The sequence below is a fragment of the Erwinia sp. MMLR14_017 genome, from assembly GCF_033657285.1.
GTDB lineage: Bacteria > Pseudomonadota > Gammaproteobacteria > Enterobacterales > Enterobacteriaceae > Erwinia.
Genome location: NZ_JAWVWP010000001.1, coordinates 576,715 through 634,385, shown reverse-complemented (window position 1 = coordinate 634,385; position 57,671 = coordinate 576,715). Strand labels below are relative to the sequence as shown.

Annotated in this window: 53 protein-coding genes (2 of these 53 only partly in view); 19 read left to right on the top strand and 34 right to left on the bottom strand. The window is 54.5% G+C overall.

Annotation, left to right across the window (positions count from 1 at the left end):
* The 15 genes from rnhB to rpsB all read right to left on the bottom strand — a co-directional run.
* Positions 1 to 24, bottom strand: the beginning of a protein-coding gene (gene rnhB, locus SD961_RS02935) for a ribonuclease HII (RefSeq protein WP_318788894.1). Its footprint begins 600 nt before the window's first position; only the first 24 of its 624 coding nucleotides appear in the window; its start codon is at positions 22 to 24; its stop codon lies beyond the left edge, outside the window.
* Positions 21 to 1,166 (bottom strand): lipid-A-disaccharide synthase, encoded by a 1,146-nt coding sequence (gene lpxB / locus SD961_RS02930; RefSeq protein ID WP_318788893.1) that lies wholly within the window; start codon positions 1,164 to 1,166, stop codon positions 21 to 23. Before lpxB ends, rnhB begins: the two co-directional genes overlap by 4 nt.
* A gap of 3 nt (positions 1,167 to 1,169) precedes the next feature.
* Positions 1,170 to 1,958 (bottom strand): acyl-ACP--UDP-N-acetylglucosamine O-acyltransferase, encoded by a 789-nt coding sequence (gene lpxA, locus SD961_RS02925; protein ID WP_318788892.1) that lies wholly within the window; start codon positions 1,956 to 1,958, stop codon positions 1,170 to 1,172.
* A gap of 3 nt (positions 1,959 to 1,961) precedes the next feature.
* Positions 1,962 to 2,417, bottom strand: coding sequence for a 3-hydroxyacyl-ACP dehydratase FabZ (gene fabZ, locus SD961_RS02920; protein ID WP_306207798.1), 456 nt, complete (start codon positions 2,415 to 2,417; stop codon positions 1,962 to 1,964).
* A 169-nt stretch (positions 2,418 to 2,586) separates the two neighbouring features.
* Complete coding sequence (gene lpxD / locus SD961_RS02915) at positions 2,587 to 3,609, bottom strand: UDP-3-O-(3-hydroxymyristoyl)glucosamine N-acyltransferase (RefSeq protein WP_318788891.1); 1,023 nt, start codon at positions 3,607 to 3,609, stop codon at positions 2,587 to 2,589.
* Positions 3,610 to 3,612: 3 nt separating this feature from the next.
* Positions 3,613 to 4,110 carry a molecular chaperone Skp gene (gene skp / locus SD961_RS02910; RefSeq protein ID WP_318788890.1) on the bottom strand — a complete coding sequence of 166 codons (498 nt, stop codon included), beginning with the start codon at positions 4,108 to 4,110 and terminating at the stop codon, positions 3,613 to 3,615.
* A gap of 119 nt (positions 4,111 to 4,229) precedes the next feature.
* On the bottom strand, positions 4,230 to 6,632 hold the full coding sequence (gene bamA, locus SD961_RS02905) for an outer membrane protein assembly factor BamA (RefSeq protein ID WP_318788889.1): 2,403 nt from the start codon (positions 6,630 to 6,632) through the stop codon (positions 4,230 to 4,232).
* Positions 6,633 to 6,686: 54 nt separating this feature from the next.
* Entirely contained in the window at positions 6,687 to 8,036 is a 1,350-nt protein-coding gene (rseP, locus tag SD961_RS02900) for a sigma E protease regulator RseP (RefSeq protein ID WP_318788888.1), read from the bottom strand.
* Between the two features lie 8 nt (positions 8,037 to 8,044).
* Positions 8,045 to 8,902 (bottom strand): phosphatidate cytidylyltransferase, encoded by an 858-nt coding sequence (gene cdsA / locus SD961_RS02895; RefSeq protein WP_318788887.1) that lies wholly within the window; start codon positions 8,900 to 8,902, stop codon positions 8,045 to 8,047.
* An 18-nt stretch (positions 8,903 to 8,920) separates the two neighbouring features.
* Positions 8,921 to 9,673 (bottom strand): (2E,6E)-farnesyl-diphosphate-specific ditrans,polycis-undecaprenyl-diphosphate synthase, encoded by a 753-nt coding sequence (gene ispU, locus SD961_RS02890; protein WP_306207812.1) that lies wholly within the window; start codon positions 9,671 to 9,673, stop codon positions 8,921 to 8,923.
* A 188-nt stretch (positions 9,674 to 9,861) separates the two neighbouring features.
* A complete protein-coding gene (ispC, locus tag SD961_RS02885) occupies positions 9,862 to 11,064 on the bottom strand; it encodes a 1-deoxy-D-xylulose-5-phosphate reductoisomerase (RefSeq protein WP_318788886.1) in 1,203 nt (400 codons plus the stop codon).
* Positions 11,065 to 11,197: 133 nt separating this feature from the next.
* Entirely contained in the window at positions 11,198 to 11,755 is a 558-nt protein-coding gene (gene frr, locus SD961_RS02880; protein WP_318788885.1) for a ribosome recycling factor, read from the bottom strand.
* Positions 11,756 to 11,885: 130 nt separating this feature from the next.
* Positions 11,886 to 12,611, bottom strand: a complete 726-nt coding sequence (gene pyrH, locus SD961_RS02875) for a UMP kinase (RefSeq protein ID WP_013200846.1) — start codon at positions 12,609 to 12,611, stop codon at positions 11,886 to 11,888.
* Between the two features lie 154 nt (positions 12,612 to 12,765).
* Positions 12,766 to 13,617, bottom strand: a complete 852-nt coding sequence (gene tsf / locus SD961_RS02870; protein WP_306207820.1) for a translation elongation factor Ts — start codon at positions 13,615 to 13,617, stop codon at positions 12,766 to 12,768.
* 195 nt (positions 13,618 to 13,812) lie between these two features.
* Entirely contained in the window at positions 13,813 to 14,538 is a 726-nt protein-coding gene (rpsB, locus tag SD961_RS02865; protein WP_306207822.1) for a 30S ribosomal protein S2, read from the bottom strand.
* A 331-nt stretch (positions 14,539 to 14,869) separates the two neighbouring features.
* Between rpsB and map the strand changes: the two genes are divergently transcribed.
* From map to SD961_RS02845, 4 genes are all read left to right on the top strand, one after another.
* Entirely contained in the window at positions 14,870 to 15,664 is a 795-nt protein-coding gene (gene map / locus SD961_RS02860; RefSeq protein ID WP_318788884.1) for a type I methionyl aminopeptidase, read from the top strand.
* A gap of 115 nt (positions 15,665 to 15,779) precedes the next feature.
* Positions 15,780 to 18,425 (top strand): bifunctional uridylyltransferase/uridylyl-removing protein GlnD, encoded by a 2,646-nt coding sequence (gene glnD / locus SD961_RS02855; protein WP_318788883.1) that lies wholly within the window; start codon positions 15,780 to 15,782, stop codon positions 18,423 to 18,425.
* Between the two features lie 95 nt (positions 18,426 to 18,520).
* Positions 18,521 to 19,345, top strand: coding sequence for a 2,3,4,5-tetrahydropyridine-2,6-dicarboxylate N-succinyltransferase (gene dapD / locus SD961_RS02850; RefSeq protein WP_318788882.1), 825 nt, complete (start codon positions 18,521 to 18,523; stop codon positions 19,343 to 19,345).
* Positions 19,346 to 19,656: 311 nt separating this feature from the next.
* Entirely contained in the window at positions 19,657 to 20,049 is a 393-nt protein-coding gene (locus tag SD961_RS02845) for a DUF3461 family protein (RefSeq protein WP_306207830.1), read from the top strand.
* 51 nt (positions 20,050 to 20,100) lie between these two features.
* On the opposite strand, the gene SD961_RS02840 is transcribed toward SD961_RS02845, so the two are convergent.
* From SD961_RS02840 to dgt, 3 genes are all read right to left on the bottom strand, one after another.
* On the bottom strand, positions 20,101 to 21,258 hold the full coding sequence (locus SD961_RS02840; protein ID WP_306207832.1) for a CdaR family transcriptional regulator: 1,158 nt from the start codon (positions 21,256 to 21,258) through the stop codon (positions 20,101 to 20,103).
* 180 nt (positions 21,259 to 21,438) lie between these two features.
* Entirely contained in the window at positions 21,439 to 22,878 is a 1,440-nt protein-coding gene (degP, locus tag SD961_RS02835) for a serine endoprotease DegP (protein WP_318788881.1), read from the bottom strand.
* Between the two features lie 144 nt (positions 22,879 to 23,022).
* On the bottom strand, positions 23,023 to 24,528 hold the full coding sequence (gene dgt / locus SD961_RS02830; RefSeq protein WP_318788880.1) for a dGTPase: 1,506 nt from the start codon (positions 24,526 to 24,528) through the stop codon (positions 23,023 to 23,025).
* Positions 24,529 to 24,655: 127 nt separating this feature from the next.
* On the opposite strand from dgt, the gene mtnN reads away from it, so the two are divergent.
* The 3 genes from mtnN to SD961_RS02815 all read left to right on the top strand — a co-directional run bounded on the left by mtnN (position 24,656) and on the right by SD961_RS02815 (position 26,536).
* Positions 24,656 to 25,354: a 5'-methylthioadenosine/S-adenosylhomocysteine nucleosidase gene (gene mtnN, locus SD961_RS02825; protein WP_318788879.1), complete on the top strand. Its 699-nt coding sequence runs from the start codon at positions 24,656 to 24,658 to the stop codon at positions 25,352 to 25,354.
* Positions 25,347 to 26,132: a vitamin B12 ABC transporter substrate-binding protein BtuF gene (gene btuF, locus SD961_RS02820; RefSeq protein WP_318788878.1), complete on the top strand. Its 786-nt coding sequence runs from the start codon at positions 25,347 to 25,349 to the stop codon at positions 26,130 to 26,132. Before mtnN ends, btuF begins: the two co-directional genes overlap by 8 nt.
* Before the next feature lie 149 nt (positions 26,133 to 26,281).
* Positions 26,282 to 26,536, top strand: a complete 255-nt coding sequence (locus SD961_RS02815) for a hypothetical protein (protein ID WP_318788877.1) — start codon at positions 26,282 to 26,284, stop codon at positions 26,534 to 26,536.
* Between the two features lie 34 nt (positions 26,537 to 26,570).
* On the opposite strand, the gene erpA is transcribed toward SD961_RS02815, so the two are convergent.
* Together erpA and clcA are read right to left on the bottom strand one after the other, a co-directional pair.
* On the bottom strand, positions 26,571 to 26,915 hold the full coding sequence (gene erpA / locus SD961_RS02810) for an iron-sulfur cluster insertion protein ErpA (protein WP_318788876.1): 345 nt from the start codon (positions 26,913 to 26,915) through the stop codon (positions 26,571 to 26,573).
* An 81-nt stretch (positions 26,916 to 26,996) separates the two neighbouring features.
* Positions 26,997 to 28,436 (bottom strand): H(+)/Cl(-) exchange transporter ClcA, encoded by a 1,440-nt coding sequence (clcA, locus tag SD961_RS02805; RefSeq protein ID WP_318788875.1) that lies wholly within the window; start codon positions 28,434 to 28,436, stop codon positions 26,997 to 26,999.
* A 170-nt stretch (positions 28,437 to 28,606) separates the two neighbouring features.
* Here clcA and hemL point away from each other — a divergent pair, with 170 nt between their 5' ends.
* Positions 28,607 to 29,890, top strand: coding sequence for a glutamate-1-semialdehyde 2,1-aminomutase (gene hemL / locus SD961_RS02800; protein WP_318788874.1), 1,284 nt, complete (start codon positions 28,607 to 28,609; stop codon positions 29,888 to 29,890).
* Between the two features lie 131 nt (positions 29,891 to 30,021).
* On the opposite strand, the gene fhuB is transcribed toward hemL, so the two are convergent.
* The 6 genes from fhuB to hrpB form a co-directional block, all read right to left on the bottom strand.
* Positions 30,022 to 32,001, bottom strand: a complete 1,980-nt coding sequence (gene fhuB / locus SD961_RS02795) for a Fe(3+)-hydroxamate ABC transporter permease FhuB (protein WP_318788873.1) — start codon at positions 31,999 to 32,001, stop codon at positions 30,022 to 30,024.
* Complete coding sequence (gene fhuD, locus SD961_RS02790; RefSeq protein WP_318788872.1) at positions 31,998 to 32,879, bottom strand: Fe(3+)-hydroxamate ABC transporter substrate-binding protein FhuD; 882 nt, start codon at positions 32,877 to 32,879, stop codon at positions 31,998 to 32,000. Before fhuD ends, fhuB begins: the two co-directional genes overlap by 4 nt.
* Before the next feature lie 15 nt (positions 32,880 to 32,894).
* Positions 32,895 to 33,689 carry a Fe3+-hydroxamate ABC transporter ATP-binding protein FhuC gene (gene fhuC / locus SD961_RS02785; RefSeq protein WP_318788871.1) on the bottom strand — a complete coding sequence of 265 codons (795 nt, stop codon included), beginning with the start codon at positions 33,687 to 33,689 and terminating at the stop codon, positions 32,895 to 32,897.
* 48 nt (positions 33,690 to 33,737) lie between these two features.
* Positions 33,738 to 35,933, bottom strand: coding sequence for a ferrichrome porin FhuA (gene fhuA, locus SD961_RS02780; RefSeq protein ID WP_318788870.1), 2,196 nt, complete (start codon positions 35,931 to 35,933; stop codon positions 33,738 to 33,740).
* 278 nt (positions 35,934 to 36,211) lie between these two features.
* A complete protein-coding gene (gene mrcB, locus SD961_RS02775; protein ID WP_318788869.1) occupies positions 36,212 to 38,710 on the bottom strand; it encodes a bifunctional glycosyl transferase/transpeptidase in 2,499 nt (832 codons plus the stop codon).
* A gap of 106 nt (positions 38,711 to 38,816) precedes the next feature.
* Entirely contained in the window at positions 38,817 to 41,258 is a 2,442-nt protein-coding gene (hrpB, locus tag SD961_RS02770; RefSeq protein ID WP_318788868.1) for an ATP-dependent helicase HrpB, read from the bottom strand.
* Positions 41,259 to 41,335: 77 nt separating this feature from the next.
* Between hrpB and thpR the strand changes: the two genes are divergently transcribed.
* From thpR to panD, 9 genes are all read left to right on the top strand, one after another.
* Positions 41,336 to 41,875: an RNA 2',3'-cyclic phosphodiesterase gene (gene thpR / locus SD961_RS02765; RefSeq protein WP_318788867.1), complete on the top strand. Its 540-nt coding sequence runs from the start codon at positions 41,336 to 41,338 to the stop codon at positions 41,873 to 41,875.
* The gene (sfsA, locus tag SD961_RS02760) at positions 41,872 to 42,576 is read left to right on the top strand and encodes a DNA/RNA nuclease SfsA (protein ID WP_318788866.1); all 705 of its coding nucleotides are present in this window, start codon (positions 41,872 to 41,874) and stop codon (positions 42,574 to 42,576) included. Before thpR ends, sfsA begins: the two co-directional genes overlap by 4 nt.
* Before the next feature lie 181 nt (positions 42,577 to 42,757).
* Complete coding sequence (gene dksA, locus SD961_RS02755; RefSeq protein WP_034897431.1) at positions 42,758 to 43,213, top strand: RNA polymerase-binding protein DksA; 456 nt, start codon at positions 42,758 to 42,760, stop codon at positions 43,211 to 43,213.
* Positions 43,214 to 43,266: 53 nt separating this feature from the next.
* On the top strand, positions 43,267 to 44,154 hold the full coding sequence (gene gluQRS, locus SD961_RS02750) for a tRNA glutamyl-Q(34) synthetase GluQRS (RefSeq protein ID WP_318788936.1): 888 nt from the start codon (positions 43,267 to 43,269) through the stop codon (positions 44,152 to 44,154).
* 180 nt (positions 44,155 to 44,334) lie between these two features.
* Positions 44,335 to 45,747, top strand: a complete 1,413-nt coding sequence (gene pcnB / locus SD961_RS02745) for a polynucleotide adenylyltransferase PcnB (RefSeq protein ID WP_318788935.1) — start codon at positions 44,335 to 44,337, stop codon at positions 45,745 to 45,747.
* The gene (gene folK, locus SD961_RS02740) at positions 45,744 to 46,223 is read left to right on the top strand and encodes a 2-amino-4-hydroxy-6-hydroxymethyldihydropteridine diphosphokinase (RefSeq protein WP_318788865.1); all 480 of its coding nucleotides are present in this window, start codon (positions 45,744 to 45,746) and stop codon (positions 46,221 to 46,223) included. Before pcnB ends, folK begins: the two co-directional genes overlap by 4 nt.
* 60 nt (positions 46,224 to 46,283) lie before the next feature.
* Complete coding sequence (gene panB / locus SD961_RS02735; protein WP_318788864.1) at positions 46,284 to 47,078, top strand: 3-methyl-2-oxobutanoate hydroxymethyltransferase; 795 nt, start codon at positions 46,284 to 46,286, stop codon at positions 47,076 to 47,078.
* 15 nt (positions 47,079 to 47,093) lie between these two features.
* Positions 47,094 to 47,948, top strand: coding sequence for a pantoate--beta-alanine ligase (gene panC / locus SD961_RS02730; RefSeq protein ID WP_318788863.1), 855 nt, complete (start codon positions 47,094 to 47,096; stop codon positions 47,946 to 47,948).
* A gap of 62 nt (positions 47,949 to 48,010) precedes the next feature.
* Positions 48,011 to 48,391, top strand: coding sequence for an aspartate 1-decarboxylase (gene panD / locus SD961_RS02725; protein ID WP_306207873.1), 381 nt, complete (start codon positions 48,011 to 48,013; stop codon positions 48,389 to 48,391).
* A gap of 73 nt (positions 48,392 to 48,464) precedes the next feature.
* Here the strand turns inward: panD and SD961_RS02720 are convergent, their stop codons facing one another.
* The 5 genes from SD961_RS02720 to SD961_RS02700 all read right to left on the bottom strand — a co-directional run bounded on the left by SD961_RS02720 (position 48,465) and on the right by SD961_RS02700 (position 53,662).
* Positions 48,465 to 50,279 (bottom strand): hypothetical protein, encoded by a 1,815-nt coding sequence (locus SD961_RS02720; protein WP_318788862.1) that lies wholly within the window; start codon positions 50,277 to 50,279, stop codon positions 48,465 to 48,467.
* A gap of 247 nt (positions 50,280 to 50,526) precedes the next feature.
* Entirely contained in the window at positions 50,527 to 50,772 is a 246-nt protein-coding gene (locus SD961_RS02715) for a hypothetical protein (protein WP_318788861.1), read from the bottom strand.
* 3 nt (positions 50,773 to 50,775) lie between these two features.
* Positions 50,776 to 51,540, bottom strand: a complete 765-nt coding sequence (locus tag SD961_RS02710; RefSeq protein WP_318788860.1) for an acyltransferase family protein — start codon at positions 51,538 to 51,540, stop codon at positions 50,776 to 50,778.
* A 428-nt stretch (positions 51,541 to 51,968) separates the two neighbouring features.
* Entirely contained in the window at positions 51,969 to 52,739 is a 771-nt protein-coding gene (locus SD961_RS02705; RefSeq protein WP_318788859.1) for an ABC transporter permease, read from the bottom strand.
* On the bottom strand, positions 52,736 to 53,662 hold the full coding sequence (locus SD961_RS02700) for an ABC transporter ATP-binding protein (RefSeq protein ID WP_318788858.1): 927 nt from the start codon (positions 53,660 to 53,662) through the stop codon (positions 52,736 to 52,738). Before SD961_RS02700 ends, SD961_RS02705 begins: the two co-directional genes overlap by 4 nt.
* A gap of 107 nt (positions 53,663 to 53,769) precedes the next feature.
* Here SD961_RS02700 and can point away from each other — a divergent pair, with 107 nt between their 5' ends.
* Complete coding sequence (can, locus tag SD961_RS02695; protein WP_318788857.1) at positions 53,770 to 54,444, top strand: carbonate dehydratase; 675 nt, start codon at positions 53,770 to 53,772, stop codon at positions 54,442 to 54,444.
* 72 nt (positions 54,445 to 54,516) lie between these two features.
* Here the strand turns inward: can and hpt are convergent, their stop codons facing one another.
* Positions 54,517 to 55,053 (bottom strand): hypoxanthine phosphoribosyltransferase, encoded by a 537-nt coding sequence (gene hpt / locus SD961_RS02690; protein WP_318788856.1) that lies wholly within the window; start codon positions 55,051 to 55,053, stop codon positions 54,517 to 54,519.
* Between the two features lie 253 nt (positions 55,054 to 55,306).
* On the opposite strand from hpt, the gene SD961_RS02685 reads away from it, so the two are divergent.
* Positions 55,307 to 56,590: a cystathionine gamma-synthase family protein gene (locus tag SD961_RS02685; protein WP_318788855.1), complete on the top strand. Its 1,284-nt coding sequence runs from the start codon at positions 55,307 to 55,309 to the stop codon at positions 56,588 to 56,590.
* Between the two features lie 42 nt (positions 56,591 to 56,632).
* On the opposite strand, the gene SD961_RS02680 is transcribed toward SD961_RS02685, so the two are convergent.
* Together SD961_RS02680 and cueO are read right to left on the bottom strand one after the other, a co-directional pair.
* Complete coding sequence (locus tag SD961_RS02680) at positions 56,633 to 57,235, bottom strand: glycosyltransferase family 8 protein (RefSeq protein WP_318788854.1); 603 nt, start codon at positions 57,233 to 57,235, stop codon at positions 56,633 to 56,635.
* A gap of 366 nt (positions 57,236 to 57,601) precedes the next feature.
* On the bottom strand, positions 57,602 to 57,671 hold the 3' end of the coding sequence (cueO, locus tag SD961_RS02675) for a multicopper oxidase CueO (protein ID WP_318788853.1). Its footprint extends 1,616 nt past the window's final position; only the last 70 of its 1,686 coding nucleotides appear in the window; its start codon lies beyond the right edge, outside the window; its stop codon occupies positions 57,602 to 57,604.

Genomic DNA, 57,671 nt, shown 5'->3' with positions numbered 1-57,671 from the left:
CACAGGATAGATAAAATCACTCATGGACAGAGTTCCAGTACGGCTGCCGCGGCCTGCTCATCGGCATTCCAGCGGATTTGATGATGAAGTTCGGTAAAGGTAGCCAGCAGCCGATCGCGGGTTTCGCCTTCGGCCAGCAATGGCGCAAGCGCGGCGGCAAGCTGCTCAGGCTGACACTCGTCCTGCAACAGCTCTTTCACCAGTTCGCGCCCCGCCAACAGATTGGGCAGCGACACGTAATCGGTTTTCACCAGACGCTTTGCCAGCCAGAAGGTAAAGGGCTTCATGCGGTAACCCACCACCATCGGACACTTGGCAAGCATACACTCCAGCGCGGCGGTGCCTGATGCCAGGAGGGCTGCATCGCTGGCGATCATCGCCTGGCGCCCTTTGCCATCCAGTAAATGCATGGGCAGATCCGGCGCAACCTCAGCCTTAATTCGTTCAAACTGTTCGCGGCGGCGTGGGTTCACCAGCGGCACCACGATTTCCAGATTCGGCCATTTTTCCCGCAGAATCACCGCCGTTCTCAGGAAATCCGCGCTGAGCATCTCAACTTCAGCATTGCGGCTGCCAGGCAGCAGAGCAAGGCAAGGCGTTCCCTCTGCAATCCCCAGCTCCCGTCGCGCTGCCTGTTTATCTGGCTGGATGGGCATCGCATCGGCCATGGTATGCCCGATGAACCGGCACGGCACGTTGAAGCGATCGTAGAAGGCTTTTTCAAACGGCAAAAAGGCCAGCACCAGATCGGTTGAGCGGCCAATTTTAAATACGCGCTTCTGCCGCCAGGCCCAGACAGAGGGACTGACGTAATGAATAGTACGAATGCCCTTCTGCTTGAGGCGCCCTTCAAGCGTGATATTGAAATCGGGCGCATCAATGCCGACGAACACATCGGGTTGCAGCTCGGTGAAACGCTGCGTCAAATCGCGGCGAATTTTCAGCAGCCGGGGCAGGCGTTCAACCACCTCGACAATACCCATTACCGCCAGCTCTTCCATCTCATACCAGGCTTCACAGCCTTCGGCCTGCATTAGCGGCCCCGCGACGCCCACAAAGCGGGTGTCCGGATGCTTCTCTTTCAGCGCGCGAATAAGACCGGCACCAAGAATATCGCCGGAGGTTTCTCCGGCGACAAGGGCAATCGTTAAAGGATGCTTTGGCATGAGTTAACGAATCAGACCTCGCGTGGAGCGCATGAAGAAGTCGTAGAAAGGCTGCACTTCCGGATGCTGCCGTGCAATCTCTTCGATTTCAGGCTTAGCTTCGTCCAGCGTTTTACCGCTGCGATAAAGGATCTTATACGCATTACGGATCGCGTGCAGCGCTTCCTTGCTGTAGCCACGACGCTGCAGGCCAACCAGGTTAATGCCAAACGGCGTAGCGTGGTTGCCCTGGGCGATGACAAATGGCGGCACGTCCTGAGCAACGCCAGAGCAGCCGCCGACCATCACGTGCGCGCCGATAATGCAGAACTGATGAACGGCTGTCATCCCACCAATAATGGCAAAATCATCCACTACCACATGCCCGCCCAGCGTCGCGTTGTTGGCGAGGATACAGCGGTCGCCAATGATGCAGTCGTGGGCAATATGAGCATTGACCATCAACAGGTTATCGCTTCCGACTTTGGTTAGTCCTTCAGCCTGAGCGGTACCACGATGAATGGTGACGCTCTCACGAATGCTGTTGCGGTCGCCCACCTCAACGCGAGTTGGCTCACCAGCGTATTTCAAATCCTGGTTAGCTTCACCGATGGTGGCGAACTGATAAATGGTATTGTCTTTGCCAATACGGGTATGACCATTGACCACAACGTGAGACTTGAGAACGGTACCTTCCCCAATTTCAACGTTCGCCCCAATAAAGCAGAAGGGGCCAATGTGGACGCGAGCACCAATAGTGGCGCCCTCTTCAATGACGGAACTTGGATGGATTACAGCAGTTTCATCAATCACGGATTATGACTCCCGGCTGCGGGCACACATCATCGTTGCTTCGCAGACAATTTTACCGTCTACGGTCGCCACGCCTTTAAAGCGCGTCAGACCACGGCGGGTTTTCTCGAAAGTGACTTCCATGATCATCTGATCGCCAGGCACGACAGGACGCTTGAAGCGTGCATCGTCAATACCGGCAAAATAGTACAGCTCACCCGGTTCCAGTTTACCCACGCTTTTAAACGCAAGGATGCCGGTTGCCTGAGCCATAGCTTCTAAAATCAGTACGCCTGGGAAAATCGGTTTACCAGGGAAATGGCCCTGGAAAAACGGTTCGTTAACCGATACGTTTTTTACCGCGCGAAGGAACTTGTGCTCTTCAAACTCGAGTACGCGATCGACCAGCAGAAACGGATAGCGGTGCGGCAGCAGTTCAATAATCTCTTCAATTTTCAGAGTATGAGTTTCAGTAGTCAAAATACTCTTCCTGTCCTAAAAATTCTGATGGCATCAATAACACGGCCTGCAAAGATCGCAAGATCGCTCGCAGGCCGCAAATCAGTTTCCGTGCGCAAGCCTTCCCTGCTTAGCTTTCTAATTCTACCCTGGTGGGTACTGAAGGCTGCTCAGGCTGCTGGCAAGGCGCTTAGTCTTTGTTGACTTTACGCTCGATGGCTTTTAAGCGTTTGCTTATTTCATCGATATTCATCACCAACGCGGCCGTTTTGCGCCAGGTTTTGTTGGGTTGCAGCGGAATCCCGGAGGAGTATACCCCAGGTTCAGTAATTGGTCGCATGACCATTCCCATTCCGGTGACTGTCACTTTGTCACAGATTTCCATGTGGCCATTAATGACACTTGCACCGCCAATCATGCAGTAGCGGCCGATTTTCAGGCTGCCAGCCATGATGACGCCACCCGCAACCGCGGTATTGTCGCCAATCACAACGTTATGTGCAATCTGGCACTGGTTATCAATGATAACACCATTCCCGATCTGAGTGTTATCCAACGCACCGCGATCGATAGTGGTACAGGCACCGATTTCCACCCGATCGCCAATGATTACGGTGCCCAACTGCGGGATCTTCACCCAGTTGCCGCGATCGTTAGCGTAACCAAAACCGTCCGCGCCGATCACCGTGCCGGACTGGATCAGGCAGCGTTCGCCAATCTGAATTTCATGGTAAACAGAGACATTCGCCCACAGACGGCTCCCTTTACCAATACGGGTATTCTTACCGATGAAACAGCCGGCGCCAATCACCACGTTATCACCCAGCTCTACGCCAGATTCAATAACGGCATTCGCCCCGACAGAAACATGCTGACCCAGCTTCGCGCTGGGATCGATCACCGCGCTGGGCGCGATATTTGTGGCAGGCTGCGGAGTACTGTCCAGAATCTGCGCCATGCGGGCATAGGTCAGATAGGGATCTTTTACCACCAGCGCGGCACTCTGAACACACTCCAGATCCTGGGCCAAAAGCACCACGGCGGAGGCCTTGCAGGTCACGAGCTGCTCGCGGTAACGGCTGTTAGAGAGAAAAGTGATTTGACCGGATTGGGCGGATTGCATAGAAGCAATGCCGGAGATGACGAGGTCGCCATCTCCGTGCAATTCTGCATCCAACTGCTGGGCTAAATCAGCCAGTCGAATTGATGACATCGATTATTTAACCTGTTTCAGAACATCAGCAGTGATGTCTTTAGATTTAGCTGCATACGCCACGGCGTTAGCATCAACAACGACGTCGTAACCTTCATCATCTGCAACTTTCCGCACAGCATCCTGAATACGGCTCAGGATTTTATTGCGCTCTTCTGCCTGACGACGACGGTTATCCTGCTCGAAAGCCTGAGCTTTTGAAGAGAAGGCTTCACGCTGCGCCATCACGTCTTTTTCCATGCGGCTGCGTTCGCTGGCCTTCATGGTAGAGCCGTCACGCTGCAGACGCTGCATCTTGGTTTGCAGATCGCGCTCCATACCCTGCAGCTCAGTTGCACGGCCTTTAAACTCATTTTCAAGCTGTTTCGCAACTGTCGCACGCGCCGGTAACTGTTGGAAAATGCTGGAAACGTTCACCACTGCAATCTTATCTGCAGCCTGAGCACCAGCGGAAACCGCCAGAGCAATTGAGAGGCCTGCGGCACACAACAACTTTTTCACTATAAACTCCTTACCATCAACGTTTGTGTCTGAGACACATGTGTTGCGCGTTAAGGCAACCATACAGGTTGCCTTTAAACGGCGCGATACTCACTTAGAGGCTTCCTTGCTGAACCGCGTTACCAGGTTTTACCAATGTTAAACTGGAACTGTTCGGCTTTATCTCCATCATACTTTTTGAACGGCTGGGCGTAAGAGAAGACCAGCGGCCCCAGTGGAGACATCCACTGCAGCGCCAGACCAGCCGACATACGGATATTGCTCGGGTCACTGTAGTCAGGTATCCCAGCCGCACGCGTCTCGGCGGTATTTTCCCACTTGGTGTCCCACACTGTACCGGCATCGACAAACAGCGATGTCCGCACAGAGTTCGCATATTTCTCACTCAGGAACGGCGTTGGGGTGATCAGTTCTGCACTGGCTGTTGCCATAGCATTACCGCCAACAGCATCGTTAGAATCACAGAGTACGCCGGTTGAGCAGGTGTCTGAGTTATTGTTGTAGTAAGCCGCTTTTGGACCAATGGTATTTGAGCGGAAACCACGTACGGTACTGGAACCACCGGCATAGAAGTTCTCATAGAACGGCAGCTCTTTGCCATCCAGGCCATCGCCATAGCCGACTTTACCGCGACCCAACAGCACCCAGGTGCGATCCTGGTTCAATGGCATATACTGCTGCGTATCCAGCGTCGCTTTATAGAAGGCGTTATCGGAGCCTGGGATTGTCACTTTACCATTCAGGTTGGTACGGTTACCGGCCGTTGGGAAGAATCCGCGGTCCAGGTTGTTGTATGTCCAACCGTAGTTAAAGGTAAAGTCATCGGCAGCATAATCAGCATCGCCGTTGAGATCCGGGTTCTGACCCACAGAATTCAGATAGCGGAACATGGCTATCTGCGGCTGCATATTGGAGAGGTCGTTATGAACATAACCCAGACCGACGCGCAACGTATTGTTTTCATTGACCGGGAAGCCCAGCGTACCGTCTAAACCATAACTTTTGTTGGTATAGTCAGAGAGGTCTGCGTCATCTGCTTTAAAGTCGTTATAGAAGACACGACCGCCGAGGCTCACACCATCGACCGTGAAGTACGGGTCGGTCAGTGAGAATTCCGCATAGGTCTGATAATCGTTTTTCGTGCCGCTGATGCCAACGGTATTACCGGTGCCGAGCCAGTTTTCCTGGGTCACGCCAACCTGGAAGCTCACGCCACTTTCCGTGCCGTAGCCCACGCCAAAGTTGAAGGTACCGGTGTTACGCTCTTTCACTTTGTACACCACGTCTACCTGATCCGGCGAGCCCGGCACGCGCTGCGTGTCGGTATCTACCGTTTCAAAATAGCCGGTACGGTTCAGACGCTCTTTGCCCTGATCGACCAGGTCGCTGCCCAGCCAGGCGCCTTCCATCTGGCGCATTTCGCGGCGCAGAACGGAATCTTTAGAGGTGTCATTCCCTTCAAAGCGCACTTTACGAACGTAGTAGCGGTTGCCCGCATCGACGTTGACGTGCAGCTTCACCGTTTTATCGGCATCATTGATTTCTGGCTGCGTGACTACGCGTGGATACGCATAGCCGTAACGGCCCAGCATCTTCTTGATGTCATCTTCCATTTTGGTCACTTTGGCGCCGTTATAAAGCTCGCCTGGCTTAACCTTAGTCAGCGTTTCGACTTCCGCTGAGTGGCCCGCCATGCTGCCGTTAACCACAACGCCGGAAAGCTTATACTGATCGCCTTCGGTGATATTGATGGTGATGTAGATGCCTTTTTTATCCGGCGTCAGGCTCACCTGCGTCGAATCGATGTTGAAACGGGCATAGCCGCGATCCAGGTAGAAGCTGCGCAGGGTTTCAAGGTCACCGGCCAGCTTTTGCTTCTGGTACTTACGATCGCCTACCACGTTCCACCACGGCACTTCATCACGCAGCTGGAAGCGGGAGATAAGCTCATCAGATGAGAAAGCCTTGTTGCCTACCACGTTGATTTGCTGGATCTTGGCAGAGACGCCTTCAGTAAAGACCAGCTTCAGGTCTACGCGGTTGCGCGGCAGAGGAGTGACCACCGCCTTCACGCTGGCGCTGTATTTACCCACGCTGTAGTAGAAGTCCTCAAGCCCCTTCTCTATAGAAGAGATGGTGGTGCGGTCAAGGGCTTCGCCCACGCGCACGCCAGAAGCTTCCAGATTCTGCTTCAGCATGTCATCTTTCACCGCTTTGTTACCGGAGAAGGTGATGCTGGCGATCGTCGGGCGCTCTTTAACCTGAACGATCAGCGTGTCGCCGTCGCGCAGGACCTGTACGTCTTCGAAGTTTCCGGTCGCGAAGAGAGCACGAATAGTATTACTGATATCATCATCGGAGACGGTGTCTCCCACGCGGACAGGCATACTCAGCAATGCCGCGCCGACGGCGACTCGCTGCAGGCCTTCGAAATGAATATCCTTCACTACGAAGCCGTCTGCCGCGTATACGGTAGCGCTGCTAAACAGCAGCGACGCTATGAGCAACTTTTTCATCGCCATCGTTGTTATGCATTCTTCCTAACTGGTTCTCACGGTTAGCGGGCGCCTGGCCTGCTAAAGACGTGAGAAATCATTGAATAGTGCAAGCCCCATTAACAGCACCAGCAATATAGAGCCAATGCGATAACTGAAGTCCTGAACTCGCTCAGACACCGGCCCACCTTTGATCTTTTCGATCGCCAGGAACAGCAAATGCCCACCATCTAATACCGGCAACGGGAACAGATTGATTATCCCGAGGTTCACGCTGATCAAAGCCAGGAACATCAGGTAGTAGATCAAACCATATTCTGCCGACATCCCAGCACCCTGGGCGATTGAAATCGGCCCGCTGAGATTGTTTAACTTCACTTCGCCGACAATCAGTTTGCCCAGCATATTTACCGTCAGCTTCATCAGCTGCCAGGTTTTGGCACTCGCCTCACCTACTGCGGCAAACGGGCCATACTGTCGTACCGTTTTAAATTCATCCGGCAGAGGAATAATGCGCGGGATAACCCCTGCGAACCCTTCTGCTTTGTTGCCAGGCTTCACGTCTGGCGTCAGAGTTAAACGAACAGGAGAACCCCCTCGTTCAACCTCTACAACCAACGCCTGCCCCGGATTATCGCGTACCAGCGTAACAAAACGCTGCCACTGGTCTACCGGCTGACCATCGACTTTAACGATCCTGTCGCCCGCTTGCAAACCCGCCTTGCTTGCTGCCGAGTTCGCCTGCACTTCTGCCAGTACCGTTTCGATCTGAGGGCCACGAGGCTGAATGCCCAGCGACGCTACCGGATCCTGCTTATCCGGCTCGAACTGCCAGTTGCGCAGATCGAGCCGCTTTTCTGTGACCTGAGAAGAGCCAAACGGCGCCACGCTCAGCGTGGTTTGCTGGTCGCCAATTTTCGCCACCAGCGCCATACGCACAGCATCCCAGTCAGGCGTTTCGATACCGTCGACGGCTTTAAGTTCCATTCCAGGCGTAATTTGAGCCTCTGCCGCCTGCGAACCGTTCACTATTTCGCCAACAACCGGACGAACGCCAGGGACGCCGATGATAAACACCAGCCAGTAAGCAAAGATGGCAAACAGGAAATTCGCGATGGGCCCGGCACTGATGATGGCCGCGCGCTGCAGGACGGTTTTGTTATTGAAAGCGTGATGGCGGAGTTCTGGCGGTACGCTTTCAACACGCTCATCGAGCATTTTGACGTAGCCGCCCAGCGGGATCAGTGCAATGACGTATTCGGTTCCCTGCTTGTCGCGGCGGCGCCACAAGGCTTTACCAAATCCCACAGAGAAACGTTCTACTTTGACACCACAGCGACGGGCCACCCAGAAGTGGCCAAACTCGTGCACGGTGATCAATACGCCAAGGGCAACAATAAATGCCCCCAGGCTCCAGAGAATGCTCAGCATAACGTCCCTTATAGCGTCCCGAAGACCAGCAACAGCAGACAGGCAAAGACCGGCACGGCGGCGGTCAGGCTGTCGATACGGTCAAGGATCCCACCATGACCGGGAATAAGATTACCGCTGTCTTTTATACCCGCTTCACGTTTAAACATACTCTCTGTTAAGTCGCCCAGCACGGAAGCCAGCGCGGCCACCAGCGAACAAATCAACAGCGTAGTAATAGGCACGCTTAGCGGCGCCCACAGACTGAACAGCCAGGCAATAATAGCTGAGGTCACCAGGCCTCCAAAGAAGCCTTCCCAGGTTTTGCCTGGTGAAACTTTCGGAGAGAGCTTGTGCTTACCAAACAGGCGGCCAAACATATAGGCTCCCGAATCCGCGCCCCACACCAGCAGCATCACGTATAACAGCCACCAGGCGCCGGCGAAATGATCGGTATCGTAGTGATACTGGCGCAGCGTGAGCATACCCCAGAAAAACGGCACGATAGTCAGGATACCAAACAGCAGACGAAGAGGTTTAGAGGAGCGCCACAGGGCGGCAGAACCGGGATAGCGCAGCACCAGCAGCAGCGCCACCACCCACCAGCACAGGGCAGCCCAGAGCGAGCCAGCAACCTGGGGCAGATGCACGGAGTGCTGATAAGCAGGAAGGGTGAACATCATGAAGGCGAGAAGCAGCCCGCACAGGACCGCCAGCCAGATGCGTTGCGATTTGGACGCGAAGCCCGCGAACTGCCCCCACTCCCAGGCGGCGAGCATACATACCGCCAGGGTGATGATGGCAAATCCAGGCGGCGGCAGCAAAAACAGCGCTGCAATCACAATCGGGATAAGTATAAACGCGGTAATCAGGCGTGACTTCAGCAAAGATTACCCCCAGAGCGCTCAGGCGCCGCCGGGTGCTGCACCGCCAAAGCGACGCTCTCGTTGTGCAAATGCATTCAGTGCACCTTCAAAGACTTGTTCATCAAAATCAGGCCAGAGAACATCGGTAAAAAAGAACTCTGCGTAGGCAACCTGCCACAGCAAAAAGTTACTGATTCGATGCTCTCCCCCTGTCCTTATTACCAGATCCACGGGAGCCAGTTCATTGAGGCAGAGATAGTCGCCGAGGGTTTCTTCCTCGATCTGATCGGGACGGAGTAGACCTTCCTGAACCTGCTCTGCTATTTTTCTGACGCCATGGATGATATCCCAACGTCCGCCATAATTCGCGGCAATGTTGAGGGTTAGTCCATTATTTTGTTGAGTAAGTTCCTCGGCGCGGCGAATGCGCTCCTGCAGACGGGCATTAAAACGACCGGTGTCGCCGATAATCCGCAGACGAACGTTATGCTTATGCAGACTTTTCACTTCGCTGTCGAGCGCCCAGACGAAGAGCTCCATCAACGCCAGTACTTCCTGCGGCGGACGGTTCCAGTTCTCGCTGCTGAATGCATAAAGCGTCAGCGCATCAAGCTTGTTGCTGACAGCAAAACTTACCGCCCGACGAACTGACTTCACACCGGCTTTATGCCCCGAGATGCGCAGCTTGCCACGGTTTTTAGCCCAACGGCCATTGCCATCCATAATGATGGCCACGTGACGGGGGTTTTCCCCTTGCAGGTCATCGGTTTTTAATTGATTTTCGGACGACATAACGCGTAATGATTTCCTTTAATCAGAAATACAACGGCTTCTGAAATATCTTACCCGCTCGACGTAAAAAAGCCGTGTCTCGCACGGCCTGCGTTACCGCTTCATCGCAACGTGATACTCAAACAGCGGCGGAAGACTATACCATCTCCGCCCCCGCCTCACAAATGGCCGCACCTTAATTGGCTGAATTACCGGGCTTCAGAGAAGCGTGACAGCATGGTGCCTGCCGAGGCGCGCGCCTGCCTGTCAATCTCCAGTACCGCCTCAACGCTGTCAGGTTCCGCACAGGATAACTTCTCCAGCACGGCCATATTGAGTGCGGCGATATCGGTAAAGCGAATTTGCGAATCCAGGAAAGCGGCAACCGCAATCTCGTTGGCTGCATTCAGCGTCGTGGTCGCAGCCTGTCCGGCAGAACAGGCATCGATCGCCAGCTTCAGGCAGGGATAGCGCGCAAAATCCGGCTCGGCGAAGGTCATCGCTCCCATGCGGGTGAAATCCAGTGGCGTAGCCCCGGACGGCACTCGCTGAGGCCAGGCCATCACATGTGCGATGGGCGTCCGCATGTCAGGTGAACCCAGCTGAGCCAGTACGCTGCCATCACGGTAACGCACCATAGAGTGGATTACCGACTGGGGATGCAGGATGACTTCCATTTGGGCGTCGGTTGCATTAAACAGCCAGCGGGCTTCAATATATTCCAGGCCTTTATTCATCATGGTGGCAGAATCAACGGAGATTTTTCGCCCCATTGACCAGTTCGGATGCGCACAGGCCTGATCCGGCGTCATGCGCTCAAGCAGGTGTAACGGCGTCTCGCGAAATGGGCCACCAGACCCCGTGAGGATAATGCTGTCAATGCCATTATCTTCCAGAGAAGCGTACCCTAACTGTTGCTGGAGGGAAGCAGGCAAACTCTGAAAAATGGCATTGTGCTCGCTATCCACGGGCAACAGCTGCGCTTTTGACGCGCTCACCGCCTCCAGAAACAGCTGGCCGCAGGTAACCAAAGATTCTTTATTAGCGAGAAGCACCTGTTTTCCAGCCCGAATTGCCGATAACGTAGGCATTAATCCTGCCGCGCCGACAATTGCCGCCATAACCTGATCAACCTCATCCAGCGCCGCCAGGTCGCAGGCAGCCTGCTCGCCGCTCAATACCTCGGTCGCTACATTCAGGCTTTTCAGACGAAGTCGCAGGGCCGCAGCGGAGCGTTCATCAGACATTGAGGCATAGGCAGGGCGAAAGGCCAGACATTGTTCAGCCATCCGCTCAACGTTATGACCAGCGACCAGTGCCTTAACGGCAAACAGATGCGGATTGGCGCGAACTACCGCCAGCGTGCTGGTCCCGATTGAACCCGTTGAACCGAGGATCGTCAATTGCTTCATGAGAGTGCTCTGTGTCATCACCGACGGCCTGGCTGTTCCGGCCATCAGCTAAGCGAATAAATGCAAAACGCCGTAAGACTGACCACTCATTTGAACGGCAATCTGTACGGCGTTTCATCGGAAAATGACGAACTCAGAAGTCCATCAGCTCCGTTTCTTTTTCTGCCAGCGCTGTATCAACTTTCTTGATAAAGAGGTCGGTCATTTTCTGGATATCATCCTGAGAACGCCGCTCTTCGTCTTCGCTGATCTCTTTGTCTTTCAGTAAAGCTTTAACTTTGTCGTTCGCGTCACGGCGGACGTTACGCACGGACACGCGACCCTGCTCTGCTTCGCCACGGACAATTTTAATCAGGTCTTTACGACGCTCTTCTGTCAGTGCAGGCAGCGGAACGCGAATGTCGGTGCCAGCTGAGCTTGGGTTAAGTCCCAGGTCAGAGGTCATGATCGCTTTTTCTACAGCCGCGCTGATAGAACGGTCAAACACGTTGATTTTCAGCGTGCGGGAATCTTCAACGGTGACGCTGGCCAGCTGGCGCAGCGGCGTGGAAGAGCCGTAATAGTCAACCATGATGCCATCAAGAATGCTTGGCGAGGCGCGGCCAGTACGGATTTTGCCGATAGTGTTTTTGAATGCTTCCACACATTTATCCATGCGCGTTTCAGCATCTTTTCTGATTTCGTTAATCACGTTGGAACCCTTGGATTCTGGTTAGCACGGGTCATATGGCGCCCGTGTCAACATAGTCTTGGTGAATCTGATTATAGTGCGCAACGCACTACAAAAGCAGAATATACCTTATTTTACGCAGCGGCGGATATTATTGCGTAATCAGGGTGCCTTCTTTTTCGCCCATTACCACACGACGCAGTGCGCCTGGCTTATTCATATTGAAGACACGAATTGGCAGTTTGTGATCGCGAGCAAGCGTAAAGGCCGCCAGGTCCATTACCTTCAGCTCTTTATCCAGCACGTCAGTGTAACTGATCTGATCGTACAGGGTCGCATCCGGGTTTTTCACCGGATCGGCTGAATAGACGCCATCCACTTTGGTGGCTTTCAGCACCACATCTGCTTCAATTTCGATGCCACGCAGGCAGGCGGCGGAATCGGTAGTAAAGAACGGGTTACCTGTACCGGCGGAGAAGATCACCACGCGGTTGTTGCGCAGCAGGCTGATCGCTTCTGCCCAGCTGTAGTTATCGCACACGCCGTTCAGCGGTATTGCGGACATCAGGCGGGCGTTCACATAGGCACGATGCAGAGCATCACGCATTGCCAGACCGTTCATCACGGTCGCCAGCATGCCCATATGGTCGCCAACGACGCGATTCATTCCAGCCTGCGCCAGACCAGCGCCACGGAACAGATTACCACCACCGATAACCACACCCACCTGAATGCCCAGTTCTACCAGTTCTTTCACTTCCTGAGCCATACGATCCAGTACGCTTGCGTCGATGCCGAAGCCTTCAGCACCTTGCAGCGCTTCGCCACTCAGTTTAAGCAGAATACGTTGATATACAGGTTTTGCATTGGTCGCCATGGTGTTTTTTCCTGGATGGTTTGGTCGATGTGAGGAGTTAAATCTGATCTATCATCCTCTTAGCACCGGAGAAATGCTATTGGGATGAGACTGAAAATGCGTGGTGCTAACGGCAGACAAAAAAGAACCGCCGATTGGCGGTTCTTATCAATCATTAAGACTGTTTGGACATCGCCGCAACTTCTGCTGCGAAATCGGTTTCAGCTTTCTCAATGCCTTCGCCCACTTCAAAGCGGATGAAGTTAACAACGTCTGCATTTTTCTCTTTCAGCAGCTGGCCCACAGTTTTTGATGGGTCCATTACGAAAGGCTGACCAGTCAGAGAGACTTCGCCGGTGAATTTCTTCATGCGGCCTTCAACCATCTTCTCTGCGATCTCTTTCGGCTTACCGGACTGCATGGCGATGTCCAGCTGAACCTGGAACTCTTTCTCAACCACGTCAGCAGAAACGTCTTCTGGCTTAACGAATTCTGGCTTGCTTGCCGCAACGTGCATTGCCAGCTGCTTAACCAGCTCTTCGTCAGCGCCTGTTGCAGAAATCAGAACGCCGATACGTGCGCCGTGCAGGTAGCTGCCCAGGGCATCGCCTTCCAGTGAAGATACGCGGCGAATATTGATGTTTTCACCAATTTTTGCCACCAGCGCCACGCGCTCTTCTTCGAACTGAGCTTTCAGCGCTTCAACATCAGTAATTTTGCCAGCAACAGCAGCATCCAGCACTTTGTCAGCAAAGGCCTGGAAACCGCTATCTTTAGCCACGAAGTCAGTCTGGCAGTTTACTTCCAGAATCACACCGTAATTGCCTTCAATCTTGGTTTTGATCACGCCGTCAGCAGCAACGTTGCCTGCTTTCTTAGCCGCTTTGATCGCGCCAGATTTACGCATGTTCTCGATTGCCAGCTCAATGTCGCCATTGGCTTCGGTCAGCGCTTTCTTACAATCCATCATGCCAGCGCCAGTGCGCTCACGCAGTTCTTTTACCAGAGCCGCAGTAATATCAGCCATTCTCTAATCCTCGGTTATTCAGCATTTGTTGGCATCCCGCCGGAACGGGGGAGACAAATGTCTCTTCTCGGGAGAAACATTCTGCCCCGCCGACTGTGACAACCGGCAGAGCGAATTCGAATAAAATAAAGGGGCCATCCGGCCCCTTACAGATTTACATCTGATCAATAAGGGCTCTCTGAGGAGCGATCCTTATTACTCAGCTTCGGCGAAGGTTTCTTCAGCCTGCTGAGCCAGGTCCTGAGAGCGACCTTCACGCACAGTGGTAGCCACTGCGGTCAGGTACAGGCTCACAGCACGGATTGCATCGTCATTACCAGGAATGATGAAGTCAACGCCGTCCGGATCAGAGTTAGTATCAACGATAGCAAAGACCGGGATACCCAGGTTGTTTGCTTCTTTGATTGCGATGTGCTCGTGGTCTGCATCAACAACGAACAGAGCGTCAGGCAGGCCGCCCATGTCCTTGATTCCGCCCAGGCTGTTTTCCAGCTTGCCCAGTTCACGGGTGCGCATCAGCGCTTCTTTCTTGGTCAGTTTATCGAAGGTACCGTCCTGAGACTGGGTTTCCAGATCTTTCAGACGTTTGATGGACTGACGAACGGTTTTCCAGTTAGTCAGCATGCCACCCAACCAGCGATGGTTTACGAAGAACTGGTCACAGCTCAGCGCAGACTCTTTTACCGCTTCGCTTGCAGCGCGCTTGGTACCGACCATCAGGATCTTTCCTTTACGGGAAGCGATCTTGTTCAGTTCAGCCAGAGCTTCGTTGAACATTGGTACGGTTTTTTCAAGGTTGATGATGTGAACTTTGTTACGAGCGCCGAAGATGAATGGCTTCATTTTCGGGTTCCAGTAACGGGTCTGGTGACCGAAGTGTACACCGGCCTTGAGCATGTCGCGCATGGAAACAGTTGCCATGATTACCTCTATAGAGTGATTTGGGGTTAAGCCTCCATGTATCCCATACAACCGACCCGTCAGACTGCTTGCGCAGGCTTTAAGGCACCCCGGCGTATGTGTCGATACATGTGTGTTATTTACACATAATGAGAGTTATGCGTTTCCCTGAGAAACTTCTTCACAGAGAATCGTCGGCGCGCTTTATACCACAAAGCGCCCTGTGAAGCCAAATTTTGTTAGCAACGCCCTTCCTGCCACAAACTGCAATTGGCAGAGCAAAGGTGGGCTGCTACCATTGCTGCACTTCCTTTATTATTGTCGAAAATAGCGGCAACTGCGGACAAAATTAATGGCGATTACAATTAAAACCCCTGAAGAAATCGAAAAAATGCGCGTGGCGGGCCGTCTGGCTGCTGAAGTGCTCGAAATGATTGAAGAACATGTTAAGCCCGGTATCAGCACCGGCGAGCTGGATCGCATTTGTCACGATTACATCGTTAATACCCAGCAAGCGGTCTCGGCCAGTCTGGGTTATCACGGTTTTCCGAAATCGGTCTGCATCTCCATCAACGAAGTGGTCTGCCACGGTATCCCAAGTGATGAGCGCATCCTGAAAGAGGGCGACATCGTTAATATTGATGTCACCGTGATCAAAGATGAATACCACGGTGATACCTCAAAAATGTTTATCGCTGGTAAACCCACCATTCTGGGCGAGCGTCTGTGCCGCATCACCCAGGAGAGCCTTTATCTGGCGCTGCGGATGGTGAAACCAGGCATCCGCCTGCGCACTATTGGCCGCGAAATTCAGAAGTTTGTTGAAGCGCAGGATTTCTCTGTGGTACGTGAATATTGCGGACACGGCATCGGTAAGGGTTTCCATGAAGAGCCGCAGGTTCTGCATTACGATGCGGACGACGGCGGCGTTGTGCTTCAGGCTGGCATGGCCTTTACCATTGAGCCGATGGTCAACGCTGGTGATTACCGCATTCGCAGCATGAAAGATGGCTGGACGGTGAAAACCAAAGATCGCAGCCTCTCCGCACAATATGAGCACACCATTGTGGTGACGGAAAACGGCTGCGAAATTATGACGCTGCGTAAGGATGATACTATTCCAGCCATCCTGACCCACGACGCGTAACGCAATCGAAATAAAAAAACCGGCTCCGGCCGGTTTTTTTTTGATCTCAGGCTGCTGCTGGCGCTATTGTCGGTGTTCTATTCCGATCCGCAGCGCATTAAGCAGGAGCACCGGCGTGACCAAAACCCTTAAGGATTATAAAAAGTCTGGCTCCCCTGCCCACTGGGCCGATAAGGAACTGACTCGCGAATCCCTGAAACAACACCTTGAGCAGTTCAATCTGCTGCTGGCAAGCGCCTTTGACCAGGGCGAAGACGTTGAAACATTGATTGATGCCCGCACGCTCTTTATCGATCGTCTGCTCAGACGCCTCTGGCGTTTTTATGGCTTCCCGGAAAAAGAGGGCATTGCCCTGGTGGCAGTGGGCGGCTATGGTCGCGGTGAACTGCATCCCCTTTCCGATATTGATGTGCTGATCCTCAGCCGTAGTACCCTCTCCGATCAGGATGCCCAACGCACCGGCGAACTGCTGACGCTGATGTGGGACTTAAAGCTGGAAGTGGGACACAGCGTCCGCACGTTGGAAGAGTGCCTGCTTGAAGGGTTGTCTGACCTGACTGTCGCCACCAATCTGATTGAATCCCGTATGTTAACCGGTGATGTGGCGCTGTTTCTTGAGCTGCAAAAGAACGTATTCAGCGACGGCTTCTGGCCTTCAGACCAGTTTTTCGCGGCAAAGATTGCGGAGCAGCAGGAGCGCCACAATCGCTATCACGGCACCAGCTACAATCTGGAGCCGGACATTAAAAGCAGCCCCGGCGGCCTTCGCGATATTCATACGCTGTTGTGGGTTGCCCGCCGTCATTTCGGGGCGACCTCACTGGATGAGATGGTTGGATTTGGCTTCCTGACGGAAGTGGAGCGCAACGAGCTGAACGAGTGCCAGAGCTTTTTGTGGCGCATCCGGTTTGCCCTGCATCTGACCCTGCCCCGCTACGATAACCGCCTGCTGTTTGATCGTCAGCTTACCGTGGCTCAACGCCTGAACTATCAGGGCGAAGTTAACGAGCCGGTTGAGCGGATGATGAAGGATTTCTATCGGGTGACCGCGCGTATCAGCGAGCTTAACCATATGCTGCTGCAGCTGTTTGATGAGGCGATCCTTGCGCTCGGCGAAGATGAGAAGCCGCGTCCCATTGATCAAGAGTTCCAGCTACGCGGTTCGCTGATCGATTTAATCGATGAAACGCTGTTCTCACGCGAGCCGGAAGCGATCATGCGGATGTTCTATACCATGGTGCGCATGCAGAACATCAGCGGGATCTACTCCACTACGCTGCGCCAGTTGCGCCATGCCCGCCGTCATCTGGCACAGCCGCTTTGCACTATTCCGGAAGCTCGCCGTCTGTTTATGTCCATTTTACGCCATCCGGGCGCCGTCAGTCGGGCGCTGCTCCCTATGCATCGCCATAACGTGCTCTGGGCCTATATGCCGCAGTGGGGCAATATTGTCGGGCAGATGCAGTTCGACCTGTTTCATGCTTATACGGTGGATGAACACACGATCAGGGTGCTACAGAAGCTGGAGAGTTTCGCCAACGAGGCGACTCGTCCACGCCATCCTCTCTGTGTGGAAATCTGGCCACGCTTGCCGCAGGTGGAACTGCTGTTGATGGCTGCGCTGTTCCATGACATTGCGAAAGGACGCGGCGGCGACCACTCTATTCTCGGCGCTCAGGATGTGCTGGAATTTGCTGAACTGCACGGGCTGAACTCGCGTGAAACCCAGCTGGTTGCCTGGCTGGTGCGCCATCATCTGCTGATGTCGGTAACGGCGCAGCGGCGTGATATTCAGGACCCGACAGAGATCCAGCAGTTTGCCGAAGTGATGCAAAACGAGAACCGGCTGCGTTACCTGGTTTGCCTGACGGTGGCGGATATCTGCGCCACTAATGAGAATTTATGGAATAGCTGGAAGCAGAGTTTGCTGCGTGAGCTCTTCTTCGCCACCGAGAAACAGCTGCGTCGCGGCATGGAAAACAGCCCGGATCTGCGTGAGCGGGTGCGTCATCATCGCTTGCAGGCTCTGGCGTTATTACGGATGGATAATATCGACGAGCGGGCGCTGCACCCTATCTGGAGCCGCTGCCGCGCAGATTATTTCCTTCGCCATACGCCCAATCAGCTTGCCTGGCATGCCCGGCATTTACTGCAACACGACTTAACGCAGCCGCTGGTGCTGGTCAGCCCGCAGGCGACACGCGGCGGCACGGAGATCTTTATCTGGAGCCCGGATCGCCCTTATCTCTTCGCCACCGTAGCGGGAGAGCTGGATCGCCGCAATCTCAGCGTGCATGATGCGCAGATCTTCACCAGCCGGGACGGTATGGCGATGGATACCTTTATTGTGCTGGAGCCGGATGGCAGTCCGCTGGCCGCAGATCGCCATGAAATGATCCGTCAGGCGTTGGAACAGGCGATAGGCCAGACTAACTGGCAGTCTCCACGCACCCGGCGGCAGTCCGCCCGGCTTAAACATTTCAGCGTGGACACCCAGGCGAAGTTTTTACCGGGTCACACAGATCGTCGCACCTATATGGAGCTGATCGCGCTGGATCAGCCAGGCCTGTTGGCCCGCGTGGGAGAAGTCTTCGCCGACTTAGGTATTTCGCTACATGGGGCACGCATCAGCACCATCGGCGAACGCGTGGAGGATTTATTCATCCTCGCTAACAGTGAACGGCGGGCCCTGGGGCCGGAATTGCGCGAACAGTTACAACAACGGTTGACAGACGCCCTTAATCCAAACGATAAAGTGTGACCCGGATTTAATTTTTAACACACCATGTGGGGCAAGGTGGCGGGGTTAAAACCCCTCTTCCCACATTGGGAACATGAGTGAAACAGGAAGAACTAATGCAACAATTACAGAGTGTTATTGAGAGCGCCTTCGAGCGCCGCGCAGAAATCACCCCCGCTAATGCAGATACCGTTACCCGCGAAGCGGTCAAACAGGTTATCAGCCTGCTTGACAGCGGTGCCCTGCGCGTCGCTGAAAAGATTGACGGTGAGTGGGTAACGCATCAGTGGCTGAAAAAGGCCGTACTCCTCTCCTTCCGCATCAATGACAATCAGGTGATTGAGGGTGCAGAAAGCCGCTTCTACGACAAAGTGCCGATGAAGTTTGCCGACTATGACGACGCGCGCTTTAAAAAAGAGGGCTTCCGCGTAGTGCCGCCTGCCGCCGTTCGCCAGGGTGCCTATATCGCCCGCAATACCGTACTGATGCCTTCTTACGTCAATATCGGTGCCTATGTGGATGAAGGTTCGATGGTAGATACCTGGGCGACCGTGGGTTCCTGTGCGCAGATTGGTAAAAACGTGCATCTTTCTGGCGGCGTGGGTATTGGCGGCGTGCTTGAGCCTCTGCAGGCTAACCCAACTATCATCGAAGATAACTGCTTTATCGGCGCACGCTCAGAGATCGTCGAAGGGGTGATCGTTGAAGAGGGCGCGGTTATCTCCATGGGCGTCTATATCGGTCAGAGCACCAAAATTTACGATCGTGAAACGGGTGAAGTGCATTATGGACGCGTACCAGCCGGTTCTGTAGTGGTTTCCGGCAACCTGCCTTCAAAAGATGGCAGCTACAGCCTGTACTGTGCGGTTATCGTGAAGAAAGTTGACGCGAAAACTCGCGGTAAAGTGGGCATCAACGAACTGCTGCGCACCATCGACTGATCCTCTGCGGGTCACGCCCTGTGGCCCGTAATCTTTTCTTTACACTGAGCCCGCCAACAACCTCTTTCGCGCGACGAAATAACGGATGCTATTGCGCAACAACTGAGCGATAATCCGCGCCGTTAAGCGCACAGACGCTCCCCGATTGCGTTTCAGATTTACACATACTCATCTGAGTACGGGACGAGCGAGCAAAGCTGACCAGCCACCAGCGCACGGCCTGCGGACTTAAGTAGTGGCGAGCACTGGCAACGCAGCATTTGCAACGCGCAGCCGAAACAATAATCTCCCGCATAAGGAATCTGAAAAGTATGTATGACAATCTGAAAGGCCTGGGCATCTCTTCTCCTGACGATATTGACCGTTACAGCCTGCGTCAGGAAGCCAATAACGACATCCTGAAAATCTATTTCCGTAAAGATAAAGGCGAATTTTTTGCCAAAAGCGTGAAATTTAAATATCCGCGTCAGCGTAAAACCGTGGTGGCTGATAACGCCAGCCAGGGGTATAAAGAGATCCAGGAAATCAGCCCGAACCTGCGTTATGTGATCGACGAACTGGACCAGATTTGCCAGCGTGACCAGGTTGAAGTGGATCTGAAACGTAAAATTCTGGAAGACCTGCGCCATCTGGAGCATGTTGTTTCCAATAAAATCAGCGAGATCGAATCCGATCTTGAAAAGCTGACCCGCAACGGCCGTTAATTCCCGGTAAGTTGTCGAAAAGGGCGGAGGAGATCTCCGCCCTTTTTTTATTTAAGGCTGCTCATCCAGCTGTAGCGCAACATAGAGCAGCAGTCTGTCGTCGAAATTACTCAGATTGAGTCCGGTCAGCTCAGAAATCCGGTTGAGCCGGTATTCCAGCGTATTGCGGTGGATATAGAGCGCTTTCGCCGTTGCCGAGGGCTGCACGTTATTACTGAACCACGAGGTCAGCGTTCTGCGTAACAGCCCGTTATTGTCCATCGACTTTAGCCGGGCCAGTGGACGGGAGAGTTCGCCAGCCTGCCAGCCGCCACGCAGGCTGTCGAGCAATACGGGCAGCACTAAATCCTGATAGAAGTAGCTGCGCTGTTCAGGCATTCGCTGCTTGCCTACCAGCATCGTGGTGTGGGCGGTACGGTAGGAGCGCGCAATACTGCCCGGCCCGGTGAAAAAATTCCCCAATGCAATACGCATCCGCAGATGTCCGCTCTCCTTCATGCGCGACTGCAGCAGCTCAACGCGTTTGCGGTGATCGTCTGCGTCATACCGGCCATGCGCGTTGAACGCTGGTTTCAATACCACCATCTCCGTCAGCGAAACAATCGCAATCAGGTTATCTCTCTCCGGCGTGGTCAGCAGCGTTTGCAGCTGCTGCAGCTCTGACATGGCGCTGTCCACGCCCAGCTGGCCGCTGTCCACTTCCACCACCGCCACCACTCTGGGCTGATTAAGATCGATACGCAAACGCTGTGCCCATTCCACTAATGCGGGTGAAAGCGTATCGCTACGGATCAGGTTCAGCACCAGCTCTTCACGAAGACGGCTATCCTGCGCCAGCATATGCAGCAGCCGCGCCTGCTCCAGCATCATCTCCGCCGTCATGCAGACCAGTTCACCATAATGCCGCAGCGTTTCCGGTTCGCCAGTCAGGCCAATAACGCCAACGATGTCGCCATCAATGCGCATCGGCAGATTAATCCCTGGCCGAACACCGTGCAGGTGCTTAGCCACTCCTTCATCAATGTCCACAACCCGTGCCTGAGAGAGCGCCAGCAGCGCTCCTTCGTGCATTTCACCAATACGCTCATGGTCGCCGCTGCCGATGATGCGGCCACGCGCGTCCATCACGTTGACATTGCTGTCAATAATTTGCATCGTGCGGGCAACAATTTCCTGCGCCAGCCGGGCATCCAGATGATAGGTAGCCATTTACCTCTCCAGCAAAGCATCATTCTTTCAGCATACCTGCGGCACCAGAGCGAAACATTGTGCAACTGCACTAAGCACGGTGCGGACTGTAAAAATTGCGGGGAGTATCACAAAGAGAGGAGGCAATAACGGGGATTTTAAAACAGAAGTGCCGACGGCAGGCGTCGGCACTTAAAGGGATTACTGCATCAACAGATAGATGGAGCTGTCGCCACGCTGAATATTCAGAGCCAGTACGGAAGGCTTGGTATCCAGAATTTTACGCAGCTCGCCCAGATTAGCGATCGCCTGCTGATTAACGCCCAGGATCACATCATCTTTTTTCAGGCCAATGCGCGCAGCGGCAGAGCCTGCCTTCACATTATCCACCTTGACGCCTTTAACGCCCTTCTCGTCAAAGTTACTTAGGTCAGCACCCTCAATACCGGTGTAAATCGTTGCGGATTCAACCTTAGTCTGGGTACTTTGCTGCAGTTCGACGTTAACGGTAAGAGGCTTGCCATCGCGGATCAGGCCCAGCGCCATTTTGGTGCCGACCGGCAGCGAGCCAACCTGAGCACGCAGCGCGGCAAAGCTGGAGATCTGCTTACCGTTGATGGAGGTGACCACATCGCCCGCCTTCACGCCCGCTTTTGCAGCTGAGGAGTTGGGCAGAACCTGGCTGACAAACGCGCCGCGCTGTGCGTCCACTTTCATCGCTTTCGCCAGCTCAGAGTTCAGCTCGGTGCCCATGATACCCAGCTCACCGCGTTTCACCTGGCCATATTCTACCATCTGTGCCGTCAGGTTTTTCACCATGGTACTTGGAATGGCGAAGCCGATACCGATATTGCCGCCGTCCGGTGCCAGGATGGCGGTGTTGATGCCAATCAGCTCGCCGTTAAGATTAACCAGCGCGCCACCGGAGTTACCGCGGTTGATGGCGGCATCGGTCTGGATAAAGTTTTCATAATTTTCAACGTTCAGGCCGCTGCGACCAAGCGCAGAAACGATCCCGGAGGTGACCGTTTCACCCAGGCCATAGGGGTTACCAATAGCCACGGTATAATCACCGACGCGAAGATCGTCAGAATCTGCAATTTTGATGGCCGTCAGGTTCTTCGCATCCTTCAGCTGAATCAGGGCGATATCTGAACGCGGATCTTTTCCAATCACTTTTGCGTCGTACTTGCGCCCGTCGCTGAGCTGCACCTGAATTTTGGTGGCGTTATCAACCACGTGATTATTGGTGACCACATAGCCTTTAGCGGCATCAATCACCACACCCGAGCCAAGCGCGCGGAATTTCTCCTGCTGAGTATTGGCTCCGCCCTGATCCTGCCCCTGTCCACCGCCGCCCTGACACATAGGGGAGCTCTGGAAAGGCGAGCCGTCCTGGCAGAATGGCGAATTGTCGCCAAAGAACTGCTGGAACTGCTGTGGCATCCGTGGCGTTTTCACCGTGGTGCTGCCTTCAACATTGATACTAACCACCGAAGGCATAACTTTTTCTAACATAGGGGCCAGGCTCGGAAGCTGCTGGCTGGAGGAAGAAGCGGTTTCTGCAGCCGAAGCAGTAAGCGGAGTCATCGCCATTCCCAGGCTCAGAGCTAACGCGCCAGCTAAAAGTGTTTTTTTCATGCGTCTGTTTCTCTATATGTCCAATTATGCAACCATTGCTGTGGTCGTGATGATGAGAGTGAAGTTTTAGCGCTAAGTTCATGAAAAAGATTGCGCTAAAGGTAAATATTTATTCTTCATCTTTACAATTCAAGGGGGGCGACGTTATTCCACGGCCATCAGGCGCCGATACTCATCCCAGGCAAACAGATCTGTCATGCCACTAACATAGTCCTGTAGCATTCTCGCCCGGTAATAATATTCCCAGATGGCAATATCGCCCGCGCGATTATCCAGGCGCCCCATTGCTTCACTATAAGCCAGGCGAAAGCGCGTGGAAAGTTTGTGGAACAGGCGCGTTTCTATTGGATAGCCTTTTAAATAATCTTTCTCAATCAGCTCACCAAATTCTTGCTGAGTCAGCGCTAATAAAGGCTGATAAATATCTAATAAGCCGCTGATAACACGGTATCCCTGCAGCTCCAGTTGCTCAACGTCAGGATGGTTAAATACATGACGGAAAGCGACTTTTTTGAAAATTTCCAGCAGCTGATTTTGTGCCGTGCCATCTTCCAGCAGCGCCTGGTTGAATTTTCCGTCAAAAACTTCCGCTAAATTATCGATAAACCGGCCAGCGGCATGCGGTACCAGACGGGCAACGGTATTCACCCTTAAATACATAAAGAACTGATCTTCGCTGCTGCGGCTGGTTTGTGAACTTCTGGATTTATCCAGCGCGTTCGTCACGACCAGACTAAATAGATCGCCCGGCTGATGTGTGGGCCACAGCGCAAATAAGTGCTCGTAGAGTTGCTCAACGGTGAAAATATTTTTCTCAACCGCATCTTCCAAATCGGCCACACAATAGGAGATGTCATCCGCCGCTTCCATAATATAGGTCAAAGGAAAACGACAATGCGGCTGAAGATCCAGTTCTTTGCGTAACCGGGCGACATATTCCGCCTCAGCCAGATAATAGCCAGGCTTTTTCATCAGATAATCGTGGCCTGGCGGAATCTTTCCTTTGTGCCAGGCGGGACGAGTATATTTCAGGATACAGCCCACCTGCGCCCAGGTCAGGTTCATCCTCAGCAGCGAATGCACCATGCGGATAGCCTGCGCATTGCCCTCAAAGTGGGATAAATCTTGACGAATCTTTGCACGAAGATCGTTAAAGCCATCTGTCTGATAACGCAGCGCTTCCGGTTCACAGCGATCGGTACGTGGATTTTCGGGCTGATAATCGTTATCCAGCCGCTGGCGGAACCAGTCGTTGATTGCCGATTCGCCAAAATGACCAAAAGGTGGATTGCCGATGTCGTGCATCAGGCAGGCCATCTCAACGATACTTTCAAAAGGCCCGGTTAGCTGAGCAAGGCCATAATTTTCCAGTTGCCCCAGCTCTTTCAGCCGGGTAAGGATCTCCTTGGCGATATACCGTCCCACCTGCTGCACTTCCAGCGAATGGGTCAGCCTTGAGCGAACGGCGGCATTACGTTCCAGCGGGAAAACCTGGGTTTTCTGTTGCAGACGGCGGATAGCCGCTGAATTAATAATGCGTCCGCGATCGCTCTCAAAGATCCGTAATATTTCATGCTCGCTTTTCACCCCCTGCAGAGGACGATAACGGCGCTGATAATTGATTTTTTTCCTGAAGTCGATATCGGTCATGCCAGCTTCCCATTCTGCGGCACCAGATCCATGCCTGTACCCTCTTGCGGATTATGTCCTTCATCCTGCCATGATAGACTATGCGCCGAAAGCACAGTTTACTTCCACAACATTAGCGAGTATCCCTATGAAAGCAGGCATTATTGGTGCAATGGAGCAGGAAATTACCCTGCTGCGCGACAAAATTGAAAATCGTCAGACGCTGGCCCTGGCAGGCTGTGAAATTTACACCGGAACGCTGAACGGTGTGGAGGTCGCCCTGCTGAAGTCGGGCATTGGCAAAGTTTCTGCCGCGCTGGGCACCACCCTGCTGTTACAGTTGTGCAAGCCTGACTTTATTATCAATACCGGCTCCGCTGGCGGTCTGGCTCCTTCGCTGAAGGTGGGCGATATTGTGGTGTCAGATGAAGTACGTTATCACGATGCCGACGTCACCGCGTTTGGATACGAGCCTGGCCAGATGGCAGGCTGCCCTGCCGCCTTCACCGCCGATACCGCACTGATTGAAGCCGCAGAAAGCTGCATCAAACAGCTTGGCCTGCATGCCGTGCGCGGTCTGGTCGTGAGTGGCGATGCCTTTATCAACGGCGCAGAACCGCTGGCACGCATCCGTTCAACCTTCCCGCAGGCTATTGGCGTGGAGATGGAAGCCACGGCTATTGCGCACGTTTGTCACCAGTTTGCCGTGCCCTTTGTGGTGATTAGAGCCATTTCTGACGTGGCCGATCGGGAATCCCACCTGAGCTTTGATGAATTCCTGGTTGTGGCAGCGAAGCAATCCTCTCTGATGGTTGAGACGCTGCTGACCAACCTGTCGCGTGGCTAGGTTCCTTGTCGCCCTGCTGCTGCTGACCTGCTTCAGCGCAGCCGCCGCGCCCAGGGTGATTACCCTGGCTCCGGCCCTGACGGAGCTGGCTTTTGCCGCAGGCATCAGGCCTGTGGCAGTCAGTGCTTACTCAGACTATCCCCCGGAAGCTAACCAGCTGGAGCAGGTTGCCAACTGGCAGGGCATCAACGTGGAACGCATTCTGGCATTCAAGCCAGATCTGGTGCTCGCCTGGCGTGAAGGCAATCCTCAACGTCAGGTGGATCAGCTCAGCGCTTTCGGCATCAAAATCGTCTGGATCAATCCCGTGACGATCAAAGAGGTGGCTGACAGCCTGCGTCAGTTGAAGGCCTGGAGTCCGGCCCCTGAAAAAGCCGATCGTGCCGCTGACGCCCTTTTAAATCAGCAGGCCGCTTTGTACCAGCATTACGCCAGCCTGCCAAAAAAGAAGGTTTTTTTGCAGTTTGGCCAGCGCCCTCTCTTCACCGCCTCTGGCAACACTTTGCAGAATGAAATTCTTCAGCTCTGCGCGGGAGAGAACATCTTTGCCGACAGTCGGGTTGCCTGGCCGCAGGTGAGCCGCGAACAGGTACTGATGAGAAGACCGCAGGTTGTCGTCACAGGAGGCGATAAGAAACGTATAGCTGAAGTAGAGGCCTTCTGGCGACCGCAGTTAGCGGTGCCGGTGATCGCCGTCAATGAGGACTGGTTCAGCCGGCCAGGCCCGCGCATTATGCAGGCAGCGCAACAAATATGCCGTCAACTGCACCCGGAGTGAAGGCGTGAAACCCAAAGACCGCAGCAAAGTCGGTTAAAGTTTCAGCAGGAATTGTCGTTAATCAACTAACGAGGCGGCGAAATATTTTATTCTCGCTGCCCATTTTTGGGCTGATGCCCTGATTTTATCTACACCAGGATAACAACAAAATGAAAGCCGTTTATCTGGCCTTTGGCCTAATGATGGCTGGTCACGCCTGTGCTGCATCCATTACGGGCAGCATCGGGGTCAAATTGACCATTTACTCGCAATGTCACATTGACGGGCAAAGTGTTACACCAGCAAAAGCACCTGTAGTCAGCTGCGGCCAACAGGAATCGGCCCAGCCTAAAGTCACTGAGTCGGTAATTGCACAAAATAGTGGAAGCCGCACGGTGGCGAAATTAGTTACGGTAGAGTGGTAAGAACCCCGGCAGCAAACGTGCCGGGGCAGCAGCATCAGATGCTGAACGAAGAACCGCAGCCACAGGTGGTTTTGGCGTTCGGGTTGGTGACGATAAACCGGGAGCCTTCAAGGCCTTCGGTATAATCGACTGCGCCACCTACCAGATATTGCAGGCTCATCGGGTCCACCACCAGCGCGACGCCCGCTTTCTCAATGGTCATATCGCCATCATTTACCTTGTCATCAAAGGTAAAACCGTACTGGAAGCCACTACAGCCGCCACCGGTGATATAAACACGCAGTTTCAGATCCGGGTTCTCTTCATCTGAAATCAGATTTTTGACTTTACTGGCCGCTGCTTCAGTGAATTGCAGGGGCAGAGCTATATCGTCACTCATTTAATACTCCAGTATGTATTCGGGCGACTGGTCATAATTCGACCATCTCTGGCACCATTATCTTATATACCAGTATAGCAATCAAGTATCCGCCGTTTTCCCTTTCGGCTGCGTGGCACTCTGTGCTGCCACTTTTTCATCATCTTTTTGCTGCTGGCTGGCCAGGGTGCGCGCCAGCAGCGAGGAATAGAGCGGCTGACCGCCAAGAAACTGTGCCAGTAAGGTTGCGCCAAGGCAGGTGATAATCATCGGCAGAATAAGCTGATAATTGTCGGTCATTTCCAGAACCAGCACGATCCCGGTCAGCGGCGCCCTGACTGAAGCGGCAAAGAGCGCACCCATGCCCGCAATGGCAAAGGTTCCGGCTTCCAGGTGATAAGCCGGGAACATTGAAGCGCTGGCCATGCCAAAGGCGGTTCCCAGTAAGGTGCCAAGCGCCAGCATAGGGGCGAAAATTCCGCCCGGCGCGCCGGAGCCAAAGCAGAGCAGCGTGGTGGCTACACGGGTGATAAAAATAAACAGCAGCATTCCGACTGTGTAATTGCCCGTAGCCGCTATCGGAATCAGGTTAAAGCCGCCCCCTGCCGCTTCCGGTTCGATAACCCCCAGCACACCACAAACGCCGCCCAGCACGCCGCCGATAAGCAGAATTTTGCGCAGATTACCGCCATGCAGCCGCTTAAACATATCCTGTGTACGGAAAATCAGCGCGTTAAACGCCACGCCAACCACGCCAAACAGCATCCCCAACAGCAGATAGAGCCACAGCGTATTGACCGGTGCGCTGGCCAGTTTGCCCACGGCAATGACCGCACCTTCCCCATTAAAAATGCGGAATACCACGCTGGACATGATCACACCGATAAAGACGGCTTTAACCGAAATAACGCTGTAGCGGAACTGTAGCCGCATCTCTTCAATAATAAACAGAATGCCCGCCAGCGGCGCGTTAAAGGCGGCGGAGAGTCCGGCTGCGGCACCGGTCGCCAGCAGCGAGTGGCGGGCCTCGGGACTTTTCATGCGGAAAATATCCAGCACCATCCGGCCTATATTGCCACCGAGTTGCACCGTCGGCCCTTCGCGCCCCAGCACCATGCCCGCGCCTAACGCGCCCATGCCGCCGATAAATTTGACCGGGATAACTCGCCACCAGCGCACAGGACGCAGCTCTTCCAGCGCGCCCTCGATTTCAGGGATGCCCGATCCGGACGCTTCCGGCGCAAATTGTCTGACCAGGTAATAGCCCACCATCGCCAGCAGCCCGGAGAGAATAAAGGCCAGCGGGAAAACCAGCAGCCAGTGTTGCTCAACAGTCGCCAGCATACTCAGACGCTGAGTGCTGACAGCGTTGACGGCTTTCTCAAAAGCGACGCCAACAAGGCCAGCCAGCGTTCCGACAATGCCCGCCAAAATAAGAACCGCTACAGGCGTTTTATCTCTGCGAATCAGCAGACGTAAAAAATCCCCCCGCCGCACCGGGACGCTGTTTAACTGCTCAGTAGATGACGTAGGTTCGTTCATATCCTGTTCATTTCTCGGTAAAGATAAGTCAATATCTTACCCTTCCCGCCGGTGATGTCCCGGAAAAATTTCCAGGCTATTGTGTCAAAAGCGCGACTTGCCTTTTATCCCTGCCCCATGTTCCCTTAGAATGGCGATGTTTTTTTAAATGCATTCTCAGGAGCGGAACCATGAGTAAGTCTGAAAATCTGTATGCCCAGGCGCAGCAGTTAATTCCCGGCGGCGTAAACTCGCCGGTGCGTGCGTTTAGCGGCGTTGGCGGAGTCCCGCTCTTTATTGAACGAGCCGACGGCGCTTACCTTTACGATGCCGACGGCAAAGAGTACATCGACTACGTAGGCTCCTGGGGGCCGATGGTACTGGGACATAACCACCCCGCCATCCGCAACGCGGTCATTGAAGCGGCTGAACGCGGCCTGAGCTTTGGCGCGCCGACGGAGATGGAAGTAAAAATGGCGCAACTGGTCACCGAGCTGGTGCCCACCATGGATATGGTGCGCATGGTAAACTCCGGCACCGAAGCCACCATGAGCGCGATTCGCCTGGCGCGCGGCTACACCCATCGCGACAAAATCATCAAATTTGAAGGGTGCTATCACGGCCATGCGGACTGCCTGCTGGTGAAAGCTGGCTCTGGTGCGCTGACCCTCGGCCAGCCCAACTCGCCAGGCGTGCCAGCCGATTTCGCCAAACACACCCTGACCTGCACCTACAACGATCTCGATTCCGTGCGGGCGGCTTTTGAGCAATATCCGCATGAGGTCGCCTGTATCATTGTTGAACCGGTAGCGGGCAACATGAACTGTATTCCGCCGAACGACGGTTTCCTGCCGGGCCTGCGCGCGCTGTGCGACGAGTTTGGCGCGCTGTTTATTATTGATGAAGTGATGACCGGCTTCCGTGTCGCGCTGGCTGGCGCGCAGGCGCACTATGGCGTGAAGCCCGACCTGACCTGTCTTGGCAAAATCATTGGCGGCGGCATGCCGGTTGGCGCATTTGGTGGTCGTCGTGAAGTGATGGCTGAGCTGGCGCCTGGCGGTCCGGTTTATCAGGCCGGTACGCTTTCGGGTAACCCAATTGCAATGGCGGCAGGTTTTGCCTGCCTGAGCGAAATTGCCAAACCCGGTAGCCATGACAAACTTAACGCACTGACCACGCAGCTGGCGGAAGGGTTGCTGGCGGCAGCGAAAGAGACTGGCATCCCATTGGTGGTGAACCATGTGGGCGGTATGTTTGGCCTGTTCTTTACTTCAGCCGACACGGTAACCTGCTACCAGGATGTCACCGAATGTGATGTGGAACGCTTTAAAAAGTTCTTCCATCTGATGTTGGAAGAAGGGGTCTATCTGGCACCTTCCGCCTTTGAAGCGGGCTTTATGTCTCTGGCGCACAGCCAGCAGGATATTGAGCACACCCTGGATGCGGCACGCCGTAGCTTTGCAAAATTAGCCTGAGTCCTGGCGGCTGAACCGCCGCTCAGGGCATAAAAAACGCCTGACTCAGCAGTCAGGCGTTTTTTTTATGTGGTACTGCTCAGGCAACAGCCTTGCAGCCACTTTGCTCCCATCCCCTTCGGTTCAGCCCATCAGACTTTACGCAGCAGATAAACAAAGTATGGCGCACCGATAAAGGTTGCCAGCAGCCCGGCCGGGATCTGGTTCGGGAAAGCGACAATCCTGCCGCACCAGTCCGCTATCGCCATCAGGATGCCCCCCATCATCGCTGCCATAACCAGCTGTGGCACGGCGCGACGGAAGCCCAACATGCGCACAATATGCGGCGCCATTAAGCCAATAAAGCTCAGCGGCCCAATGGTCAGCGTGGCGGCGGCAGTCAGTGCAGCAGCCAGCAGCAACAGTGCAAAGCGTGAAGGTTTTAACGCCACGCCCAGCGCGCGCGCAGTCTCGCCTCCCAGCGGCAGCAGGGTCAGCCAGCGGCGGCAGAGCGGCACCAGCGCCAGCAGCACCGCCGCCACCCCCACCGTCCGCCAGGCCTGAGCGGCATCCACGCCATAAGTTGAGCCAGAAATCCACGTCATCAGGTTCGCCATCCGTGGGTCGCCGCTGGCCAGCAGCATCAGCAGCAGGGTAGCGAAGGCGGTGCTCAGCGCCATACCGGCCAGCAGCATGCGCTCCGGCGAAAAGCCGCCGCGACCGCCGGTCACAGTGATGATCAGCAGCGTCAGCGCCGCGCCCAGGCTTCCGGCGGGCAGCAGCCAGCCGAAAGCATCACCCGGCACCAGCAACAGCATGATCACCACGCCAAAAGCGGCACCGGAGCTGATGCCCAGCACTTCCGGACTGGCCATCGGATTGCCCGTCAGGCGCTGCACAATGCAGCCAGCCACACCCAGCATCATGCCAGTAGCAATGGCGGCCACCAGGCGCGGCATACGCCACGGCATCAGCTGCTGCCAGAGATCGCCAGAGACCCAACTCCAGCCCTGGGCATCGCGGCCAAAGCTCAGCGCCACAGCACTGACAAGTAGCAGCAATACTGCACCCGCTGCCGCCCAGTACAAGAGATGGTGACGTTCCACAGGAACACGATCGCCCTGATTCATCGCGGGTGGCACCGCCGCCGTCCGCAAGCGGGGCAGCAGCCAGAGCAGCAGCGGGGAACCAATCAGCGCCGTTGCGGTACCGGTAGAGACCTCACGCCAGTTATCGGTCAGCCAAATCACCACCTGATCCGCCAGCCACAGCAGCAGCATACCAATCAGCGGAGCCAGCAGCAGACGACTGAGCAGACGTCGTGCGCCCAGCATCTTCGCCAGCAGCGGCGAAAACAGGCCGATAAAGCCAATTATTCCCGCAGCGTTAACCAGCTGAGCGCTCAATATAATCGCCAGCGCCAGTACCCCGAGGCGCGCCGCAGAAAGCGCCAGACCGAGATTTTTCGCTACGCCATCGTCCAGGCCCATTAACGCCATCGGACGCAGCAGTAGCAGTGAAATCACAAATCCCACCAGCAGCTTCGGCCAGATAAAGCTGACGCTGTGCCAGTCCATCTGGTTCAGCGTTCCGGTACTCCAGAGAAACATGCTCTGCAGCCGTTCATGATTAAACAGCCCCAGGATCTGATTCACCGCCCCGCAGTACATCGACATCACCAGACCCGCAAGGATCAGCGTCACCGGGGAAAGTCGTTTTCCCCAGGCGATGCCAAAGACAATGAGACCCACTGCAATTGCACCCACCATCGCCGCAATCTGCTGGGTCATTAACCCGCCGGGCAGGCTCCAGAGCGTCACTACGGTGAGACCAAGCTGCGCACCCGTGGCCACGCCCAGCGTGGCAGGCTCCGCCAGCGGGTTGCGCAGCACCTGCTGGAACAGTAATCCCACAAGGCCAAGCCCGGCACCGACCAGCAGCGAAAGGCTCAGACGCGGCAGCAGGCTGTAATGAAACACCATCTGATCCACGCTCTGCGGATCGGCGGACCAGAGCGCACTTCGCCACTGAGTAACGGGCAGGTGCTGGCTGAAGTTGTAATAAGTCAGGCCAGCGGCAAACAGTATCAGCACCGATAACAGCAAGACCGGAAAACGTGCGGTCGTTTTCATGTTGCCCCCAGCGCGTTATCCAGAACCCGGCAAAAGCGCATTGCCGAGAGCGTTCCGCCGTAGAACCACACCTGAGGTACCAGGCGGAAACGGTTTTCACGCACAAACGGCATGGAGCGCCAGAGTGGCATTGCAGCGATTTGCTGCATAATAGCGTCATCACCATGGCCGAAACAGACAACGTCTGCCTCGCGGATAGCAGCCAGTCGCTCAATGCCTACAATGGTGCTGCCCCAGTAGGTGGTTTCGCCGTGCCAGGCATTTTCAATTCCCAGCGCTTCCATCACTTCCAGGAACAGGCTCCCTTTGCCAAACACCATGGCATGGCGGGTATCCAGGAATGAGATCAACAGCATGGGCCGCTGCACTCTGGCCGCCTGCCGGGCTTTGGCTTCGGCAATAAACGCGTCAAATTCAGCAAGATGTAGCCTGGCCTGCTCAAGGCGATCGATTTTTCCGGCGAGCTGCACCAGCGAGTGGCGGGCCACGGTCAGCGGCTTAGCGCTCTCATCACTGAAAGCAAAACCCATGCCCGGAGCAATTTTCTCAATGGTTTCAGGGGAAGGCCCATAGCCTGAGGAGTAGACGATCAGCGACGGTTTCATCTGGATCATCAGTTCGATATTTGGCTCGGTACGCAGTCCCACATCCACCGTCGAGGCGGGTAATGCTGGCTCCCCTACCCATAGCTGATAGTTGTACAGCTCTGCGGCCCCCATCGGCGGCACACCCAGCGCCATCAGCATCTCAGTGGGACGCCATTCCAGGCTGATAATCCGGTCGGGATCGATCGGCTGCTCCGCCTGAGCACGCCAGGCAGGAACAAGAGGAGAGAGCGCCATCGCCATCAGCAGGCGGCGGCGAAAATAATCTGGCATAAACACACCCATCCGTCAGTAAACAAAACTCACCGGCGAACCGCCGTTAGGGTGAGGCAGGATCCCCATAGGGATGCCGTAAATTTCATCCAGCACGCTGCTCTGCATAATTGCCGGAGCATCGCCCTGCGCAATCATACCGCCGTGACGAAGCGCTATCAGGTGGTCACAATAGCGAGCCGCCATGTTGATATCATGCAGCACCGCTATCACCGTCAGACCGCGCTCGCGGCTCAGACGCTGGATCAACGCCAGCACTTCAACCTGATGCGCGATATCCAGCGCAGAGGTCGGTTCATCCAGCAGCAGACAGCGACTGTTTTGCGCCACCAGCATGGCAATCCAGGCCCGCTGGCGCTCGCCGCCGGAGAGACTGTCGACCAGACGTTGTGCAAAAGGCTTAAGCCCCACCAGCGAGATCGCCTCCTCCACACGCTCACGATCTTCTGCACCATAGCGGCCCAGCGCCCCGTGCCAGGGATACCGACCCATCGACACCAGCTCACGCACCGTCATCCCTTCTGCCGCAGGCAGCTGCTGCGGCAGGTAGGCCACCTCACGGGCAAACGCTTTACTCTGCCAGTCAGACAGGGCTTTACCATTCAGCAGCACCTGGCCTTTTGAGGCTGGCTGATGCCGCCCAAGCAGCTTAAGTAAGGTCGATTTTCCGGAGCCGTTGTGGCCAATCAGCCCACAAACTTTTCCGGCGGGAAAGGTCAGTGACAGCGGTTGCAATAATGTCCGCCCCGGAACGGTAAAAGCAGCGTTATCCAGCGTGAAGGTTGTTTCTGTAGCATGCGGATGAGACATAGCGGTCTTCTGATTGGAGGGCGCGGCGAACCGCGCCCGATGTAAAGATTAGAAACGGAAGGTTGCGGTACCGACCACCTGACGTTCTGCGCCCCAATAGCAGGCATAGTCACGATAGCAACTCGCGACGTAATCGCGATCGAACAGGTTGTTGACGTTGACCGCTAAAGAAGAGCCCGGTAAACCAAAACGTCCGAGGTCATATTTGACCAGTGCGTTAACAGTGGTATAGCTGGCTACGTTGAAGTTTTGGTTGTTATTAGCGCCGGTGCTGTAAAGCCCTTTGCTCTCACCAACATAACGTACGCCAGCGCCTACCGTCAGGCCAGACAGCGCGGTTTCATTGAAGGTGTAGTCTGTCCACAAAGAGGCCATGTTTTCAGGTACCTGAACCGGCGTTCTCCCTTTGAGCAACGTATCGTGAGTATATTCAGCATCAGTATAGGTATAAGAGGCCATAACGTTAATGTTGGCGTTAACCGCAGCTTTCGCTTCAAGCTCAACACCACGAGAACGAATTTCTCCCCCCTGATTACTGAACAACAACTGATCAGGATCGGCCGTCAAGTTTTTGGTTTTCGTCAGCTGATAAACCGCACCGGTAATAACGATGGGACGATCTTTCGGTACATATTTCACCCCGGCTTCGTACTGTTTGGCCCGTGAAGGATCAAACGGCTCTCCCTGAGCATTGGTACCGGAAGTAGGAATAAAGGATTCGCTGTAGCTGAAGTAGGGTGCCACGCCGTTATCAAAGATGTAATTCAGGCCACCGCGCCAGGTGAAAGCCTGATCGTGATTTTTCGTCAGGCTGTCGCCGTTACGGTTAAGGGCAGATGTCATTGCATAATCGTAACGAGCGCCCAGCGTCATTACCCAGCGATCCCACTCCAGCTGATCCTGAGCATACAGGCCGGTCTGTTCCTGCTTATTCAGGTAGTGGTAAGGGAAATTCAGCGCATAGCTGTCGTTACCGTATTGGGGATTTAGTGCGCTCAATGAAGCAGCGGAGCCAAAATAACCATCAATATCATTTCGGGTACGCTGATAATCCACGCCCAGCAGTAACGTATGATCCACTGCACCGGTAGCGAACTTAGCCTGCACCTGGTTATCAAGCGCAAACTGATTTAGCGTCTCTTCAGAAAGCGCCACACCGCGAGTGATGGCGTTAGTGGTGGTATCAAAACCGTTACCGTAGATGCTGCGATAGTCGGTACGCAGGTCGGCATAACGCAAATTCTGACGCACGGTCCAGGTATCATTGAAGCTGTGCGAGAAGTTATAGCCAATCATCTTGGTGTTGCGGGAGATTTTGTTGCTGGCTTCGCCTTCATCAAAATCTGTCGGCAACTTGTGCTGATTACCATTGCCATCCGTGATGGGGACAACGGTGCCCTGACGAGGCAACCAGCCGTAGTAACCCGTTTGTGGTTCGTTCTGGAAATAGGTCAGCAGCGTGAAATTGGTATTCGCGTCAGGCTGCCAGCTAAAGGAAGGCGCCACGGTGTAACGCTTCTCCTTTTGCATATCCTGCTGCGCATCCTGGCTACGTGCCAGGCCAGTCAGGCGGTAGGAGTAAACGCCGTCATCATCGATGGCACCACCAAAGTCAAAACCGGTTGAAAACAGGTTATCGGTACCCATCCTGAACTGAACTTCACGCAGCGTTTCCGTGGTTGGGCGTTTGCTGACCAGGGAAACGACACCGCCTGGATTACTTTTGCCATAAAGCACGGAGACAGGGCCGCGAAGCAGTTCGGCACGCTCCAGGAAGTAGGGATCGATGGCAAACTCAGAGTAGTTATCGCCCTGGAGTTTAAGTCCGTCTAAATACTGGTTGGTATTTGTCTCGCTGAAGCCACGAATGGATAAGGCGTCAATGACGTCAGAGTTGCCTCGGTTACCCGTCAGAACGCCCGGCGTATAGTCAAACGCGCTTTTCACGGTGGTGACGGCATGCAGATCCATCTCTTCTCTGGTCACCACAGATACGGACTGCGGGTTCTTCTCAATCGGCGTGTCGGTTTTGGTACCCGTGGCGCTCTGTTTCGCGGCGATGGTCGGAGCGGGTCCCCATGCGCTCTCCTGCGGGACGGCGCTGCCTGCGCTGGCATCCACAGTTATAGTCTCTTCGCCCGCCGCAAAAGCGGAGGAGGAAAGGCACAGAGCAACAACGACCGCCAGTCGATGTTTTGCGGTTTTCACTGGCAAAAGCAAAGGATTAAAAGACAAAGTAGCCATTTTGCATTTCTCTGAATGAGATTAATGAAATGTAAACGTAAACGAGAATTATTATTATAACGATTGGATAATATGCGAATTAACGGCGCTACTGCAAGCAGAAATCCCTTGTCAGCAGGCCAAATGCCGCAGGAATAACCTGATGTAAAATGTGGGAAATAACGGGGTAACTGTGAGGTTAAGCTGAAACGTACAAATGTAAGGTTTTCGTAACTGGCGTGCAGAATAACGGGCAAAACAGGCCGACTCCTGGGAGCCGGTCTGTTCAGGTGGGAAAATTACTTGCCGAACATATCCTTGATCCAGCCCGCCACACCGTTGCTGTCTTTCTGCTCGTCCTGCTGCTGCTGCGACTGCTGTTGCTGCTGAACCTGCTGTTGCTGCTGCTGGCAGAGTGCGTTTGCATCGGTGGTCCAGACCGGCAAAGTGCGCCAGGCACTGCTGCCCGTACCGCAGACGAAGTTACCCGCTGAGTCCACGGTCATCGGCGCTATATCCTCCGGCGGCGTTGGGTTCAGCGGCATTGGCGCCTGGTTATCCAGATAGCGACGGTAGATCTGCATCGCCCCGCTTGCTCCGTAGAGTTTGGTCGGCTGGTTATTGTCACGGCCTACCCAGGTGATAGCCACTTCTTTGCCATCAACGCCCGCAAACCAGCTGTCAACCAGGTTGTTGGTGGTACCGGTTTTGCCTGCCAGATGCGCTCGGGGGTAACGGGCACCTAAGGCGCGCGCCGTACCGTGATCCGCTACCTGCTGCATGGTATAGAGCGTCAGATAGGCTGCCTGAGCCGGAACGGCGCGTTCAGCCTGAGGGAAGCTCTGATACAGCACCGTGCCATCTTCAGCAATCACCGAACGCAGCGCAGAGAGCGGCGCCCGGTTGCCGCCGCTGGCAATGGTCTGGAACGCCTGAGCAACTTCAATTGGCGTCAGGTTCAGCGCACCCAGCAGCATGGCGGGCACCGCCTGCAGCTGATCTTTGTTTACGCCCAGTTTGGTCCAGGTATCCACCACCTGTGGCAGACCCAGCGTCATCCCAAGGTTTACGGTTGGCACGTTCATGGAGTTGGTCAACGCATCCACCAGCATCACCTGGCCGCTAAAGCGTTTGTCATCGTTCTGCGGTTTCCAGATCGAGCCGTTAGGCTGTTTCAGCGCAATCGGGTTATCGGCAATCCAGCTATTCAGACGATACTTGTCCGGCTGGCTGAGTGCTGTCAGATAGGTCGCTGGTTTAGCCAGAGAACCAATCGAGCGGCGAGCCTGTAGCGCACGGTTGTAGCCCGCAAACTGCGGATCGGCGCCGCCCACTAGCGCGCGCACTTCACCGCTGAAGCGGTCAACCACCACCATTGCTGTCTCCAGGTCTTTCAGCCCACGTTGCTTACGCAGCGTCGGGATGCCCTCCTCTACCGACTTCTCGGCGGCATCCTGGGAAACCGGGTCCATCGTGGTGAAGATTTTCACGCCGGAGAGATCTTTTACCTTGTCGCCAAGCTTAGCCTGCAGCTCGTTACGCACCATCTGCATAAAGGCTGGCTGCGGCGTGATCACCCCGCCCTTCGGCTGTACCCCCAGCGGCCGCGCGCTGAGCATGTCATACAACTCCTGGTCGATCACTTTCTGCTGTTGCAGCAGGCGCAGCACCAGATTACGGCGCTCCAGCGCCAGTTTCGGGTTACGCCACGGGTTGTAGAGCGAGGCCCCTTTCACCATTCCCACTAACAGCGCCTGCTGATCGAGACTCAGCTCATCAACCGGGCGACCGAAGTAGTAAAGGCTCGCCAGCGGGAAGCCACGGATCTGATCGTTACCCGCCTGACCGAGATAGACCTCGTTCAGATAGAGTTCAAGAATACGGTCCTTGCTGTAACGCGCATCCATGATCAGTGCCATGTACGCTTCGTTGGCTTTACGCCACAGCGAACGCTTGTTAGTCAGGAACAGGTTTTTCACCAGCTGCTGCGTTAAGGTACTGCCGCCCTGCACCGCCCTTCCGGCAGTGATATTTGCCAGGAAGGCGCGACCAATCGAGTAGAGGCTGATGCCATCATGCTGATAGAAGTGACGATCCTCTGTAGCAACCAGCGTATCCACCAGCAGATCGGGGAAGCCCGCACGGGGTACAAACAGACGCTGCTCGCCGTTTGGCGACTGCAACATAGTGATCAGACGCGGATCGAGACGGAAGAAGCCAAAATCACGGCCGCTGTCGAGATTTTTGATCTCACTCAGTGTGTCGCCACTGAAGCTGAGCTGCGCGCGGATCTGCCCCTCTTTACTGTCCGGGAAGTCAAACGGGCGACGGATCATCTCAATGCTGTTGGCCTGCACGGTGAATTCGCCGGGACGAGTCATCTTGGTGACCTGGCGATACTGTGTGCCTTCCAGCAGAGCAATCATCTCTTTCTTGTTGTAGGACATGCCCGGCTCAAGGTTAACCATGCGGCCATAGACCGTGGCCGGAAGCTGCCAGACTTTGCCGTCAATGCGGCTGCGAATTTGTGAGTCGAGGTATACCCCGTACACGGCCATCAGCACGATAAAGACCAGCAGCAGCTTAATCAGTAAGCTCAGCCAGCCTCTTTTCTTACCCGATGGACGCCCTTTTCCTTTACGTGGCACCGGTTTTACCTCCTCGTTATCGTTGTCATCATCCTGAAAATCATCAAAATCTTCGTGCTCATCGTCCCTGCGGCGACCTCGGCCCGCCACTTTGCGCGGGGGTTTGGGCTGTTTTCCTTTGCGCCCAATAGGTTCGCGATCGTCAGACATGCGTTTTTATTCTCCAGGAACTGCCGTCGGCAGGGCCGACTACTTTGTTCTTAGTCAGTTGGCTTCGGAACGGGAACCTTCCGAAACAGGACTCCGGCGTCTTCGTTCAGGAAGGCGCAGAAAACTTTTTAGTGCGCCGCGTGGGCAGCGCGGAGGCCGGATCGTCCGGCCAGGCGTGTTTGGGATAGCGGCCTTTCATCTCTTTCTGCACTTCACGGTATGCGCCCTGCCAGAACCCGGCTAAATCACGGGTAATCTGCAACGGTCGGTGCGCGGGTGAGAGCAGCTCAAGCACCAGCGGTACACGCCCATTGGCTACCAAAGGGGTTTGCGCTTCGCCAAACATCTCCTGCAGGCGAACGGCCAGCGCCGGAGGCTTCTCTTCGTCATAGCGAATGGGAAGTCGGCTTCCGGTCGGCACAGTGTAATGAGTTGGCAGACGAGTATCCAGTTGCTGGCGCTGTGACCATGTGAGCAATTGTAATAAAGCACCGAAGGCATCGATTTGTTTCAGCCCCTTTGCATCGCGCACGCCGCGCATCGCAGGCAGCAGCCACTGCTCCAGCGAGGCCAGCAGATCCGCCTCTCCCGCCTCAGGCCACTTCTCTTCCGGCAGCCACTGGTGAGCACATACCAGACGGATGCGCAGCTGTTCTGCCTGCGGACTCCAGTTGAGTACCGCAAGACCTTTGCTGCGGACCCAGCGAAGCATGGCCGGATGCAGCTCTTCCTCATCCGGTTTATTAAGCGGCTGCGATTTTATCACCAGCTCGCCAATTTGCTCGCGCCGCCAGGCACGCAGCGTGCCACGCTCTTCATCCCACTCCACTTCCGTCCGCTGTTGCAGCAATTGAGGAGAGTGCCGGATCAGCGCGTCTGTATCTGTCGGCAGGGCCTGAAGAATGCGGGCATCAGGCTGCGTGCTGCTCTGTAAAAGCTGCGGAGCTATCAGCCATTCATAACGGGTTAATGCTTCGTCGGTATCCAGCATCGCACCCATGCCGTTAGCCAGCTGGTAGCGCCCTTGCGTGCCGCGCCGCCGCGCGATCCTGTCCGGAAACGCTCCCGCTAACAGGGGAGCAATCAGGTCGCTGTCCGGCGTGCCGCCCTCACTTTTCAAACGTCGTTGCAGCTGCCTGGCCCGCTGCTGCCAGTTTGGCTGGCGACGATGAAAACTGTCACGAAGATCGGCGCTGCCCCGCGCCGGCTCTTCCAGCATCGCCACTAACAGCGAGGCTGTAGCCACGCTGTTCGCCTCTTTGCCGGCATCAATCAGCAGCGCGGCAAAACGCGGCTCGCTACCCAGTGCTGCCATGTTTCGCCCTTTGGTCGTCAGCATCCCCGCTTTATCCGTAGCGCCAAGCTGATGGAGCAACTCTCCGGCCTGCTGAAGATTGTGCTCTGGCGGCGTATCAAGCCACTGAAGCTGGCTGACGTCACGACAGCCCCACTGCAACAGATCCAGCCAGAGCGAGGCCAGATCACTGTGCAGGATCTCAGGTTCCGCATGGGAAGCGGCACGTTCAGCCTGATCCTTCGCGGTAAGATGCAGGCAAATTCCCGCCTCCAGTCGCCCTGCTCGTCCGGCCCGCTGCGTCATAGAGGCCTGACTGATGCGCTGCGTTTGCAGCCGGGTCAATCCGGTGCGGGTATCAAACACGCCGGTTCTTTCCAGGGTACTGTCGACAACAAGACGGATGCCTTCAATCGTCAGGCTGGTTTCAGCAATATTGGTTGCCAGCACTACCTTACGCCGACCCGCCGCTGCCGGAAGAATCGCTTTGCGCTGTTCGCTGAGCGATAACGCGCCATATAAAGGAGTGAGATCAACATCGCTGCTAACCATTGAGGAGAGATGCGTCTGTACACGCTGAATTTCCCCGACGCCCGGCAGAAACAGCAGCAGGGAGCCGCTCTCTTCCCGCAGTAGCTGGCTGACCTGGCGCGCCACGGCCTCATCGAAGCGATAATTCGCCGCCAGTGAAGCGTAACGGCGCTCAACGGGCCAGGAGCGGCCTTCGGAAGCTATCATCGGCGCATCGGGCAGCATGGCCTGCAACCGCTGATTATCCAGCGTTGCGGACATCAGCAAAATTTTCAGATCGTCACGCAGCCCCTGCTGCACATCCAACAGCAGCGCCAGCGCCAAATCCGCCTGCAGGCTGCGCTCGTGAAATTCATCCAGAATCACCAGCGACACCCCTTCCAGCATCGGATCCTGCTGCAACATGCGGGTGAGGATGCCTTCGGTGACCACTTCAAGTCGCGTAGCGCTGCCTACCCGGCTCTCCGAGCGCATGCGGTATCCCACGGTTTCACCCGGCTGCTCGCCCAGGATCTCCGCTAATCGCTGCGCAACGTTACGCGCCGCCAGACGGCGTGGCTCCAGCAGCAGGATACGGCCAGTGAAGTCGGCCTGTTGCAGGATTTGCAGCGGCAGCCAGGTTGATTTCCCCGCACCGGTTGGGGCCGCCAGCAGCACCTGCGAGGAAGATTGCAGCGCCGCCAGCAGGTCGGGTAGCACCATGCTGACCGGTAATGAACTCACGTATTTGCTCCAGAACGTCATGGTCTAAATTTGCCGGGCATTGTAGCATTCCTGTTTCTGGAAAACCGGAGAGCACCATGAGTGAGCAAAAAAGGCTGTTTTTCGGCATCAGTTTGCCCGAAGAGAGCCGACAGAGCTTAATCAGATGGCGAGCCGGGACGTTTCCCGCCGAAGCGGGCCGTCCGGTAGCCGCCGATAACCTGCATGTGACGCTGGCGTTTCTTGGCGATATCAGCGAGGAGAAGGCGCATGCGCTAAAGCAGCTGGCTGGCCGCATCCGTCAGCCCGCCTTTACGCTGACGCTGGATGATGCCGGGCACTGGGCCCGCTCCGGGGTGGTCTGGCTGGGGCCGAAACGGTCTCCCCGTGGACTGCTGCAACTGGCAGAGCTGCTGCGTTCTCAGGCTGCCCGCAGCGGCTGTTATCAAAGTCCTCTGCCCTTTCATCCTCATGTCACATTACTGCGCAACGCTACACAGCCAGTCTCGCTACCGCCGCGTAATTTTAGCTGGCGGTTTCGCGTTGAACGGTTTGCGCTGTTTCAGTCCCTGTATGCTCAGGGTAAAACGCGTTATCAGCCGCTCGCTGAGTGGGAACTTTCACAGGAAGTGCTATGATTTTTCACCCTGCGTTGCGTCCGGCTACGCTGATTAAACGTTACAAACGTTTCCTGGCCGATGTGATTACGCCAGAAGGGGAAATGTTGACCATGCATTGCGCAAATACGGGGGCAATGACCGGCTGTGCCACGCCAGGCGACACCGTGTGGTACTCCACATCGGCGAGTTTGACGAGGAAATATCCCCACAGCTGGGAGCTAACGGAAACGCAAACGGGCGACTGGATTTGTGTGAATACCTTACGCGCCAACACCTTAGTAAAAGAGGCGTTGACGCTGGGGACAATTCCAGAATTTTCCGGTTACGACAGCGTGCGTGCTGAAGTGAAATACGGCGCAGAAAAAAGTCGCATCGACTTTCTGTTACAGGCAAGTGACCGGGTAAACTGCTATATTGAAGTCAAATCCGTGACGCTGTTACAGCAAGGTATTGGGTATTTTCCGGATGCGGTTACCGTTCGTGGCCAAAAGCACCTTCGTGAACTGGCGAAGATTGCTGAAAATGGCGAACGTGCGGTTCTGTTTTTTGCCGTTCTGCACACGGGGATTGAGGACGTTTCCCCGGCGCGTCATATTGACGCACGCTACGCAGAACTACTGGCACAGGTTCGGCAGAGCGGGGTTGAAGTGCTTTGTTATAAAGCCCAATTATCACCAGACGGTATGACGCTGAAAAAGCCGTTGGTTGTGAAGTTGTAAATTCAGGCGCAATTTGCTGTTATAAGCTTGCTCATAACGTGCGCCTGAATACGCTTTTCCTCACAGGCTTGTCAAGGCATGTTCAGGAATAATTGCTAACCTTGATCGCTTCTGCTATTTATAGCGACCTGTTTTTATCCCCGATGGGGATCGATAGTGCGTGTTATCCAGGAGAAACAACATGCAAGAAGGGCAAACCCGTAAAACCTCGTCCCTGAGTATTCTCGCCATCGCTGGGGTGGAGCCATACCAAGAGAAGCCGGGCGAAGAGTACATGAATAAAGCCCAGTTGGAGCATTTCAAGAAGATCCTTGAAGCCTGGCGCAACCAGCTTCGGGATGAAGTTGATCGCACGGTGAGTCATATGCAGGACGAAGCCGCCAACTTCCCCGACCCGGTTGACCGCGCTGCACAGGAAGAGGAATTTAGCCTTGAACTGCGTAACCGTGACCGCGAGCGCAAACTGATCAAGAAGATCGAGAAGACGTTGAAGAAAGTGGAAGACGACGATTTTGGCTACTGCGATTCCTGCGGTGTTGAAATCGGTATCCGTCGCCTTGAAGCTCGTCCTACCGCCGATCTTTGCATCGACTGTAAAACGCTGGCGGAAATCCGCGAAAAACAAATGGCCGGTTAATGGCTACTGGATTGTGCAGTGAAGCACCTGCTTCACTGCCGGTCTCTTCCGCTATGTCTGATTCCTGTATCGGGCGCTTTGCCCCCTCTCCTTCTGGTGAACTGCATTTCGGCTCTCTGATTGCTGCACTCGGCAGTTACCTGCAGGCTCGTGCTCAGCATGGGCAGTGGCGCGTACGCATTGAGGATATCGACCCGCCCCGTGAGGTGGCTGGGGCAGCCGGACGTATTCTTGCGCAGCTTGAACAGCATGGGCTGAGCTGGGATGGCGAGGTTCTCTGGCAGTCGACCCGTCACGAGGCTTACCGCGAAGCATTAGCCTGGCTTTCTGAGCAACAGCGCAGCTATTACTGTACCTGTACACGCAGCCGTATCCAGCAGATTGGCGGCATTTACGATGGCCATTGTCGGAACTTAAACGCTGGCCCGGAAAATGCAGCCTTAAGGTTGCGCTCAGACCATCCGGTAAGCGAATTTCAGGATAAGCTCCGGGGCACTATCAAAGCGGATGCAGCTCTTGCGCAGGAAGATTTCATTATTCATCGCCGCGATGGCCTGTTTGCCTATAACCTGGCGGTGGTAGTGGATGACCATTTCCAGGGCGTTACCGAAGTGGTCCGGGGGGCCGATTTAATCGATCCCACCGTCAGGCAAATTGCGCTCTATCAGGCGTTCGGCTGGCCGGTTCCCGATTACCTGCATTTACCGCTGGCTATCGGTGCGGATGGTCAAAAATTGTCAAAACAGAACCATGCCACTCCCCTGCCATCGGGCGATGCCCGCCCGGCCATTGTGCAGGCGCTGCGTTTTCTGCGGCAGCCGGTCAGTGAGGGTTGGCAAGATCTGCCGCTGTCAGAAATCTTGCAACAGGCGACAGCCCGCTGGGAGGTGACAGCGTTACCGGCAGAGAATGCGCTGTACAGGAAAGCGGAAACCCAATAGCTTTACGCTATTACTTCTGTTCGCCTGTAGCTGGTTTACAGGTGATCAGGGCAGCGTCACTCCCTTTTCTGCCTGAAAGATGGCGCGGATGAGAGATGAAGATTCTCAAACCGGCTTCTCTGAGCTATGATTAGCCGCTGTTTTTTAACGCTAAGCTAAATGTCACTATCGAGGTGTCCCATTTTTACCCGAGTTGCTAATTTTTGCCGAAAAGTTCTGAGTCGTGAAGACGAAGCGCCCGCCGAGGTCGGCGAAGTGCATCAGATGACCGTTGTCCCTCGCGATCGTCATACTATCTCGCGTAAAGACATCAGTGAAAATGCCCTTAAGGTGCTCTATCGCCTGAATAAAGCCGGTTATGAAGCCTATCTGGTAGGCGGCGGCGTTCGCGACTTATTGTTGGGTAAAAAGCCGAAAGACTTCGATGTGACCACCAACGCCACGCCGGAACAGATGCGTAAACTGTTCCGCAACTGCCGCCTGGTTGGCCGCCGTTTTCGCCTGGCACACGTGATGTTTGGCCCGGAAATTATCGAGGTCGCCACCTTCCGTGGTCATCACGAAGCTGAACAAGCGGTTGAAGATCGCAACAGTTCGCAGCACGGTCAGAACGGCATGCTGCTGCGCGACAATATTTTTGGCACCATCGAAGACGATGCGCAGCGCCGCGATCTCACTATCAACAGCCTCTATTACAGCGTCTCTGACTTCTCGGTGCGCGACTACGTTGGCGGCCTGAACGATCTCCAGCAGGGCATTGTGCGCCTGATTGGCGATCCGGAAACCCGTTATCGTGAAGATCCGGTGCGTATGCTGCGCGTGATCCGCTTCGCCGCCAAGCTTGATATGTCCATCGCTGCCGAAACGGCAGAGCCTGTTCCGCGCCTGGCCACGCTGCTGCATGATATTCCGCCTGCGCGTCTGTTTGAAGAGACGCTGAAGCTGTTGCAGGCTGGCTACGGTTACAGCACCTATCTGCTGCTACGTGAATATCAGCTGTTCCAGCCCCTGTTCCCGACTATTACCCGTTACTTTACGGAGAAGGGTGACAGCAACATGGAGCGGATGATTGTGCAGGTGCTGAAAAACACCGATCATCGTATTCATAACCAGATGCGCGTTAATCCCGCCTTCCTGTTCTCGGCAATGTTCTGGTATCCGCAGCTGGAAGCGGCGCAGAAAATCGCTCAGGAGAGCGGACTTGCCTATTATGACGCCTTTGCGCTGGCGATGAATGATGTGCTGGATGAAGCCTGTCGTTCACTGGCGATCCCCAAACGCATCACCACGCTGGTTCGTGATATCTGGCAACTGCAGCTTCGTCTGTCACGTCGCCATGGTAAACGCGCCTGGAAACTCATGGAACACCCTAAGTTCCGTGCCGCTTATGATCTGCTGGCACTGCGTGCTGAAGTGGAAAACAACCATGAGTTGCAGCGTCTTACCACCTGGTGGAGCGAATTCCAGGTCTCGGCCCCGCCACAGCAGAAAACGATGCTGAACACGCTGGGGGATGACCCGGTTCCACGCCGTCGTACCCGCCGTCCACGTAAGCGTGTTCCCGGCCCGCGCGGCAGCAACAGCAACGTATGACCCGCGTTTATCTCGCCCTGGGCAGCAATCTTGCTGACCCGCTGCATCAGGTGCAGGCCGCACTTGATGCACTGGCTGCAATCCCTGAGACCACGCTGGTGGTCTCTTCTGCTTTTTACCGCACGCCGCCTTATGGCCCGCCCGATCAGCCCGACTACCTTAATGCTGCCGTCGCGCTTGATACCGCCTTACTGCCTGAGGAGCTGTTGGACCAGACGCAGCGTATAGAGCAGGAACAGGGGCGCGTAAGGAAAGAGGAGCGTTGGGGGCCGCGCACGCTGGATCTCGATATCATGCTGTTTGGCGACCAGACGCTGGCTACCCCGCGCCTTACTGTTCCCCATTACGATATTGCTAATCGTGCTTTTATGCTGGTACCCCTGCTGGAAATTGCGCCAGAAATTGCCTTACCTGACGGCGTAAAAGCCGCTGAGCTTCTCTCAAAGCTGGACGCAGGCGCCATACAGCGCTGGTAGTGCAAACCCCTTCCCCTTCCATTAAGATACGCCCACGAAAACTCGCTTAAAGAGGTTGTCATGAAACCGACCACGGTCTCTACCCTTCGCCAGTGGAAAAAAAGTGGCCGAAAGTTTGCCTCGATCACCGCTTATGATTTCAGCTTTGCCAGACTGTTTGCCGACGAGGGCATTCAGGTGATGCTGGTGGGTGATTCGCTTGGCATGGTGGTTCAGGGGCACGACTCCACCCTTCCGGTGACCCTCGCAGACATTGTTTACCATACGCAAAGCGTCAGACGCGGTGCCCCTTCGGCTCTGCTGCTTTCTGACCTGCCGTTCATGACCTATGCCACGCCGGAACAGACCTTTGACAGTGCGGCTCAGCTGATGCGTGCCGGCGCCAATATGGTCAAACTGGAAGGCGGCAAATGGCTGGCTGAGACGGTGAAGCAGTTAACTGAGCGCGCCGTCCCCGTTTGCGGCCATCTTGGCCTGACGCCGCAGTCTGTTAATATCTTCGGCGGTTACAAAATTCAGGGTCGCGAGAGCGAGGCAGCAGAGACGTTGCTGGCGGATGCTCTTGCGCTGGAGGCGGCAGGCGCACAGATGCTGGTGCTGGAATGTGTGCCGGTGGCGCTGGCTAAACGCGTGACCGAAGCGCTCACCATTCCGGTGATCGGCATTGGCGCAGGCAACGTGACCGACGGCCAGATCCTGGTAATGCATGATGCGTTTGGCATTACCGGCGGCCATATTCCCAAATTCGCCAAAAATTTCCTCGCTGATACCGGCGATATCCGGGCTGCCGTCAGGCAGTACCTGATGGAAGTGGAAGCAGGGACCTACCCTGCCGAAGAACACAGTTTTCACTAATACAGGAGAAGGTCTGTGCTGATTATTGAAACATTGCCTATGCTGCGCCGGGAAATTCGTCGCTGGCGGCAGGATGGCAAACGCATCGCTCTGGTTCCCACTATGGGTAACCTGCATGATGGCCATATGAGGCTGGTAGATGAAGCCCGTGAGCAGGCGGATATTGTGGTGGTCTCCATCTTTGTGAACCCGATGCAATTTGAGCGCCCTGACGATCTGGCCCGCTATCCCCGCACGCTGCAGGAAGATTGCGAGAAGCTGAATCGCCGCAAGGTGGATCTGGTCTTCGCGCCTGCACCCGGCGATATCTACCCAACAGGTCTGAGCGAACAGACTTTTGTTGAAGTGCCGGGCCTCTCCACGCTGCTGGAAGGCGCCAGCCGTCCGGGTCACTTCCGCGGTGTCTCAACCATTGTCAGTAAGCTCTTTAATCTGGTTCAGCCGGACCTGGCGCTGTTTGGCGAAAAAGATTACCAGCAGCTGGCGCTGATCCGCAAAATGGTGGCGGATATGGGCTACGACATCAGCATCATTGGCGTACCGACCGTGCGGGCTAAAGATGGTCTGGCGCTCAGCTCCCGCAACGGCTATCTCACAGCCGACGAGCGCAAGCTGGCGCCAGCGGTCAGCAAAGTGATGAACAGCATGGCGGCGCGACTGTCCAACGGTGAACGGCATATTGAGGAGATCATTGCAGAAGCGGAAACAGCCCTGGCCGTACAAGGCCTGCGGGCTGACGGGCTGGCAATTTGCGATGCTGATACGCTGCTACCGCTCAATGTCGACAGCCAGCGGGCAGTGATCCTGATGGCGGCCTGGCTGGGCAAAGCTCGCCTGATTGATAATCAGCAGGTTGATTTAACGCAGTAACAGACCTCCGGACGCGGCTATGCTGGCGTCCTTTTTTGTTCTCCGGGAAAGGTAACAAGGTTATGAACCGTACTATGCTGCAGGGCAAGCTCCACCGGGTGAAAGTGACTCAGGCGGATTTAAACTATGAAGGCTCCTGCGCCATCGATCAGGATTTTCTCGACGCTTCCGGCATTCTGCAATATGAGGCGATCGACATCTATAACGTAACCAACGGCCAGCGTTTCTCAACATACGCTATTGCGGCTGAGCGCGGCTCGAAGATCATCTCCGTGAATGGCGCAGCCGCTCGCTGCGCCTGTGAGGGGGATATTTTGATTATCTGCTCTTACGTAACGATGCCCGATGCAGAAGCCCGCGAATGGCAGCCTAAAGTGGCCTACTTTGAAGGCGACAACGTGATGAAGCGGCTGGCAAAAGCCGTTCCGGTACAGGTTGCCTGATGCCATGACGGGGGACTGCTCCCCCGTTATTCTCTGACAGACTCCGCTTTCTCTTTTCCCCCTGACTTCAGGCTTACGCCTGCTTACTTTTGCCCAATGGCTGCATCTCAATTTCCTCAGCCACAGGCTGCGAACCGCCCGGCGCAGCTGAAGATGATGCTGTTTGCGCCGCAGGACGTGATGTCGAAGCGGTCGGCTGTGGTGCCGTCTGGGGCGCAGGAGCTGATGTCGAAGCAGTTGGCTGCGGTGCCGTCTGAGGCGCAGGAGCTGATGTCGAAGCGGACGGCTGCGGTGCCGTCTGTGCCTGAGTAGTTGGCTGCGCGACAGGCTGACCCGGCGTGGCTGGCATTGCCTGTGCCGTTTGCGTCGGGGAAGTCAACCGCTGTCTGACCTGGTCACTCGCCCACTGCTGGGCCGAAGTCATGGCACCAGAAACATTATTTTTTGCACTACTCAGACCATTGCCTACTGCATTGCCGGTTCTGACGGCACCATCAGCTAAAGCGTTAGCCCCTTCTGTCACCTTATTTTTGGTATATGACGCCGTATCCACACTAAACTGTCCGAGCTGTCTCGCCCCACTCTGCAGCCCATCCACGCTTTTATCCCTGATTTCGCCGGTTTTCTGCCCTATTATGCTGTTCACGACCTTATCCGCCAGGAAATCTATTGCCTCATCGTTACGGTTAGGCGCTGGTCCCGCTAACGCCCCGGCTATCCCCTGGAAAGCATAAGCCAGGGCAGCACCCGCCAGGTTAATACCCTGATCTTTAGCAATTTCTACCCGCGAGGTCAGTTCGCCTGCGCCAAGACGGCCAACTGCATCTTCGATAGCGGCTGACGGGGCAGAACTGACGGCACCGCCCACGCCAGCATTGCGGACAATGTTACGTAGCGCGTTGTTTCCAGCCAGTGACAAGGCTAATGTGCCAATTTCTGACACCATATTACCGGAGGTGATATTTAGCGCCCCTTTGGCATAATTACGCGGCGTCATTAAGCTCAACAACAGCGTTTTTAATCTTTCCGCGCCACCGGAGTGCATCTGCTGCCTCACACTGGTTTTGCTCAATGCCTCATATTGTGCTTTCCAGTCGCTCCGCCCCAGGAGGTATTCCGGGCCGTGAGAAGCACTGAACCTGTTGGTTAGTACGCCCCCCGCCGAGCCAGCCGCCAGACTCAGGAAATTGCTAGTGTGCGAGATTGCCTGCGGGTTATTTTTTGACGCGGTTGCCACGGTACCCACTACAGCGTTTCGGCCATCAAAGCCAATGCCGCCCAGCGGGGCCAGTTTTAAGCTCTCTCCCAGGCCCTGACGCTTTTTCAGCACCCCCTGCATCTCAGGTTCCAGCTTTTCCGCATCGGCTGCCAGCCACAACGTATCTTTGACTACCGGAGCAAAGACCTTATCACCTACCGATTTGAGCACCATTGCTATTCCCCCATCAATCGCCCCAGCCAACGCTTCTGACGACGCAGAAGAGCCGGCAATGCCTGCACCTAATTTAACGGCGCCAGATGCATAGCCAGAGATGGCAAAGGGAAAAGCTTTCACCGCGCCGCCCACCGCCTCGCTGATATAATCCATTTTCTGCGCTTTAGCCATATTAGCCGTAATGGTAGCGGGCGTTTCATTCATGTCGTGTAGCTCTGTAGCCCGCTGCTGGATGAGCTCATCCAGGTCGTTATCACCCGGAAAATAGGTTTTCAGATGATTGGCGATGGCACCAATCGCCGCATTACGCGTGGCGTCTGTAGCGGTGGCTGCGCCAGAGGAGCCTGCATGGGTCGTATGTCGTGCGCGGGCTTCCTGACTGCCTGACGCCTGTCCTGAAGCGTGGGATGTAGCATGAGTAACAGAAGTGGGTAATGAATTGATACCGGCCATAAGCATGTTCCAATGTTAAGCAAGTGGATAACAGGCTTGCAGCCTGCCTGAGTTATCGTGTCAACACTGGTGCACACTGAGACCAGTATAACGTGTTTGCGATAGGAGTGTGTGGCGCCAAAAGGGGAAAAGTTTGCGGCGGGATAAGGTTTACTTATATTTAGTGATCAATATCAAATAATGTGGAGCAGGTTTTTCGGTGCAGTTCACAGGCGTCCACGATGGGACGCCTGTTGAAAAGTAAGAACTAATGAGCAAGCGTGGCGGTATTTTTTGGTGTTTTCTTCAGGGTGAAGAGGAAGTTAAACATGCCTTTTCGGCGTAACCAGCAAATGCTCAGCGGCAGCAGCAATGCACAGAGGAAAGCGGCAACAAATTTAAGGTCATTAATCACCATTTTTTCACTGGTAAACTTCACTACTTTAGCAAACACCTGTATCGCCAGGTAATGCGAAAGGTAAAACACAATGGAGTTTACGCCGACAAAATGCACCAGCTACACATTGGTATGTAATGCCACAAAGATAAACAGCGGAATGGAACAGAGCGCCAGCGGGGCCATCAGCTGCCACTCTACGCCTCTCTCTGAAAGAAAATTAACGGAAGAGAGGATGATAAAGCAGAGTGCCGAGGGCAACAGCCACGTTTTTTTGCTTACTATGCCAGGAATATCGACCTGCCGGTGTACCAGTAAATCCCCAAGATAAAAGAACGGGAACAGGTAAAATGAGCGATTGATATGGCCGTTATCAAAACTGGAAAACAGGCTGCCAGCGGGTATTTCAGGGAGCAAATAGCTGAGGATCAGCGCCACGGGAATAACGATATAAAAAGGAATGCGGCGAACCCAGGGAATAACGAGGAAAAAGATAAACAGTGAGTGCAGAAACCAGGTAATATCGCCCCCGCCGCTTAAATGTGAGAGTAAGATATTAAGTGGAGATTGCGGATTATTAGATACCGAGTTAAAGAGCAGCTTTAGCCCGCCATAAATCCCTACCCAGATAATAAAGGGGTAGAGAATGCTCTTAACTTTGTTTTTCACAAACAGATCAAGGCCCTTCTTCAATCCGCTCTCGACAAAAAGACCCGAGACAAAGAACATCAGCCCCAATCTTACCGGCTCCAGCAGATGGTTAACTACGTCCGTTACTACGGTAAGATGCCCGGCATTGCCGTTAACAGCAATCGTGCTGTGCAGGAAAATGACGGCAAGCACACTCATCCCCCGCAGGTTATCCACCCATGTCAGTCTGTTCATCTTTTTCCCCAGCCATAATTTAAAAAAAGCGAGCCTCCTCATGGCTGAAATTATTATGACCATAAGGTTATACAGACTCTGATAAGCAGAAATGATTATACATATCCTGACAATCGATAAAATGATCAAAACCGCCATTAGCAATAAATGAGAATAAGCTTAATTAACCGTTAATATTGTTTACGTTAACTAATCAGTTAATTCTTAGAATATAAGAATATGATTAACCGCTATCACCAATATCTTCTAAGTCGGGTTCAGCTTAATTTAGAATGGCACTGCTAATTTTAATTAATGGCAATAAAAAGATAATCGCCTGCGCAAAGTGAGTGGGAAAGAGAGGAGAGGCAAGGAAAATAGCGGGGAAGTCAGGCAGGTGATTTTGTTCACTATCCCTTCCCGTTGCGGGAAGGGATAGCTGGCAACGTTTAGGTACGTAAGCCCCTGCCGCGTTGGATTAGCACCCAGACCAGAATGTAGAACACCACAATAAAGGCCACTAATACGCCCAGCGTAAACACCAGCGGCACGTCAGAAATCCCCAGGAAGCCATAACGGAAGCCGCTGATCATGTACACGATAGGGTTCAGTTTTGACACCATCTGCCAGAACGGCGGCAGCAGCGTCAGAGAGTAGAAAACCCCGCCCAGATAGGTAAGCGGCGTCAGCACAAAGGTAGGGATCAGGCTGATGTCGTCAAACGTCCGGGCAAAGACCGCATTCAGCAGGCCAGCCAGCGAGAAAAGGATTGCCGTCAGCAGCAGCGTCACGGCAACCATTAACCATGAATGGACATGGAAGGGGACGAAGAACAGTGAAATAGCCGTAACCAATATGCCCACGCAAACGCCACGCGCCACGCCGCCTCCTACGTAGCCTGCGATGATCACATGAGTGGGCACCGGCGCCACCAGCAACTCTTCAATGTTGCGCTGGAATTTAGCGCTGAAGAAGGAAGAGGCGACGTTGGCATAGGCGTTGGTGATCACCGCCATCATGATCAGGCCAGGCACGATAAACTGCATGTAGCTGAAGCCGTGCATATCACCAATGCGGGAACCGATTAAGTTGCCGAAGATAATAAAGTAAAGCGTCATGGTGATCACCGGCGGCACCAGCGTCTGGATCCAGATACGGGCGAAACGGTTGATCTCTTTACCCCAGATGCTCTTCAGGGCGACCCAATAAAGATGTGTCATGCTTTCTCTCCTTTGCGACCGTTGACCAGATCGACAAACAGCTCCTCAAGGCGGTTAGCCTTGTTGCGCATACTTAAAACCTGCACGCCCTGCTGGCTCAGCTGGCTGAACACGCTGTTCAGCCCCTGCTCGCGCAGCACTTCCACTTCCAGCGTGGCGGTGTCCACCAGCCGGTACTGAAAACCTTGCAGCTCGGGTAACGGACATTTAGGCGCGAGATCGAGAATAAAGGTTTCGGATTTCAGCTTAGAGAGCAGCCCTTTCATGGAGGTGTTTTCCACCAGCTCGCCGCGCTGGATAATGCCAATATTGCGGCAAAGCATCTCCGCTTCTTCCAGATAATGCGTGGTCAGAATGATGGTTGTGCCCTTGGCATTTAAATCCTGCAGGAACGTCCACATCGAGCGACGTAGCTCAATGTCCACTCCAGCCGTAGGCTCATCAAGGATCAGCAGCTTCGGCTCATGCATCAGCGCACGGGCAATCATCAGGCGTCGCTTCATCCCGCCCGAGAGCATGCGCGCGCGTTCGTTGCGCTTATCCCAGAGATCGAGCTGCTTGAGGTACTTTTCTGCACGCTTCAGCGCCTCCGGCTTTTCCACGCCATAGAGACCCGCCTGGCTGACTACGATTTGCATCACCGTCTCAAACTGGTTGAAGTTGAACTCCTGCGGCACCAGCCCAAGCTGCCGTTTGGCGTTGACCACATCCTGCTGGAGGTCGTAGCCAAACACCCGCACCTTACCGGCCGTTTTGTTAACCAGCGAGCTGATAATGCCAATGGTGGTGGATTTGCCTGCCCCGTTGGGGCCAAGCAGCGCATAGAAGTCACCGGCTTCTACGTTAAGATCAATTCCCTTGAGGGCCTGAACGCCGCCTGCATAGGTTTTGGTCAGTTTTTCAAGTTCCAGTGCATAAGTCATAGATGTAAGAGTGCCCTGTTTTGTGTGGTTTTCTTGTTTGCCGTTTTAAATCACGCCGCATTGTCCTATATTACTGCAACGCATTTCGAGTTTTGGTCGACACTAACATGAAAGATATTGATACCCTTATCAGCAACAATCGCCAATGGTCCAAGCTGCTGAAAGAAGAAGATCCTGGCTTCTTTGAGCGTTTGTCACTTGCTCAGAAGCCCCGTTTTCTCTGGATTGGCTGCTCTGACAGTCGTGTCCCTGCCGAGCGCCTGACGGGGCTGGAGCCGGGCGAACTGTTCGTTCACCGCAATGTGGCCAACCTGGTCATTCACACGGATTTAAACTGTCTCTCCGTGGTGCAGTACGCCGTTGAGGTGTTAGAAGTGGAACACATCATCATCTGCGGACATTACGGTTGTGGTGGCGTGCAGGCTGCGGTGGAAAATCCGGAGCTGGGCCTGATCAACAACTGGCTGCTGCATATCCGCGATCTGTGGTACAAGCATAGTTCGTTACTGGGTGAACTGCCGCCAGAAAAACGCTTCGACAAATTGTGTGAAATCAACGTGATTGAACAGGTTTATAACCTGGGCCATTCAACGATCATGCAGTCGGCGTGGAAACGTGGTCAGAAAGTGACTATTCATGGCTGGGTTTACGGCATTCAGGACGGCTATCTGCGTGACCTGGAAGTAGCGGCCCCTAACCGTGAAATCCTTGAGCAGCGCTACCGTCACGGTATTGCTAACCTGCTCAACGATCTGGAAAGTCCTCGCGACGGCGACGCATAATATAACAGGCCGGGATCGCCGGCCTTAGTCGTTTGTGCGGTGATCCTGAGCGGAAACGTCCGCTCAGTTCAGCTACTCATCCAGCATGACGACTTTGCCCACATAGGGCAGATGGCGATAGCGCTGCGCATAATCGATGCCATACCCCACCACAAACTCATCCGGAATAGTGAATCCCACATACTCGACGGCAACCTCTACCTCGCGGCGCTCGGGCTTGTCCAGCAGCGTACAAATGGCCAGTGATTTCGGCTGGCGCAGGCGGAGAATTTCACGCACTTTGCTCAGCGTATTGCCTGAATCGATAATGTCCTCAACGATCAGCACATCTTTGTCCCGAATGTCTTCATCCAGGTCCTTCAGGATTTTCACATCCCTTGTGGTGGACATGCCGCTGCCATAGCTGGAGGCCGTCATGAAATCGACTTCATGCGATACCTCAATTTTACGGCAGAGATCGGCCATAAACATAAAGGAGCCACGCAGCAGGCCGACCAGCACCATGTCGCTGCCGCTGTCGCGGTACTGTTCAGTAATCTGCTGGCCCAGCTCAGCAATACGCTCTGCGATCTCCGCTTCGGAGATCATCACTTCTACGGTATGTTTCATAACTTTTGTCGATTCAGATGGTTCAGGGAAGCAGCGAAGTCTATCACATCTTGTCGTCCCATTTCCTGTTGTTGCGCAAGTGTGGATGGCAATCTTAAAATAGACGTACAGACTTCCAAAACAGGTGTTAGCGATATTTCATCACGCAAAAGGTTTTAACCTTAGAACGATAATTTATTTATTCCCTCCCTCCTGCACAGGGTAACGTAAGCTGAACTTATCCCTCTCAGCATGCCTGTCGGCAGGAGATTGCATGGCTTCCTCTCATTCTAAAAAAACCCATATTGGCACGCGTGAGTTGCATCCGGAAACCCAGATGCTTAACTATGGCTATGATCCTACCTTATCGGAGGGCGCCGTTAAGCCGCCGGTATTTTTAACTTCCACCTTCGTGTTCACTTCAGCCGAAGAGGGAGAAGCTTTCTTTGATTATGTCTCTGGCCGGAAAGAGCCGCCCACAGGCGAAGCAAACGGTCTGGTCTATTCCCGTTTTAATCATCCCAACAGCGAAATCGTGGAAGACCGGCTGGCTATTTATGAACGGACCGGGAGCGCCGCCCTCTTCTCCTCTGGCATGTCCGCCATCTCCACCACCCTGCTGACCTTTATCGAACCCGGTGACGCGATTTTGCATTCGCAGCCTCTGTACGGCGGAACCGAAACGCTGCTCAGTAAAACCTTCCGCAAGCTGAACGTGTCGGCGGTGGGTTTTGCTAACGGTCTGGATGAAGAGATCGTGCAGGCAGCCGCAGAGCAGGCCATGCAGCAGGGCCGTGTCTCGGTGATCCTGATCGAGTCTCCGGCCAATCCTACCAACAGCCTGGTGGATATTGCGTTAATCGCGCGGGTAGCGGATGCCATAGAACGTAAACAGCAGCATCGCCCGATTATTGCCTGTGACAATACGCTGCTGGGGCCAGTTTTTCAGCGTCCGATTGAGCACGGTGCCGATCTGTCGCTCTATTCGCTGACCAAATATGTTGGCGGCCATTCCGATTTAATTGCCGGGGCGGTGATGGGCAGTAAAACCCTGGTGAAACAGATCAAAGCGTTGCGCAGCGCAACAGGCACGCAGCTTGATCCGCACTCCAGCTGGATGATTGGCCGCTCGCTGGAAACGCTGGCGCTGCGAATGGAACGGGCAAACGACAATGCTGTCGCTGTAGCGGAATTCCTGCGGGGACATACAAAAATAGCAAAGCTGCACGCCCTCTCCTTCCTGGAGCCAGGTTCACCAGCTGAACGGGTCTTCAGCAAGCAGTGCAGCGGAGCAGGTTCAACCTTCTCCTTTGACCTGGCAGGCGGTAAGCAGGCCGCTTTCAGGCTACTGAATACCTTGCAGCTGTTCAAGCTTGCGGTAAGCCTGGGCGGTACAGAATCGCTCGCCAGCCATCCGGCCAGCACCACCCATTCCGGCGTGCCTGCCGAAGTACGGGCAAGAATAGGCATCAGCGAATCAACTGTCAGGGTCTCTATTGGGATCGAGAATAAAGAAGATTTGATTGAGGATCTACGACTGGCGCTGGATCAACTCTGACCGCGCTGATTTATCAGTGTGTAAAGGCTGCGCGGGCAGCCTTTACACCGTTTTGCTACGCAGCTTTTTCGAAATAAACTGGTACGTTGAAACGGTCAGCCACCAGGAAGCCAGCAGCAGTTGTTTCTTACGCAGCAATTTTTTTGCGTAGTGATAAGACTCGAAAGCTTTTTTGGGCGGTTCCAGGGGAACATCTTTCCACGGCGACCTGCGGTACATATCGATATAATTTTTGTTATATCCCGTCTCTTCAATCGAGATACTCCAGGGCTTGGTTTGCCCGGCGTAATGAATGAAGATCGGTTCTTTCTGGGTGCTTTTGTTCTTGGGAATAAAGTTATACTCCTGTTCCAAAAAACAGACCTCATCATCCAGAATAATATTCAGGCAATCCTGATCCGGGAAGGTATATTTTTTATCTTTTATTTTAATAAAAAATTGCTCCGTTACCCCGCGCGCCATCCAGGCTTTGGTATTGATGATCATCACACCGGAATTAAAATACTTTTTCTCGCGATCCAGACCCAGATACGTCAGATACTCTTTATTCATCCCCTTATCCTGCACGGCAGCAATTGTATAGTCGGCCATATCAATCGCCAGCAGCGGTTTAATGCTGCCATTACAGACGATATCGCAGTCCATGAAGGTTTTTAGGATTTTTCATTAGGCGTTTGGCTAACAGCAGCTGCCGTTTCATGACGCCAGGGGTAACCCTGAGTTGGTGAGAAAGCACGGACTCATGTTTCCTCGGGGAATTATCATTCGGTGAACCGCACGATCCCCCGGTGCTCTTAAAGAGCTTTGATGCTTAGCTTTACTGCAAGTCAGGAAAAAATGCAGCCTGCCGATATGGTGACCAGAGCGCAGCAGGAAAGGGGTGCCGTTACAAAAAACGGACGAACGGCATTGATCTGTATGCCGTTCAATGAATTCCGCGAATATAAGCAGTTCAGTCTGGAGAGCCGGCATGCCAAACCGCCAATCCTGTTTTCATCAGGCGTGAAGTTTTCAGTCAGCCCCTTCATCACTCACGGTAAACCCGCTCATCATACCGGTATCCTCATGCTCCAGCAGATGA

Excerpts from the sequence above, each read along its gene's own strand:
- tsf (WP_306207820.1), bottom strand. The coding sequence starts at position 13,617 with ATGGCTGATATTACTGCGGCTCTGGTAAAAGAACTGCGTGAGCGCACT.
- fhuD (WP_318788872.1), bottom strand. The coding sequence starts at position 32,879 with ATGCCAGATTATTTTCGCCGCCGCCTGCTGATGGCGATGGCGCTCTCT.
- rpsB (WP_306207822.1), bottom strand. The coding sequence starts at position 14,538 with ATGGCAACTGTTTCCATGCGCGACATGCTCAAGGCCGGTGTACACTTC.
- fhuA (WP_318788870.1), bottom strand. The coding sequence starts at position 35,933 with ATGGCTACTTTGTCTTTTAATCCTTTGCTTTTGCCAGTGAAAACCGCA.
- bamA (WP_318788889.1), bottom strand. The coding sequence starts at position 6,632 with ATGGCGATGAAAAAGTTGCTCATAGCGTCGCTGCTGTTTAGCAGCGCT.
- panB (WP_318788864.1), top strand. The coding sequence starts at position 46,284 with ATGAAACCGACCACGGTCTCTACCCTTCGCCAGTGGAAAAAAAGTGGC.
- dgt (WP_318788880.1), bottom strand. The coding sequence starts at position 24,528 with ATGACCGATATCGACTTCAGGAAAAAAATCAATTATCAGCGCCGTTAT.
- gluQRS (WP_318788936.1), top strand. The coding sequence starts at position 43,267 with ATGTCTGATTCCTGTATCGGGCGCTTTGCCCCCTCTCCTTCTGGTGAA.
- hemL (WP_318788874.1), top strand. The coding sequence starts at position 28,607 with ATGAGTAAGTCTGAAAATCTGTATGCCCAGGCGCAGCAGTTAATTCCC.
- dksA (WP_034897431.1), top strand. The coding sequence starts at position 42,758 with ATGCAAGAAGGGCAAACCCGTAAAACCTCGTCCCTGAGTATTCTCGCC.
- degP (WP_318788881.1), bottom strand. The coding sequence starts at position 22,878 with ATGAAAAAAACACTTTTAGCTGGCGCGTTAGCTCTGAGCCTGGGAATG.
- rseP (WP_318788888.1), bottom strand. The coding sequence starts at position 8,036 with ATGCTGAGCATTCTCTGGAGCCTGGGGGCATTTATTGTTGCCCTTGGC.
- SD961_RS02720 (WP_318788862.1), bottom strand. The coding sequence starts at position 50,279 with ATGGCCGGTATCAATTCATTACCCACTTCTGTTACTCATGCTACATCC.
- SD961_RS02685 (WP_318788855.1), top strand. The coding sequence starts at position 55,307 with ATGGCTTCCTCTCATTCTAAAAAAACCCATATTGGCACGCGTGAGTTG.
- SD961_RS02815 (WP_318788877.1), top strand. The coding sequence starts at position 26,282 with ATGAAAGCCGTTTATCTGGCCTTTGGCCTAATGATGGCTGGTCACGCC.
- SD961_RS02845 (WP_306207830.1), top strand. The coding sequence starts at position 19,657 with ATGTATGACAATCTGAAAGGCCTGGGCATCTCTTCTCCTGACGATATT.
- lpxD (WP_318788891.1), bottom strand. The coding sequence starts at position 3,609 with ATGTCATCAATTCGACTGGCTGATTTAGCCCAGCAGTTGGATGCAGAA.
- SD961_RS02680 (WP_318788854.1), bottom strand. The coding sequence starts at position 57,235 with ATGGACTGCGATATCGTCTGTAATGGCAGCATTAAACCGCTGCTGGCG.
- thpR (WP_318788867.1), top strand. The coding sequence starts at position 41,336 with ATGAGTGAGCAAAAAAGGCTGTTTTTCGGCATCAGTTTGCCCGAAGAG.
- ispU (WP_306207812.1), bottom strand. The coding sequence starts at position 9,673 with ATGTCGTCCGAAAATCAATTAAAAACCGATGACCTGCAAGGGGAAAAC.
- mrcB (WP_318788869.1), bottom strand. The coding sequence starts at position 38,710 with ATGTCTGACGATCGCGAACCTATTGGGCGCAAAGGAAAACAGCCCAAA.
- SD961_RS02840 (WP_306207832.1), bottom strand. The coding sequence starts at position 21,258 with ATGGCTACCTATCATCTGGATGCCCGGCTGGCGCAGGAAATTGTTGCC.
- erpA (WP_318788876.1), bottom strand. The coding sequence starts at position 26,915 with ATGAGTGACGATATAGCTCTGCCCCTGCAATTCACTGAAGCAGCGGCC.
- folK (WP_318788865.1), top strand. The coding sequence starts at position 45,744 with ATGACCCGCGTTTATCTCGCCCTGGGCAGCAATCTTGCTGACCCGCTG.
- sfsA (WP_318788866.1), top strand. The coding sequence starts at position 41,872 with ATGATTTTTCACCCTGCGTTGCGTCCGGCTACGCTGATTAAACGTTAC.
- dapD (WP_318788882.1), top strand. The coding sequence starts at position 18,521 with ATGCAACAATTACAGAGTGTTATTGAGAGCGCCTTCGAGCGCCGCGCA.
- panD (WP_306207873.1), top strand. The coding sequence starts at position 48,011 with ATGAACCGTACTATGCTGCAGGGCAAGCTCCACCGGGTGAAAGTGACT.
- SD961_RS02700 (WP_318788858.1), bottom strand. The coding sequence starts at position 53,662 with ATGACTTATGCACTGGAACTTGAAAAACTGACCAAAACCTATGCAGGC.
- pyrH (WP_013200846.1), bottom strand. The coding sequence starts at position 12,611 with ATGGCGACCAATGCAAAACCTGTATATCAACGTATTCTGCTTAAACTG.
- fhuC (WP_318788871.1), bottom strand. The coding sequence starts at position 33,689 with ATGTCTCATCCGCATGCTACAGAAACAACCTTCACGCTGGATAACGCT.
- fhuB (WP_318788873.1), bottom strand. The coding sequence starts at position 32,001 with ATGAAAACGACCGCACGTTTTCCGGTCTTGCTGTTATCGGTGCTGATA.
- mtnN (WP_318788879.1), top strand. The coding sequence starts at position 24,656 with ATGAAAGCAGGCATTATTGGTGCAATGGAGCAGGAAATTACCCTGCTG.
- lpxB (WP_318788893.1), bottom strand. The coding sequence starts at position 1,166 with ATGCCAAAGCATCCTTTAACGATTGCCCTTGTCGCCGGAGAAACCTCC.
- SD961_RS02710 (WP_318788860.1), bottom strand. The coding sequence starts at position 51,540 with ATGAACAGACTGACATGGGTGGATAACCTGCGGGGGATGAGTGTGCTT.
- ispC (WP_318788886.1), bottom strand. The coding sequence starts at position 11,064 with ATGAAGCAATTGACGATCCTCGGTTCAACGGGTTCAATCGGGACCAGC.
- clcA (WP_318788875.1), bottom strand. The coding sequence starts at position 28,436 with ATGAACGAACCTACGTCATCTACTGAGCAGTTAAACAGCGTCCCGGTG.
- can (WP_318788857.1), top strand. The coding sequence starts at position 53,770 with ATGAAAGATATTGATACCCTTATCAGCAACAATCGCCAATGGTCCAAG.
- hpt (WP_318788856.1), bottom strand. The coding sequence starts at position 55,053 with ATGAAACATACCGTAGAAGTGATGATCTCCGAAGCGGAGATCGCAGAG.
- map (WP_318788884.1), top strand. The coding sequence starts at position 14,870 with ATGGCGATTACAATTAAAACCCCTGAAGAAATCGAAAAAATGCGCGTG.
- SD961_RS02705 (WP_318788859.1), bottom strand. The coding sequence starts at position 52,739 with ATGACACATCTTTATTGGGTCGCCCTGAAGAGCATCTGGGGTAAAGAG.